General features: G+C 52.6%; 57 protein-coding genes, 4 tRNA genes and 1 other annotated feature (2 of these 62 cut by a window edge). Of the genes, 7 read left to right on the plus strand and 54 right to left on the minus strand.

What is annotated here, in order from left to right; genetic code table 11:
- Both ACFO9Q_RS16545 and ACFO9Q_RS16550 read right to left on the minus strand, forming a co-directional pair.
- A protein-coding gene (locus tag ACFO9Q_RS16545; protein ID WP_379184040.1) for an efflux RND transporter permease subunit crosses the window boundary here: on the minus strand, positions 1-37 show its start. Its footprint begins 2,990 nt before the window's first position; only the first 37 of its 3,027 coding nucleotides appear in the window; the start codon lies at positions 35-37; the stop codon falls past the left edge of the window.
- Positions 38-322: 285 nt separating this feature from the next.
- Positions 323-1,516 carry an MFS transporter gene (locus tag ACFO9Q_RS16550; RefSeq protein WP_379184043.1) on the minus strand — a complete coding sequence of 398 codons (1,194 nt, stop codon included), beginning with the start codon at positions 1,514-1,516 and terminating at the stop codon, positions 323-325.
- A 152-nt stretch (positions 1,517-1,668) separates the two neighbouring features.
- On the opposite strand from ACFO9Q_RS16550, the gene ACFO9Q_RS16555 reads away from it, so the two are divergent.
- On the plus strand, positions 1,669-3,138 hold the full coding sequence (locus ACFO9Q_RS16555) for an aminotransferase class I/II-fold pyridoxal phosphate-dependent enzyme (RefSeq protein ID WP_379184046.1): 1,470 nt from the start codon (positions 1,669-1,671) through the stop codon (positions 3,136-3,138).
- Positions 3,139-3,272: 134 nt separating this feature from the next.
- Complete coding sequence (locus ACFO9Q_RS16560) at positions 3,273-3,683, plus strand: DUF1885 family protein (RefSeq protein WP_379184048.1); 411 nt, start codon at positions 3,273-3,275, stop codon at positions 3,681-3,683.
- Positions 3,684-3,771: 88 nt separating this feature from the next.
- On the opposite strand, the gene ACFO9Q_RS16565 is transcribed toward ACFO9Q_RS16560, so the two are convergent.
- The 3 genes from ACFO9Q_RS16565 to ACFO9Q_RS16575 all read right to left on the minus strand — a co-directional run bounded on the left by ACFO9Q_RS16565 (position 3,772) and on the right by ACFO9Q_RS16575 (position 5,149).
- Positions 3,772-4,083, minus strand: a complete 312-nt coding sequence (locus ACFO9Q_RS16565) for a DUF1292 domain-containing protein (RefSeq protein ID WP_379184050.1) — start codon at positions 4,081-4,083, stop codon at positions 3,772-3,774.
- Between the two features lie 137 nt (positions 4,084-4,220).
- Positions 4,221-4,784, minus strand: coding sequence for a stalk domain-containing protein (locus ACFO9Q_RS16570; protein ID WP_379184052.1), 564 nt, complete (start codon positions 4,782-4,784; stop codon positions 4,221-4,223).
- Between the two features lie 161 nt (positions 4,785-4,945).
- Complete coding sequence (locus ACFO9Q_RS16575) at positions 4,946-5,149, minus strand: hypothetical protein (RefSeq protein ID WP_379184054.1); 204 nt, start codon at positions 5,147-5,149, stop codon at positions 4,946-4,948.
- Positions 5,150-5,304: 155 nt separating this feature from the next.
- Here ACFO9Q_RS16575 and ACFO9Q_RS16580 point away from each other — a divergent pair, with 155 nt between their 5' ends.
- Positions 5,305-6,042, plus strand: a complete 738-nt coding sequence (locus ACFO9Q_RS16580; protein ID WP_379184056.1) for an MBL fold metallo-hydrolase — start codon at positions 5,305-5,307, stop codon at positions 6,040-6,042.
- A 57-nt stretch (positions 6,043-6,099) separates the two neighbouring features.
- On the opposite strand, the gene ACFO9Q_RS16585 is transcribed toward ACFO9Q_RS16580, so the two are convergent.
- Positions 6,100-6,354 (minus strand): DUF3892 domain-containing protein, encoded by a 255-nt coding sequence (locus ACFO9Q_RS16585; RefSeq protein WP_379184058.1) that lies wholly within the window; start codon positions 6,352-6,354, stop codon positions 6,100-6,102.
- Between the two features lie 67 nt (positions 6,355-6,421).
- Entirely contained in the window at positions 6,422-6,589 is a 168-nt protein-coding gene (locus ACFO9Q_RS16590; protein WP_379184060.1) for a hypothetical protein, read from the minus strand.
- A 159-nt stretch (positions 6,590-6,748) separates the two neighbouring features.
- Between ACFO9Q_RS16590 and ACFO9Q_RS16595 the strand changes: the two genes are divergently transcribed.
- Positions 6,749-7,606, plus strand: coding sequence for an N-acetylmuramoyl-L-alanine amidase (locus ACFO9Q_RS16595; RefSeq protein ID WP_379184062.1), 858 nt, complete (start codon positions 6,749-6,751; stop codon positions 7,604-7,606).
- Between the two features lie 77 nt (positions 7,607-7,683).
- Positions 7,684-7,758 (plus strand) — tRNA-Val (locus ACFO9Q_RS16600).
- 540 nt (positions 7,759-8,298) lie between these two features.
- Here the strand turns inward: ACFO9Q_RS16600 and ACFO9Q_RS16605 are convergent.
- Together ACFO9Q_RS16605 and ACFO9Q_RS16610 are read right to left on the minus strand one after the other, a co-directional pair.
- Positions 8,299-9,510 carry an MFS transporter gene (locus ACFO9Q_RS16605; RefSeq protein ID WP_379184064.1) on the minus strand — a complete coding sequence of 404 codons (1,212 nt, stop codon included), beginning with the start codon at positions 9,508-9,510 and terminating at the stop codon, positions 8,299-8,301.
- 22 nt (positions 9,511-9,532) lie between these two features.
- Complete coding sequence (locus ACFO9Q_RS16610) at positions 9,533-10,768, minus strand: multidrug effflux MFS transporter (RefSeq protein ID WP_379184066.1); 1,236 nt, start codon at positions 10,766-10,768, stop codon at positions 9,533-9,535.
- Positions 10,769-10,863: 95 nt separating this feature from the next.
- On the opposite strand from ACFO9Q_RS16610, the gene ACFO9Q_RS16615 reads away from it, so the two are divergent.
- Entirely contained in the window at positions 10,864-11,751 is an 888-nt protein-coding gene (locus ACFO9Q_RS16615) for an S-layer homology domain-containing protein (protein ID WP_379184068.1), read from the plus strand.
- Positions 11,752-11,819: 68 nt separating this feature from the next.
- Here ACFO9Q_RS16615 and ACFO9Q_RS16620 read toward each other — a convergent pair whose 3' ends face one another.
- The 21 genes from ACFO9Q_RS16620 to lspA form a co-directional block, all read right to left on the minus strand.
- A complete protein-coding gene (locus ACFO9Q_RS16620) occupies positions 11,820-12,518 on the minus strand; it encodes a uracil-DNA glycosylase (protein ID WP_379184584.1) in 699 nt (232 codons plus the stop codon).
- A gap of 101 nt (positions 12,519-12,619) precedes the next feature.
- Positions 12,620-12,841, minus strand: coding sequence for a hypothetical protein (locus tag ACFO9Q_RS16625; protein ID WP_379184070.1), 222 nt, complete (start codon positions 12,839-12,841; stop codon positions 12,620-12,622).
- Positions 12,842-13,041: 200 nt separating this feature from the next.
- Positions 13,042-13,130, minus strand: a tRNA-Leu gene (locus ACFO9Q_RS16630).
- Positions 13,131-13,152: 22 nt separating this feature from the next.
- Positions 13,153-13,229, minus strand: a tRNA-Ile gene (locus ACFO9Q_RS16635).
- Positions 13,230-13,266: 37 nt separating this feature from the next.
- Positions 13,267-13,343 (minus strand) — tRNA-Met (locus ACFO9Q_RS16640).
- Between the two features lie 129 nt (positions 13,344-13,472).
- Positions 13,473-13,640: a hypothetical protein gene (locus ACFO9Q_RS16645; RefSeq protein ID WP_379184072.1), complete on the minus strand. Its 168-nt coding sequence runs from the start codon at positions 13,638-13,640 to the stop codon at positions 13,473-13,475.
- 143 nt (positions 13,641-13,783) lie between these two features.
- Positions 13,784-15,289: an ABC transporter substrate-binding protein gene (locus ACFO9Q_RS16650; RefSeq protein ID WP_379184074.1), complete on the minus strand. Its 1,506-nt coding sequence runs from the start codon at positions 15,287-15,289 to the stop codon at positions 13,784-13,786.
- A gap of 4 nt (positions 15,290-15,293) precedes the next feature.
- Positions 15,294-16,178 carry an ABC transporter ATP-binding protein gene (locus tag ACFO9Q_RS16655; protein WP_379184076.1) on the minus strand — a complete coding sequence of 295 codons (885 nt, stop codon included), beginning with the start codon at positions 16,176-16,178 and terminating at the stop codon, positions 15,294-15,296.
- A 1-nt stretch (position 16,179) separates the two neighbouring features.
- Positions 16,180-19,092 carry an ABC transporter permease gene (locus tag ACFO9Q_RS16660; protein ID WP_379184078.1) on the minus strand — a complete coding sequence of 971 codons (2,913 nt, stop codon included), beginning with the start codon at positions 19,090-19,092 and terminating at the stop codon, positions 16,180-16,182.
- Between the two features lie 3 nt (positions 19,093-19,095).
- On the minus strand, positions 19,096-20,166 hold the full coding sequence (locus ACFO9Q_RS16665) for an efflux RND transporter periplasmic adaptor subunit (RefSeq protein ID WP_379184080.1): 1,071 nt from the start codon (positions 20,164-20,166) through the stop codon (positions 19,096-19,098).
- Complete coding sequence (locus tag ACFO9Q_RS16670) at positions 20,132-20,881, minus strand: ABC transporter ATP-binding protein (RefSeq protein ID WP_379184082.1); 750 nt, start codon at positions 20,879-20,881, stop codon at positions 20,132-20,134. Before ACFO9Q_RS16670 ends, ACFO9Q_RS16665 begins: the two co-directional genes overlap by 35 nt.
- Positions 20,882-21,140: 259 nt before the next feature.
- Positions 21,141-21,791 carry an orotate phosphoribosyltransferase gene (pyrE, locus tag ACFO9Q_RS16675; RefSeq protein ID WP_379184084.1) on the minus strand — a complete coding sequence of 217 codons (651 nt, stop codon included), beginning with the start codon at positions 21,789-21,791 and terminating at the stop codon, positions 21,141-21,143.
- A complete protein-coding gene (gene pyrF, locus ACFO9Q_RS16680) occupies positions 21,788-22,519 on the minus strand; it encodes an orotidine-5'-phosphate decarboxylase (protein WP_379184086.1) in 732 nt (243 codons plus the stop codon). Before pyrF ends, pyrE begins: the two co-directional genes overlap by 4 nt.
- 103 nt (positions 22,520-22,622) lie before the next feature.
- The gene (carB, locus tag ACFO9Q_RS16685; RefSeq protein WP_379184088.1) at positions 22,623-25,841 is read right to left on the minus strand and encodes a carbamoyl-phosphate synthase large subunit; all 3,219 of its coding nucleotides are present in this window, start codon (positions 25,839-25,841) and stop codon (positions 22,623-22,625) included.
- Positions 25,828-26,973 (minus strand): glutamine-hydrolyzing carbamoyl-phosphate synthase small subunit, encoded by a 1,146-nt coding sequence (gene carA, locus ACFO9Q_RS16690; RefSeq protein ID WP_379184090.1) that lies wholly within the window; start codon positions 26,971-26,973, stop codon positions 25,828-25,830. Before carA ends, carB begins: the two co-directional genes overlap by 14 nt.
- A gap of 77 nt (positions 26,974-27,050) precedes the next feature.
- Positions 27,051-28,343 carry a dihydroorotase gene (locus tag ACFO9Q_RS16695; protein ID WP_379184092.1) on the minus strand — a complete coding sequence of 431 codons (1,293 nt, stop codon included), beginning with the start codon at positions 28,341-28,343 and terminating at the stop codon, positions 27,051-27,053.
- 57 nt (positions 28,344-28,400) lie between these two features.
- Entirely contained in the window at positions 28,401-29,306 is a 906-nt protein-coding gene (locus ACFO9Q_RS16700) for an aspartate carbamoyltransferase catalytic subunit (RefSeq protein ID WP_379184094.1), read from the minus strand.
- 31 nt (positions 29,307-29,337) lie between these two features.
- Complete coding sequence (pyrR, locus tag ACFO9Q_RS16705; protein ID WP_379184096.1) at positions 29,338-29,898, minus strand: bifunctional pyr operon transcriptional regulator/uracil phosphoribosyltransferase PyrR; 561 nt, start codon at positions 29,896-29,898, stop codon at positions 29,338-29,340.
- Positions 29,899-30,263: 365 nt separating this feature from the next.
- The gene (locus ACFO9Q_RS16710; RefSeq protein WP_379184098.1) at positions 30,264-31,499 is read right to left on the minus strand and encodes an LL-diaminopimelate aminotransferase; all 1,236 of its coding nucleotides are present in this window, start codon (positions 31,497-31,499) and stop codon (positions 30,264-30,266) included.
- 155 nt (positions 31,500-31,654) lie between these two features.
- Positions 31,655-32,566 (minus strand): RluA family pseudouridine synthase, encoded by a 912-nt coding sequence (locus ACFO9Q_RS16715; protein ID WP_379184586.1) that lies wholly within the window; start codon positions 32,564-32,566, stop codon positions 31,655-31,657.
- Positions 32,567-32,631: 65 nt separating this feature from the next.
- Entirely contained in the window at positions 32,632-33,162 is a 531-nt protein-coding gene (lspA, locus tag ACFO9Q_RS16720; RefSeq protein ID WP_379184100.1) for a signal peptidase II, read from the minus strand.
- A 202-nt stretch (positions 33,163-33,364) separates the two neighbouring features.
- On the opposite strand from lspA, the gene ACFO9Q_RS16725 reads away from it, so the two are divergent.
- Positions 33,365-34,078 (plus strand): TraR/DksA C4-type zinc finger protein, encoded by a 714-nt coding sequence (locus ACFO9Q_RS16725; protein ID WP_379184102.1) that lies wholly within the window; start codon positions 33,365-33,367, stop codon positions 34,076-34,078.
- Positions 34,079-34,119: 41 nt separating this feature from the next.
- Here the strand turns inward: ACFO9Q_RS16725 and ACFO9Q_RS16730 are convergent, their stop codons facing one another.
- From ACFO9Q_RS16730 to murD, 24 genes are all read right to left on the minus strand, one after another.
- Complete coding sequence (locus ACFO9Q_RS16730; protein ID WP_379184104.1) at positions 34,120-34,503, minus strand: DUF5665 domain-containing protein; 384 nt, start codon at positions 34,501-34,503, stop codon at positions 34,120-34,122.
- A 135-nt stretch (positions 34,504-34,638) separates the two neighbouring features.
- On the minus strand, positions 34,639-37,734 hold the full coding sequence (gene ileS / locus ACFO9Q_RS16735) for an isoleucine--tRNA ligase (RefSeq protein ID WP_379184106.1): 3,096 nt from the start codon (positions 37,732-37,734) through the stop codon (positions 34,639-34,641).
- A 61-nt stretch (positions 37,735-37,795) separates the two neighbouring features.
- Positions 37,796-38,107, minus strand: a binding site (T-box leader).
- Between the two features lie 73 nt (positions 38,108-38,180).
- The gene (locus ACFO9Q_RS16740) at positions 38,181-38,681 is read right to left on the minus strand and encodes a DivIVA domain-containing protein (RefSeq protein WP_379184108.1); all 501 of its coding nucleotides are present in this window, start codon (positions 38,679-38,681) and stop codon (positions 38,181-38,183) included.
- A gap of 80 nt (positions 38,682-38,761) precedes the next feature.
- Entirely contained in the window at positions 38,762-39,544 is a 783-nt protein-coding gene (locus tag ACFO9Q_RS16745) for an RNA-binding protein (protein ID WP_379184110.1), read from the minus strand.
- A gap of 11 nt (positions 39,545-39,555) precedes the next feature.
- A complete protein-coding gene (locus tag ACFO9Q_RS16750) occupies positions 39,556-39,828 on the minus strand; it encodes a YggT family protein (RefSeq protein ID WP_379184112.1) in 273 nt (90 codons plus the stop codon).
- Positions 39,829-39,835: 7 nt separating this feature from the next.
- Complete coding sequence (locus ACFO9Q_RS16755) at positions 39,836-40,306, minus strand: cell division protein SepF (RefSeq protein WP_379184114.1); 471 nt, start codon at positions 40,304-40,306, stop codon at positions 39,836-39,838.
- Between the two features lie 13 nt (positions 40,307-40,319).
- Positions 40,320-41,057 carry a YggS family pyridoxal phosphate-dependent enzyme gene (locus tag ACFO9Q_RS16760; protein ID WP_379184116.1) on the minus strand — a complete coding sequence of 246 codons (738 nt, stop codon included), beginning with the start codon at positions 41,055-41,057 and terminating at the stop codon, positions 40,320-40,322.
- 19 nt (positions 41,058-41,076) lie between these two features.
- Positions 41,077-41,925 carry a peptidoglycan editing factor PgeF gene (gene pgeF, locus ACFO9Q_RS16765; RefSeq protein ID WP_379184118.1) on the minus strand — a complete coding sequence of 283 codons (849 nt, stop codon included), beginning with the start codon at positions 41,923-41,925 and terminating at the stop codon, positions 41,077-41,079.
- A gap of 36 nt (positions 41,926-41,961) precedes the next feature.
- Entirely contained in the window at positions 41,962-42,240 is a 279-nt protein-coding gene (locus ACFO9Q_RS16770; protein WP_379184120.1) for a YlmC/YmxH family sporulation protein, read from the minus strand.
- A gap of 167 nt (positions 42,241-42,407) precedes the next feature.
- Positions 42,408-43,190, minus strand: a complete 783-nt coding sequence (gene sigG / locus ACFO9Q_RS16775) for an RNA polymerase sporulation sigma factor SigG (RefSeq protein ID WP_379184122.1) — start codon at positions 43,188-43,190, stop codon at positions 42,408-42,410.
- 122 nt (positions 43,191-43,312) lie between these two features.
- Positions 43,313-44,512, minus strand: a complete 1,200-nt coding sequence (locus ACFO9Q_RS16780; RefSeq protein WP_379184124.1) for a hypothetical protein — start codon at positions 44,510-44,512, stop codon at positions 43,313-43,315.
- Between the two features lie 10 nt (positions 44,513-44,522).
- Positions 44,523-45,362, minus strand: coding sequence for a hypothetical protein (locus tag ACFO9Q_RS16785; RefSeq protein ID WP_379184126.1), 840 nt, complete (start codon positions 45,360-45,362; stop codon positions 44,523-44,525).
- Positions 45,359-46,048 (minus strand): ATP-binding cassette domain-containing protein, encoded by a 690-nt coding sequence (locus tag ACFO9Q_RS16790; protein WP_379184128.1) that lies wholly within the window; start codon positions 46,046-46,048, stop codon positions 45,359-45,361. The genes ACFO9Q_RS16785 and ACFO9Q_RS16790 overlap by 4 nt, the downstream gene beginning before the upstream one ends.
- The gene (locus tag ACFO9Q_RS16795; protein ID WP_379184587.1) at positions 46,045-46,458 is read right to left on the minus strand and encodes a GntR family transcriptional regulator; all 414 of its coding nucleotides are present in this window, start codon (positions 46,456-46,458) and stop codon (positions 46,045-46,047) included. The genes ACFO9Q_RS16790 and ACFO9Q_RS16795 overlap by 4 nt, the downstream gene beginning before the upstream one ends.
- Positions 46,459-46,623: 165 nt before the next feature.
- Positions 46,624-47,346 carry an RNA polymerase sporulation sigma factor SigE gene (sigE, locus tag ACFO9Q_RS16800; protein ID WP_379184130.1) on the minus strand — a complete coding sequence of 241 codons (723 nt, stop codon included), beginning with the start codon at positions 47,344-47,346 and terminating at the stop codon, positions 46,624-46,626.
- A 46-nt stretch (positions 47,347-47,392) separates the two neighbouring features.
- Positions 47,393-48,313: a sigma-E processing peptidase SpoIIGA gene (gene spoIIGA / locus ACFO9Q_RS16805; protein WP_379184132.1), complete on the minus strand. Its 921-nt coding sequence runs from the start codon at positions 48,311-48,313 to the stop codon at positions 47,393-47,395.
- A gap of 260 nt (positions 48,314-48,573) precedes the next feature.
- On the minus strand, positions 48,574-49,695 hold the full coding sequence (ftsZ, locus tag ACFO9Q_RS16810; protein ID WP_379184134.1) for a cell division protein FtsZ: 1,122 nt from the start codon (positions 49,693-49,695) through the stop codon (positions 48,574-48,576).
- Positions 49,696-49,712: 17 nt separating this feature from the next.
- Entirely contained in the window at positions 49,713-50,957 is a 1,245-nt protein-coding gene (gene ftsA / locus ACFO9Q_RS16815) for a cell division protein FtsA (RefSeq protein ID WP_379184136.1), read from the minus strand.
- A 289-nt stretch (positions 50,958-51,246) separates the two neighbouring features.
- Entirely contained in the window at positions 51,247-52,014 is a 768-nt protein-coding gene (locus tag ACFO9Q_RS16820) for a cell division protein FtsQ/DivIB (RefSeq protein WP_379184138.1), read from the minus strand.
- An 81-nt stretch (positions 52,015-52,095) separates the two neighbouring features.
- The gene (murA, locus tag ACFO9Q_RS16825; protein ID WP_379184140.1) at positions 52,096-53,370 is read right to left on the minus strand and encodes a UDP-N-acetylglucosamine 1-carboxyvinyltransferase; all 1,275 of its coding nucleotides are present in this window, start codon (positions 53,368-53,370) and stop codon (positions 52,096-52,098) included.
- Positions 53,371-53,385: 15 nt separating this feature from the next.
- Positions 53,386-54,291, minus strand: coding sequence for a UDP-N-acetylmuramate dehydrogenase (gene murB / locus ACFO9Q_RS16830; protein ID WP_379184142.1), 906 nt, complete (start codon positions 54,289-54,291; stop codon positions 53,386-53,388).
- 191 nt (positions 54,292-54,482) lie between these two features.
- Positions 54,483-55,592: an undecaprenyldiphospho-muramoylpentapeptide beta-N-acetylglucosaminyltransferase gene (murG, locus tag ACFO9Q_RS16835; RefSeq protein WP_379184144.1), complete on the minus strand. Its 1,110-nt coding sequence runs from the start codon at positions 55,590-55,592 to the stop codon at positions 54,483-54,485.
- A 4-nt stretch (positions 55,593-55,596) separates the two neighbouring features.
- Entirely contained in the window at positions 55,597-56,694 is a 1,098-nt protein-coding gene (gene spoVE, locus ACFO9Q_RS16840; protein WP_379184146.1) for a stage V sporulation protein E, read from the minus strand.
- Between the two features lie 46 nt (positions 56,695-56,740).
- A protein-coding gene (murD, locus tag ACFO9Q_RS16845; RefSeq protein WP_379184148.1) for a UDP-N-acetylmuramoyl-L-alanine--D-glutamate ligase crosses the window boundary here: on the minus strand, positions 56,741-57,437 show its 3' portion. 755 nt of this gene lie beyond the right edge of the window; the window shows 697 of its 1,452 coding nt (coding positions 756-1,452); its start codon lies off the right edge, out of view — the gene reads right to left on this strand; it ends in the stop codon at positions 56,741-56,743.

Here is a 57,437-nt window from a genome sequence, read left to right on the forward strand (position 1 = left end):
CCTTGTTGCGGAATGACCATTCCGTCCATTTACTCATTTTCTCCCCGGCTCCTTCTTCTCTCATCCGATTTTTGTCATTTCTGTCTAATAACCTCTACCATCATAACGGATGAACGATCCAGCCTGGAAACGTCTGAAGTCTGTATTTACTACTGTCCTCAGGTCTTAGCCGCCCTCCGCCTCAAGGCGGGGATTGCTTCGATTAGGTGCATGAGACGCCATGAAGTGACAGCAAACACCAAAAAAAAGCACCCCTCCCATCAGAAATCTGATGGGAGGGGTGCTTTTTTTTGGTGCAGTATAGCTGCTTGATTACACGAGATTATGCTGTCTCCGTCTTGTCCACCTGTACGTCATAGTCAACCTGCCTGAACTTGAGGAGCAGGAGCAGAGCTGCGATCGAGAGTATACCGCCCATGACGAACGGCAGCTGCAGATTAATCGTAAGCAGGAATGTACCGGCGAGCGGCCCGATAATTCGGCCCAGGCTGTCCATGGAGGAGCTGAGTCCGGAAGCCACTCCTTGGCCCACCTTCGTCTTCTGCGTAATGAGCGATGTCACGCAAGGACGAATGAGCGCATTGCCTACCCCGAATATCGCAAGCGAGATCGTTGCCCAGATCAGCGAGTGGGAATAGAGCAGCAGGAAGAATCCGATCGCGGAGATGACAAGTCCGATCCCGATATACTTCGGCTCCTCCCCCTTCTTAATATACCGGCGAACGACTCCGCCCTGTATGAGCGCCCCTACTAATCCACACACTAGGAACATCATCCCTACTTGCAGCGGAGTCACATCGAAGCGTTCAATGCCGAATAGCTGCAGAGTAGCCTCCATCCCCGCTAGGGACAAGGTGACGAAGAACGCCATCACATACAAGTACTTGGATGGCCCGCTGAAGGCTGTCCAGCGAGACGGCCTTGGCTCCGCCTTGCTTCTCCTCTGCTCCGGGAGGAGAGATTCCGTTAACTTAGCCGCAGCCAGCAGCAGGGTAATGAAGGCTAGACCTGCCGCTGCGTAGAATGGAGCTGAATTAGAGATCTCGCTAAGCAGGCCGCCCACGCCGGGTCCGATTGTGAAGCCAAGCCCAATCGACATGCCGACGAGGCCCATTCCCTTCGTTCGCTGCTCGGGCGGCGTAATATCCGCCACATAGGCGACGATAACCGACGTCACTGCGCCGGAGAACAATCCGCCTAGTATACGAGCCAGGTACATCATGGGCAAGTTAAGGTCTCGTGTGGCAAGCCCGAACAGCAGGAAGGAGATGCCGAAGCCAGCAACACCTATAAGAATAATAGGACGTCTGCCCAGCCGATCGGATAACCCTCCCCATAGCGGGGATAAGATGAAGGATACCGCGGAATAGATCGCAAGGAGCAATCCCGTATGCAGCTCCTTGGAATCAGGATCCGCTTGCGTAATAACCTCCGGCATGACCGGAATAATAATTCCGAATCCGATGAAGGTTGTCATTAGTGTAATCATTACAATAAGTAGTCGTCTGTCTCTCATCCGTTATCCCTCCACTCGTTAATGGTAACATAATCATGTCCGGCTTGGTTATGAACAAATGAAGAACATCACAATTAGTCGTTTGCATTAGAGCTTGGATTTGCTATACTGAGCCTTGTTTGTACATCAGAAGAAAGGCTGGGATGCTAGTCATGAATCATAACCAAACCCCGCTCTTCAGCGCGCTTCGCCGCCATGCGGAGCAAGAGCCCGTTCAGTTCCATATCCCGGGACATAAGAAGGGCAAGGGAAGCGACTCCGAATTCCGAGAATTCATCGGCGACAATGCACTGTCGATCGATCTGATTAATATAGCGCCGCTTGATGACCTGCATCAGCCTACCGGCGTTATTGAAGAAGCGCAGAAGCTGGCTGCCGATGCATTCGGTGCAGATTATACCTACTTCTCCGTACAGGGCACCAGCGGAGCTATTATGACGATGATTCTCACGGTATGTGCCCCCGGGGATAAGATTATCGTGCCCCGCAACGTGCACAAGTCGATTATGGCCGCTATTATTTTCGCAGGAGCGCGTCCTATCTTCATCTCGCCTGCCCGGGATTCGAACCTCGGAATCGACCATGGCATTACGACCCGCTCTGTACGCCGCGCGCTAGAGAAGCATCCCGATGCTAAGGCGGTGCTCGTCATTAATCCCACTTACTTCGGGATCTGTGCCGACTTGAAGGAGATTGTGGATCTGGTGCATATGTATGACATTCCTGTCCTTGTCGATGAAGCCCACGGTGTGCTCATCCACTTCCATGACAAGCTGCCGATGTCGGCGATGCAAGCCGGGGCCGATATGGCCGCAACAAGCGTACATAAGCTTGGCGGTTCGATGACACAGAGCTCCGTTCTTAACGTCAAGGAAGGGCGTATTAACCCTTATCGTGTTCAGACGATTATATCGATGCTGACGACAACCTCCACCTCTTACATTCTGCTTGCCTCCCTAGACACCTCACGACGCAACTTGGCGCTCAACGGGCATCAGCTTGCGGAACAAGCAATTGCGTTAGCCCAATATGCAAGAGCGGAGATTAACAAGATTCCAGGATTGTACAGCTTCGGTGACGAGATTCTAGGCGATGAAGCGACCTTCGACTATGATCCGACGAAGGTATGCATTCACGTCAGACATCTGGGTATTACCGGATACGAGACTGAGAACTGGCTCCGGGACAACTTCAATGTAGAGATTGAATTAAGTGATATGTATAACATTCTTTGCCTAGTTACGCCTGGAGATACATCCGACAGCATTGAGAAGCTGCTGCAGGCGCTTCGCGCACTATCGGAACAGTTCCATGAGGGGGCAGAGGCACGCGAGCTAGTTGTGAAAATTCCGGACATCCCTCAGCTCAGCTTAACCCCTCGAGATGCCTTCTACGGACAGACTCAGGTGATTCCGTTCAAGGAATCGGCTGGCCGAATTATTGCCGAGTTCATCTATGTGTACCCGCCAGGTATTCCGATTCTGCTGCCGGGAGAGGTCATCTCGCAGAAGAACATTGATTACATCGTCGATCATGTAGAAGTCGGTCTTCCGGTGAAGGGACCTGAGGACCGCAGCATCGAATTTGTTAAGGTTATTTTCGAAGAAGAGGCGATCTCTTAACGATTGCTGACGGCCAGCCTAACTCCTGATGGGGGTAGGCTGGCCGTCTTCGTCTTGCCCGTGGGTATGGCTGATGTTCCACATATTGTCACTGCTCGGCAGCTCATGCTATGATGGAGCAGGGGTGGACTAGGATGAGTCAGAGCGCTTACATTAAGCTCGTGCAAGGCTCGGCAGTAGATACGATATCGCTGGAGGACGTGAAGAACAGGCTGCTGGAATACCGTCGCCAGACTTCACTGACCGGCGCTCAGCTTGATTGGAATTATGCAGAGGCGGCATTCCCTTATACGATTGAGTCGAAGGATGACGGATGGTTCTATCTGCAAGGCATGAATCCGCTCTACAAATTCATCATCTTCGGTGTCGGGGAGACGGAGCGGGGCGAGTCTCAGGTTCCATGTATTCAAGTCGTGCTGCCTGACGGCTCCACGCATGGCGACAAGGCTAAGGCGAACGAATTCTGCAAGTATCTGGGCAAGCACCTTCAAGGAGAGCTCACCATGTTCAACGGTCGAACCGTCTATTATTATCCTCGCAAGTAGGACTTCCATAGGAATGAACGAACGCCGGGACAGCTTAGCTTGTCCCGGCGTTCGTTGCAGGCTGGATAGCCAGCCTTAAGAGGTGAACCTACTTGGATTCATTCTCTTGTGTCGCAATGCGCTCGTAGATCGCGGTTACGCGATCCCACTCTGCATCGTCTTCAATTCCAACCAGGTAGGCTTCGTCGTTCTCTTCCTCGATGCGGAAGATGACGCCGTCCGCTTCCGGGTCATTGCGGTCCAGCAGAACCGCATAGCCCATATTCTCGGATTCAAACGTATACACCATGACCATCTCGCGCTCTTGGCCCTCGTCGTCAGTTACGATAAATACACTCTCATCATGCTCATGATCGTGGCCGCAGCCGCAGTCATCTCCGTGCTTATGTTCTTCGCTCATGTCGTTACCTCGCCCTCACAATGGTTCTCTGAATATAACACCCTCGTATCGTATCATGACCCGCGCTCTTGGTCAAACGACAAAAAAGCCCCTCTCCTGCTAAGGAGAAAGGACATGAAGTGAGCGTAACTATGGTGCTATTGTGAAGTAATTAGCTTCTCCGATACTAACGACCAAGGGTCCCCTGCATCTGCCTTCAGATAGAATCGAACGGCATACTTCCCAGAGTATTCGAAGTTGTACTTAATATCCTCTGTCCGGTACCAGAAGTTGTCCTTCGCAATATTGACGTTCTGGGATTGAATGACCTTCTCATTGCCATAGGGATCGAATACCGATACCTTGACAGCGGCAACATCCGTCTTCAGATTGTCAATCTGGGAGAAGACATTGAAAGTGTATCGATTCCCCTTCACTACATTGCCGAAGATAACCTTGTCTTGGAACAGAATCATATGCACATTCGGCTTGTAGATCGAGGCCTTCTTCGCTCCACCGTCCCACTCTACAATAGCATGCATGGATTCGGCCAGTTCTCTCACAGGCAGATATACCTTACCGTCCTCAAGGATTCCCCCTTCGTCCAGATTCATGCCATTGAGTACAACCCGCACCTTCTGGGCAGCTGAATCGGCGAATAACATAGAACCGCCCCACAGCGATAGTATCGATAGCAAGATAAGCACCTTCTTGAACTTCATGGCTGCTATAACCCCCGTCCGCTTAATGATGTCGTAAGGTTATACTCCTGCCTGGAGGTAAAGTTGCGCGCTTTCTCCAATTCTTTTGCTAGCGTCTATCAGACTCTGCATCTGTTGTCAAATCCTGTCCATTCCTGCGTTTGCCTGGGAAATACTACTCCTTATCCCCACGTTCTTGTGAGGATGCACGGCACACCCTTCCCTACCGCCCCCGGCTCGCTCATTCGTTCCAGATAATCCATTCCTCTCGCACATGGTGTTTTGCATACCGCGCATGTCCCTGACATAACCAGCTTATAATGGAACTGCTTCTTATCGGTTGATGCGGTCTTCTTCTTGACGGCCTTGCCTTTGCCTTTGCTCATGGGCTCTCCCCCTGCTCTCGCCTGCAATTTACTTCTGCTTCATCATATGTAGGCAAGGGCGAATGCGTATCTGCGGATTGTCACGTTTGGCGATTTTTAGTACAGTGTGGGTAATGTATAACGTACAGGAAGGCCACAACAAGGATAGGGAGTGAATGAAGCAGGTGGACATTCAGATGCTGGGAACAGGAAGCGCCTTCGCCAAAAAATACGACAACAACAACGCCCTTATTGCATCAGGCGGCCGCAAGCTGCTGCTCGACTGCGGGATTACGCTGCCCCGAGCGCTTCATCAAGGGGGTCTCACCTTCGGTGATCTCGATGCGGTCCTCATCAGCCATATCCATGCGGACCACGTAGGAGGATTAGAGGAATATGCGTTCCAGATGCGCTTCATCTATGGGCGCAAGCCCGTTCTGTATATAGCGGAGTCGCTCATTGAGCCATTATGGGAACAGACGCTCAAGGGAGGCTTGACGCAAGAGGGGCTGCAGTCGATGGATGACTTCTTCGAGGTCCGGCCTCTAACAGAAGGTGTGGAAGCTGAGCTGCTGCCGGGTATTAGAGTTCGTCCTCTGCGGACGGAACATATAGAGGGGAAGAACAGTTATTCATTCGTCATCAACGGAAGCTTCTTCTACTCTGCGGATATGAAGTTCAACCCTTATCTGCTGGAGCAGCTCGTGAATGATGGCGTGGAAGTGATCTATCATGATTGCCAGCTCTACTCTCCGGGTGTAGTCCATGCGAGCTTGGATGAGCTGCTCACCCTCCCTCCTTCCATTCAGGAGCGCACGTGGTTGATGCATTACGGGGACAATCGTGAGGATTATGATGGTCGCACGGGTCTCATGAGATTCGTGGAGCAGGGCAAGCGTTATACTTGGTCATAAAAAAGTAAGCAAAAAGCCCTCTCGAGTGTACGAGAGGGCTTATTCTATCAGAAGCTTCTAGAACAACGGCAGCTGATCCAAGTTGTTCGTCGGATCCCCGTCAGCATCACCGCGGATATACTGCTCTCCATCCTTGCCCTTGAATACGTTCACTCCAGCCAGTTGTCCGGATTGAACGGCTTGCAGCGCACTCGCGTAATCCAGCACCGCTCCAGATGATGTCTGGAACGCGGTTAGGTCTCCGTCCCCATTCTTCTGCACCGCTACGATATGCTCCCTGTTATCCGCCTGTCCAATGCCATTAACGTCCATGCTGATTCCTCCTGTTCATGTCTCGTTATTGGGCTTGCGACATTAGGATGTGCGGGTATCGAGTATATTATTCTCGCTTCGTCACCTCAGGAGGCAGCTTCCTCCTCCAGACGAAGAGCTGATCATACGCCATGGAATCGTAGAGAACGAATCTTGCCACACATGCGAGCACAATCCCACATATGGAGAACAACGCTAGTAACCATACAGCTAAGTGAACATATTGAACCAACAAGCGCAACCGCCTCCTGCAGAGCTTTCTACCACCATATGCTTCACAAGGCAGAATAGAACAAATTCTCGAGCGGGCTTGGTGCTTATAGCTAGGTCAGATTCAGCTGGATAAGCATACCAATGGTATAGATGGTTAAGATTAGGAGAGGAGGAATCCAGCATGCAAATTCAGAATAATTTCATGTTGTTTACTAGTTGGCAAGAAATGAAGGCATGGCTGTATGCTCAGGTGGTCACGCGCAAGATTTTGCTCATTCAAAACCACCATACAGCAGTACCGAACTATAGTCACTTTGATGGGTCAAATCACTTTGCAAGACTCGAAGGGATGCGATCTTTTCACGTTCATACTCGCGGCTTCTCCGCTACGGCGCAGCACTTCACCACGTTCCCAGATGGATCTATCGGAGTCTCTCTCGATCGGACGATGGATGATATTCCTGCTGGCATCAAGGGGGCGAATGCATACGGCATCTGTATCGAGCATCTTGGCAACTTTGACATTGGAGCTGATCAGATGACCGCCGCGCAGAAGCAAGCCGTTATCGCCCTTAATCGGATGCTATGTGAGAAGTTCAATCTGCCGATCGACACCGAACACGTCGTCTATCATCATTGGTGGAGCGCTCAGGGAAGTGCCGTGTATGACTTGAAGACAGGTAGCAAGCTTGCTGGGACATCTGCCAAGTCATGTCCTGGTACTGGTTTTTTTGGAGGCAATACAGTTGTTGCCGCTCAGAATAACTTCATTCCATTAATTAAGCGTATGACGACTGAGGAGCAACGAGAGGAGGATCAGCCTATGACGAATGAGGAGCGGCTGCAATTCGAAGCACTGGTTAAGCGGGTGACGAAGCTGGAGAGTGAACGCAGCATGCCTGTGCCTGTGTGGGCGAAGGCAGCCGTAGAGGCTGCGGTTCAAGCGAAGCTCATTGATACGCCGGATGGAGGCTCCAAGGACTTCTATCGCCTGCTAGCCTTGATGCATCGCAGAGGGTTACTCACGAAGACTAAGTAGCAGGATAGGAAAAGAAAAAAATATTAAAAAATAACTTGTCATTGCCTCTGCTTCTGTGTTATTATAATTTCTGTTGCTGGACGGTAGCTCAGCGGGAGAGCACTACCTTGACAGGGTAGGGGTCATGGGTTCGATCCCCATCCGTCCAACCATAATTGCTAATTATTAAACCCTTGATATTCAAGGGTTTTTTTGTTGTATTTAACTGATTGCCTATAGCTGGACAATGCAGCTCCTCCTGCATCCATGAACGTACGCACCACGCCACGCTTGCTTGCTTACTCTACCCCGCTGACAGGGGCCAGCCCGTCATTCAGGTGCATTTCTGCACCTGGATGGCCTGCTGGCCGGGGCCAGCCCGTCATTCAGGTACATTTTTGCACCTGGATGGCCTGCTCGCCGTTGCCAGCCGTTCATTCAGGTGCATTTCTGCACCTGGATGGCCTGCTGGCCGGAGCCAGCCCGTCATTCAGGTGCATTTTTGCACTTGGATGGCCTGCTGGCCGGAGCCAGCCCGTCATCCAGGTGCATTTTTGCACCTGGATGACCCACTCCGTACGCTGCAGCATCACATTCCGATGCTATAGCCCCTGCTGGCCGGGGCCAGCCCGTCATTCAGGTGCATTTCTGCACCCGGATGACCCGCACGCCGTAGCCAGGGTCTGGTTTTTTTTATGAACCTCGTTAAGCACTCACTCTGCCTTAAGCCCGCCTGCCCCCTCTTCCTCCATCCCCCTAGGCTTATATGCGAAGCCGAGCAGCGCGAACAGTCCGAATGCCGCTCCGAGGAATACGAACAGGCTGGACAAGGATACATAGCGCATGCCGAGCCCAGCAAGACCTGGTCCGATGATGCTCCCTAGGCTGAAGTGTATCGATGCAATGACATTGGCGGCGGGCAGGATCGGCCTTGGCAGAACATCAGCCGCATACGCAAGCCCCAAGGAATAGAAGGACCCTACCATCCCGCCTCCTACAACGAATAGCAGCATGAGCAGCAGCCTATGATCGCCAGCCGCCGGAATGAGGAAGAACACAATAGAACCAATCACGCCACATCCAATCAACACCGGCTTCCTTCCGATGCGATCGCTCCACATGCCTAGCGGCAGCTGCAGAATGAGACTGCCGACGCCGAAGGCAAGCAGCAGAACGGACAGCCAGGCTTGACTTAGCCCAATCCGCAGCCCGTACAGCGGGAAGGTGCTGTTCATGGAAGCTTCCAGGAAGCCATAGAGGAACCCTGGAATGAGGACGAACCATGCGAGCTTATACGTTCGAATATATCGGTTCTGCTGAGCAGTACCTTCCTTGACTCGTTCAGGCTTCTGATTCGGAAGTCGTATGACCAGCAGCAGCACGAGCAGGAATAGGCCGCTGCTTACTAGGAAGGGCACAGCTTCACCAAGCGGCAGCAGATTAAGTCCGAGCGGCCCCAGACTGAATCCTGTCCCGTAGGACATCCCGTAGAGCGAGATATACGTGCCTCTACGATCTGCCGGACTCGTACTCACGATCCACAGCTGAGTGGAATAATGCAGAGCACTATCCCCCACGCCAACGAGAAGCCTCAGGATGAACCACACCGTCAGCGACTTCCCGACCGGGAACAGCAGCATCGCCGCCGTCACAAGTACAATACCCGCCAGGATGACCTTCCGATAGCCGAATCGCTGGACCGGCTTCTCGATGAAGAACATGGTGCAGAACACACCGATATACAGAGCAGCTGAGTTCATTCCATTCCTGTCAGCAGATACGCCAGACTGATCCAGTAATATCGACAAGAGCGGCAGCAGCAGCCCTTGTGACAAGCCTGCCACCATGACAACCAAAAATAATACGACGAATTGATAACGAGCGGATACTCCGCCCTTGTCTACACTCTCAAGTCTTGATGTCATTCGTTATCTGTCCCCTTGCTTATCATTGCTTCTGCTCGCCTCTCTGACCGACAAGCGCCATGTAGCATAGTACCGCTCCAAGCTCAGCACCTGCTATTACTAAGCCCATGGGCAGAGCGGTCCCCTCGCCTCCAAGTCCGACTAACGGCGCAACGACGCCTCCGAACAGATAGGTTAGTACTCCAAGCAAGGCAGAGGCGCTCCCAGCCGCTTGACCATAATTCTGCATTGCCAGTGAGAAGCCGGTGGTAGTCACAATCCCTACACTAGCTACAACAAGGAATAAGCATAGCAGAATCAGAGCCAGCCCTCCCCCGGCAAGGAGCACAGCGAGCAGACCGAACCCGCCAAGCGCAGCTATACCTATCCCCGTTAAGAATAGAGTCCCTTCACTGAAGCGATTCACTAACCTCCCTGTCAGTTGTCCAGCGAAAATAATACCAAGTCCATTCATTCCGAAAATAAAGCTAAATAACTGAGGCGATACGCCGTACAGACCTTGGAGGACAAATGGAGACCCAGAGATGTAGGCAAACATTGCCCCCATCACAAGCCCTTGAGACAAGGCATATCCGACAAACAAACGATCTCTCAGTAAAATACGGAAGGTGGACAGCATGTTCCGCAAGCCTCCCTTGGATCGACGGACTGCTGGCAGTGTCTCGTGAAGGCCAACGATAACGCCCAGCAGCATGAGCGCACCTATTCCTGCCAACACGAGGAATACCCCTCGCCAAGAAGTCACTTGCAGCAGACTAGCCCCTAAGATCGGAGCCAATATAGGAGCCGATCCATTAATCAGCATGAGCAGGGTGTAGAACTTGGTCAGCTCCTTGCCTTCGTACAGATCTCTCACAATCGCTCTCGATATGACAATTCCAGCAGCTCCAGCCACACCCTGCAGAAATCGCAGAACGACGAATATTCCGATGTTAGGCGCAGCCATGCAGAGTAGAGATGACGCCGAATATAAAGCAAGTCCTGCTAGCAGCGGCATCCGCCTACCTCTAACATCGCTAATCGGTCCGGCGAGCAATTGGCCGAGTGCAAGTCCAAGCAGACAAGCGGTTAGACTAAGCTGTGTCAGAGAAGTACTGGCCTTAAGATCCTCGGACAGAATCGGCAGCGACGGCAAGTACATATCTAGAGACAGAGGTCCGAAGGCCGATAGAGAGCCTAATAGGATGGCGAACCATAGCCTTCTCCCCCGGCCCAATGTCTGGGAGTTGATGTTAGTATGGCCTTGAAGTGTTCTCATATGATGATTCGCTCCTAACTGTTCATGCAACATATATCAGATACACTGCGTCTATTAGAATAGCTGCAGCTCACCAAATACTGGAGGTATTAATAATGAAACGTTCCCTGTTATTCCTAACCTTAACCGCCTTACTCCTCATGACGCTAAGCCAGTCGGCCTTCGCCTTAGGCGCTCAGAAGCCGAATAGCAAGCTGACCTATGAGCAGGCCATTCCTATGCTAGTGGAAGACTTCAAGCTGAATATTGACAACATTCGATTCATTAAGGCACCGAAGGTGACCGATTACTTCTCTAATCTGAAGGATGACGCAACTTATGCGGATGCCTTCATTATTGCCTATCACAACGGATTAGACATCCCTAAGGATGTGAAGCCGGACCAGACGATTACACGCGAGCAATTCGCCCATCATCTATTCAAGTCCATCATCAAGCAAGGAGATTATGCCTTCATTGAGCTGTTCCTAACGATGAAGGATGAAGCAGATGTGACTCCAGCCTATATGGACAGCGTTCAGAAGCTGCTCATCAGCAAGATTGCCAAGCTAGATGCAGCAGATCGATTCCACCCTAAGAATCCAATAACCAAGGGACTCGCAAAGAGCTGGTCAAGCAAGGGCAAGCAATTCACTCAGCGGATGAATCAAGAGCCGGGCAAGCCTGTAACCACACCAATCAGCAACCTTCAATTGAAGGTGAAGGCTGTGAACAAGCAGTTGAATGAGGTGACGATCTCTGCAGACGTCCCTCACCCTGGCTATGGCATTCGCGTCTCTTCCATTAGCTTCAAGGGCAAGCAGGCCATCATTCACACCGAGGTCGTTCAACCTCATCCGGACAAGATGTATCCGCAAGTCATTACGAAGGTTGCTGCCGTCACCTATGCTGGGTCCGAATACACTCCCGTACTCGCCCCGGCACAGGAAGCGGGAGGCGATGCACCCGTTGCAAGCGAGGAGCTTGCCACTACTCATCCCTAACAATCAGCCCACACCTACACAGAAGCTCTCTTAACCGGCCCCTTGCCGCATAAGAGAGCTTCTCCTATTCATACGTAGTTGCCCGGAAGGTTAGGAATGCACCAATCAATCTCCTCTTGGTTCCAGCTTCTTAGCGCTTCATTCGCTCTGGAGAATGGCTTGCTTCCGAAGAAGCCGCGCCTCGCGGCGAAGGGGCTGGGATGCGGCGAGGCTAGAATAAGATGTCTCTCCGCATGAATGGAAGCCGCCTTCTGCTGCGCATGCTTCCCCCATAGCAGGAATACGATAGGCTGCTCACGCTTGTTCAGCTCCGAGATGATGCGGTCCGTGAACATCTCCCATCCAAGCCCTTGATGAGAGCCAGCCTGCCCTTCCTGGACCGTTAGCACCGTATTCAGCAGCAGCACTCCTTGCTTCGCCCATGCGTGAAGGCTGCCGTGATTCGGGATAGGACAGCCAACGTCTGCCTCCAATTCCTTGTGAATATTGCGAAGAGATGGAGGAATACTGACACCTGGCTGGACACTGAAGCTAAGCCCTTCGGCCTGCCCCTCACCATGATAGGGATCCTGCCCCAGGATGACGACCTTGGTATCGCTGTATGAGGTTAGCTGCAAGGCGGCGAATAGATCCTGTCTTCGAGGATATACAGCACCTTCACCTTCTCTATACCTCCGTTCTACTTCCTCTTGCAGTCTTACATAGAAGTCCTCCGCTTGCACGGACTCCAATCTATCTCTCCAATCATTCGTTAATCCTTCCAACATCATTCGACACCCTCCCGCGCTTCTGCCAAAAAAAATAAAAATAAAAAGCCTGCTCTCGAGGAACAGGCTCCGTCTAGGATTAAGAAAATAGGATTGAACAATTAGTCGTTCGCTTCAATCTCTTCTTCATCGGAGAACGCAATAGCTTCTACAGCTGCTTCATAGGATTCGTCAGCGTCAGCAGCAGCCTCAAGTTCATCAGCTTCTGCTTCTTCCTCTGTCGCTTCCTCCTGAATGCCTGCTGCCTCTACCTCAGCCTCTTCCAGTGCTTCTACTGTCTCTAGTTCTTCCGCAGCAACCACTTCATTCTCGAGTTCGCTCATCGACAATCCCTCCCATGGATCACTTAGAATCTCTAAGTGTATCTCTATTATACGAGAGAGCTTGTACAGAATTTGTAGAACCATGGAAGTGGTTATATTACATTTGGATGACTAGAATGTAAAAAACTCCTCCCTCATACCTAATGGGTCAGGTTGAGTGAGGAGCAACGCTCAAAGGACAAGCCTTCGATATGTAGTGGTGGTGCCGAGGACGGGGGTCGAACCCGTACGATGGTCACCCATCGCAGGATTTTAAGTCCTGTGCGTCTGCCAGTTCCGCCACCCCGGCACGATATAGAACAAGGTTCAAATGGTGGGCCCTGAGGGACTCGAACCCCCGACCAATCGGTTATGAGCCGACCGCTCTAACCAACTGAGCTAAGGGCCCTCGATCGCGTTAGTCGAACGCTGAGATCGAGAAGGGTTGGTTGCGGGGGCAGGATTTGAACCTGCGGCCTTCGGGTTATGAGCCCGACGAGCTACCGGGCTGCTCCACCCCGCGATAATACCATCTGAATCCGTTCCATTAAGAAATGGCGACAAGAGATAATATACAACAGGATGCTAGTTAAGTCAAGGTTTATTTGAATATTTTCAACGTACATACGCTGCACAGAGTCCGCCTACACCCTCATGGCATGAATCGAACCCCGTAGCGCCCCTTCTTGGAGCGGAACACTTCCACCTCTGTCGGGCAGTCATAACCGTATACCCACCAATCATTCTCCATCCTTCGAACGAGGCACCCCGCCTGGAACTTCGTCTCGTATAACCTGACCCAATACACCCATCTGAGCACGACCCTCTCATCCTCCTTCACATACGATGAGATTAGAATGCCCATAATTAGTCAGTTCTAGCAAGCATGAATGAGCCCGTTAACGGCATCGTTCAATCGTTCGCCGTTAACGGGCTCTGCTAATTCTAAGCCGTCACTTGCAATTAGCCGAGCGGTCTTGGAACTCCTTCTCCGCCTTCACCCATACTTCCGTTCGGATTCGTCTTCAGCTTCTCGAGCGCTACATTGCCCTTCGTCTCCCATTCAGCAAGTGCTTCCTTCGCTGTCTTCGTGTCCTTCAGCACTTCCTGGAACAGCTCATACGCCGGCTGCTGCGCTTCGTAGATGCCCGGCTTCTCACGGAACAACTTCTCTTGGTCCGTGCTCTGCGGCGGCAGCGGCTTAAGCGTCGTGAAGGCGTCCATGTTGAACGTCAGACCTTCCGCAGGCTTCAGGAACTCCTTGCGGGCTACCATCTCGTATACACTTCTCGCCTTGAGCTTCGCCCATTCCTTGCTGTTCGTGAACTTGATGAACTTCCAAGCATCATCCGAATTCTGTGCCTTCGCGTTAATAGCCATCAGCTGGCTCAGGTAGATGTTCCCGCCAACCTCTGGATTAGCAGAATCAACTGGAACGGTGACAACATCCCAATCAACGGGCGTGAAGTCCTTAATCTTGGAGGCATTATCCGCTGCACGCTTCAGCTCATTCATGTAGCTGTATTCAGCAATCGTCATCGCTACCTGACCGTTCAGGAATAGATCACCCTGCAGCGGGTTGTACGGCATATCGCTCCCAGCAGCGCTTTGCTTCTCATAGATCTTGTTCATATCCTCTTGGGAAGGAACAACCTTATCCTTGTAGAGCTGAGCGACTGTTGACCATACCTTCTCCCATTCAGGTGTATTGACCAGCATCTTCTCACCCTTGTCATCCCACATCTTCAATTGCTTCGGAGCCGCATAGATCTGGGAGTCTGAGTAAGGATCTTGAACCCAGCGGTTGAAGGAGAATCCGTAGGTCGGCTTCTCGCCGCCCGGCTTCGTGACGAGCTTAGCCAGATTCAGCACTTCATCCCATGTCATCTTGTCGGTAGGAACAGGCTGCCCTGCATCTTGGAAGATCTTCTTGTTATAGTACAAGGCCGAGGAATTGAAGGTAGGCGTCAGCGCATAGATGTTGTTGTCGCCGGCTGCCTTAATCCCATCAATAACGGTAGGAACATAATCGCTGATATCGAATTTATCCTTCGTAATGAGCGGGTCCAGCTGGAGCAGCAGGTTATCCTGAGTCAGCCGCTTAAGCATGTTGTAATCCACGTTGAGGATCATATCGACCGGATTGTCTCCGGTGAGCATTTCTTTCATTTTCTCGAAGGGGTCCGGCTGCTTCTTAGGATTCTTCGGGTCTTGCTGCTCGTAGCGCTGGTCATCATAGTTAATCGCTGAGACGAACTCGAACTCCACGTTCGGATTCATCATCTCATACATATCGGTGTACTGCTGGCGAATCCATGGCTCATTGTCAGAACCCCCGTACAGCACCCCTACTCGCAGAACACTCTTCTCTGCTGTCTCATTCGAGCCGCTGCTGCACGCTGACAGCAGAGCTGCGAACATCGATGTTGCTAATAGAATCATTAATCCCTTGCGCCATGCTGGTCTCATCCCATTATCCCCCCAATGATCTTGGCGGCGTTATAATTATCCGCTCACCATCGAACTCCATCGTTGCCTTATCCTTAATATTAAGAGCGGTCAGATAGTCCTTCGGCACTTGCAGACGGCCTACCCGATCGACGACAACATAAGCCTCATGAACCGATTGCAGTCCTCTCGGCGAATGCTCCTCCTCACCTCCACCTAGAGTAATGTTCGGATTGCGCTTAATGAACTCCGTACTCGTCAGTCCGTCCCTAATCGCAACGACCCGGTCCACCTTGCTGGCGAGCGTCAGGTCATGCGTCACGATGACGACCGTAATGCCAATCTCTTGATTCAGCTTACGAAAAATCCCCATAATCAGGTCCGAGGTTCGGGAATCGACCGAACCGGTCGGCTCATCCGCCAGCAGCAGCTGCGGACGATTCGATAACGAGATGGCGATTGCCACCCGCTGCTGCTCGCCGCCGGAGAGCTGATGCAGCTTGTTATGCATCCGCTCCCCAAGCCCCACCCATTCGAGCAGCTGCTTCGCGTATGCTCGGTCGACCTTGCCGGAGAGCATCATCGGCATCTCAACGTTCTCAAGTGCCGATAAGTAGGGAAGCAGATTGCGAGCGTTGTTCTGCCAGATGAAGCCTACGGTGGATCGCTTATACTCCACGAGCTGGTCTTCGGTGATTTTCAACAGGTCCCATGGTCCTACTGTTACCGAGCCTGCTGATGGCCGGTCGAGCCCGCCTAATATATTAAGCAGGGTGGACTTGCCGCTGCCGCTGTTGCCGATGATGGCCATCAGCTCTCCTGGATTCACCTTGAGATTAAGTCCCTGGAGGGCAACCACCTCGAGGTCATCGGTCTTGTAGATCTTAACGAGTCCTTCGCAATCAATCATGTTACCTCTCCTCTCCCATCTTCACAGCCTGATGAACGCGCAGCCTGCGAATATGCAGGAAGAGCAGCATCGCCCCTGTCAGCATCATGAAGGCTACTACGAAGTAGAGCTGTGTTGTATCCTTCGAGTCGAAGACAACACGGAATGGAGGGACCGTATCGGTCACGTTCTGCGCGGTCTGAAGGAACGGCAGGAAGAGCATGCTGGTCACCTTCCCAATCAATACGCCAAGTCCGATGGACAGCCCGGCGGTGAACAGCTGCTCGAGGAGCAGCATGCCGGTAAGCTGCTTGCGTGACAGACCCATCGCTCGCAGGACGCCGAATTGGACGACTCGGCCGGATAGATTGAAGAACCAGTACAGCACGTACCCCGTCAGCGTAACGATGACCGAGACGAGGAAGCCGAGGCTTAGAATGCCGAATACTCCGCCTCTCGTCGGCAGCTTCGATTGCGTGAGCAGCTCGGTCCGTACATCCTTCACTGAAGCCAGCTCGATGCCCTGCTTCTGCAGGGATTGAATAATTGGCGTCACCTTGGCTCCGGGCTTCATCTTCAGCCACACTTCATACGGCATAAGCGGAAGCTGATCATAGATGAAGTCCAGGTTCGTGATGACGAATGGCGACTGGTCCGGATACTGACTCGGCCAATAGGGCAGGATTCCCACGATGACGAACTCCAGCTTGCCGTCCGGGAATCCTACTGAGATGGTGTTGCCCGGCTTCAGCTGGTACTTCTCCGCCACGCCGGAAGGAATGAGCGCGGCCTGCTCATACATGCCTAAGTAGTTCAAGTAATGATATGGGTGTACCGGGAACAGGTCATTGCGGAACCACGCCACCTTGGAGAAGTCGACATTGTCAATACCCATGACCGTTCCCTGCCCGATGGAGCGAGTGCCGACGACGACATTGCCCTTCGTCTGCATGACTCGGGCTGCCGCTTCAACCCCTTCCAGCTTGCGGAACAGCTCGAACGGCGGCTCGCTGTACAGAATGCGGCTCGGCACCGGCTGGCCTCCTCCGCCACCACCGTTGCCGCCACCACCGGGCTGGCCACCTCCACCACTGCCGCCGCCAGGCTGGCCGCCTCCACCGCCGGGTTGACCGCCTCCGCCAGTTGGCGGACCGCCGCCAACGACCTCGGTCGTGCCTTCCCAGACGGTCTGAATGATCACATCCGAACCATACTTGTAGAGAATGCGTTCGGTCGAGTTCAGATCAATCGTTCTCGCTGCTGATGCGTTGTATACACCTAGTCCGAGGGTTAGAATAAGTAGAATCATGAGCGGGTAATACCCCTTGGATGAGCGGGACAGCTGCGTTAATGTCAGATACAGAGGCACAGGCAGGAACTTGCGCCCGAGCCAATTGAACAGCTTGAGCAGCCATGGGAACAATCTTAAGCAGAACAGCCCCAGAGCGAAGATCGACAAGGCCGGCACGAAGAACAGGAACGGCTGTACATTCAGCTGATCCGTCGTCATTCCGGTCTGGAACGTGAGCATCTGCCGTTCATTGAACATATACCACCCATAGCCTGCCAGGCCGAGCAAGGCAACATCCAGGAACCATCTCTGCCATACCGGACCTCGGTCCGAGCGGGCTAGCTGCTGCTTGAAGCTGACGATGGATGACTTGGCATAGATGACAGCCGGTATGACCGTTGCCAGCAAGGCCAGCAATACGGCAGCAGCTCCTGCAATAATCGCTTCGGTTGAGAAGCCTACCGGTATAGACTTCCGATCGACGAAGGATAAGAATCCATTAGCCGATCCGATACTCTTCGCCATGAACCAGCCGATGAATGGACCGATTGCTAGAGCAATTCCTCCGAGCAGCAGACTCTCGAGCAGATAGATCCATATAATCTGTCTCGTGCCTGCACCCCGGCTTCGCAGGACAGCAATGTCACTGCGCTGCTTATCCAGGGATTGCCTCGCGTTCATCGCGATGAAGTAGAACACCATCGCTAGCATCGGCGCTGCAAGCGTGAAGAGCAGCGTCTGAAGCTGAAGGCTCTGCTTCCGGAACTCGGTCAGCGTCGAGGCGAATGAGATCTCGACCCGTGTATCCTTCAGCCTCTGGAACAGCTCTACATTCAGCCTCTCCAGCGTCCTTCCTAGAGGTGACAGCTCGCTAGTCTTGACCGTGCTCAGATCGAAGGCATAATACCAGTTCGCATTATGCAGCGGAACCTTGTTCTGCGCGAGCAGAACCTTCGTGAAGGCTGACTCGCTAATCTGCAGCGTACCCATCAACCCTTCAAGCCCCTGATACCAGTAGGGATCCGTATCCGACAGCGGCTTGAAAGCGCCGACCACCTTCACCCGCAGCGTTAAGTTAAGCCCGCCATAGATCGGATACTCGAATACATCTCCAATATGGATATCATTGCGATACATCGCTTCCTCGAGCATGACTGCTTCGAGCACGACGCCGTCTAGGCCCGCTTCCGAATACCAGCTTCCCTGAGTCAGCTCCGTCTTCTCCTGCAGCTTCGTCATCGACATGATCGTAAGCTGACGGTTGCGGCTTGCATCGACCTTGGTTGGATCCTCCGGTACGACCTCTGCTCCTCGAATAGAGTAGCTCTGAACATACGTATCGTAGCCGAAGCCAATCGTCGCGGGAACATCCTCCCTAATATATCGGCCTACTTCGGTGAGTGAGCCCAGATCAGTCGCGCTTCCGCCTGCCGCTTGATACCGCATGAGGAGTGAGCCTGCCGGTATGCCGTCGCTCTTCTCCTTAAGTGATTCAGCAACGACACGCTTCAGCGCTCCATCTGCATACATCGGTATGCTGACGGCGAACGCAACAGCAAGCGTTAAGCCAGCAAGTGTAGATAAGGTAAGCCAGCGAGTATTCCACATTTTACGGAAGAGGAATCGGAACAGTGGAAGGCCCATCGCTTATCGACCTACAACTTTCTGCCCTGGTGTTAACCCCTTAAGGATCTCAATCTGTGTCGAGGTCTGCTGCCCTACCTCAACATCAACTTCACGCTTCCCATCCTTGTCAATGACCTGAACGTAAGTTCGGGAGCCAATGGAACGAAGAGTCGATGGAGGGATAACGACGACATTCTCCTTGCGGTTGACGATAATGTCAATGGATAATGGCGTTCCCCGATTCAATCCCTTCGGCAATCCAGCTACATCAACCAGCAGGAAGTCTTCAGGCCGCTCCGGCTTCTCTGGACCCCCAGGAGGCTGCCCTCCATTATCTGTCGGTGCCGGCGTCACCATCGGAAGCTGCCTAATCTTGCCCTTCAGCGGTCCGCCGCTGCCGATACTGACGGTTACAGGCATCCCTGCTGCAATCTTGCCCAGCTCCTCCTTCGTCAGCTTCGCTGCAGGAGTTAACAGAGAAGTGTTAGCTACGATGGCTACCGGTGCATAAGCCTTAATGAGATCACCCTTCTGAACCGGTAGCGAGACGATCGTGCCGCTGAACGGAGCGGTAAGTGTAGCCTTGCCCAGCTCCTCCTCCAGATCGGACAGCTCTTGGCGCTTCTCCTCGAAGGCAATCGCCTTCTCCTCGAATTCGACCGGATCCATCTCATCTCTCGTCCTCAGCGCTTCCTTCATGGCGATCTCTTCCTTCTTGAAGGCGAGCTTCTTCATCCGCAGATCCTTCGTCATCGCATCCACATCAAGCGAGCCGATTGGATCTCCAGCCTTCACCGTATCTCCAGGCTTCACATGCAGCTCCTTCAGGTTCTTCCCGTCCAGCGTGAAGTACAGCGTCTCCTCCTGCATGGAGATCAGCTTGCCGATGACCTGCACCTTCGTCTCCAGCGTCGCCGTTGTTACCTCATACTCCGGCTTCTTGGAGATCTGAGGAGGAGCTATTGCTGGCAGCACCTCCTCCTCTCCTTCCTTGGGCAGGAGCGAGCAGCCGCTAGTGAAGACCATAGCAGCGGCAACCATTAGCACAGCTGATTTTCTATATGAACTTTCCGTCCACCATCTCGTAAACATGGTCGGCAACCTCCAGAATCGTAGGATCATGTGTAGTCATACATATAGTCACTTGTTCGGTGCGAATGATCGTCTGGAAGACAGACATAATCTGTGCAGACATGCTTGTATCGAGCTCTGCGGTCGGCTCATCCGCGAGCAGCAGCCTTGGACGATGGGCAATCGCCTTCGCGATCGCAACTCTCTGCTGCTCCCCGCCGGACAGCTCATAGGGCCGATGGTCCATCCGCTTCTCAAGGCCCACCAGCTCCAGACAATGAGCGACGCGGTCCTTCCACTGGGACTTCGGCGTGCCAGCCATACGGAGCGACAGCTCTACGTTCTCCCTTGCAGACAACAACGGCATCAGAGCGAACGCTTGGAAAATAAATCCCATCTCGCGCCGCCTCACGACGGTTCTCTCATTATCGTTCAGCTCATGGAAGGGCAAGCTGTTGAACCAGATCTCCCCCTTCGTCGGAGTATCAAGTCCCCCTAGACAATTGAGCAGGGTTGTCTTACCCGAGCCAGACCGGCCTCTCAGCATAACGAGCTGCCGCTGCTTCAGCTCTAGATTAATATCCTTGAGCACGTGGAGCGGTTCCCCTCCGACCTGGAAGGTTCGTGCTACTTCCTTGACCACCATGAGATTCTCGGGCTCAGACTCAGCCCCCCCAAGCTCAGGCGGCTGCTCTTCACTTGCTGTTATGCTGGCAGGCCCCTGTTCCCCATCCATAATTGAGACGTTTTCTGCTTTTTTCCTACTACTCCACCATGCCATATGCGCTGCCAGACACCTCCTTCATCCTGCACTCATAATTCTCATCTAGTGTATAGACGCTCCCTTATATGAAAAAGTTACATCTCTTCTCAACTTCTTCTATAAAAAGAATTCGTGCAGCAGCCATCCCATACCTCTATAGCATGAGCGGCAAACGAAAAGGCCGTTCAAAAGCAGCATCTGCTCTTGAACGGCCTCTAGGTATAAGGTCCGTCTATTCTCTTCCGAAGGACTGTGGATTGCTCCGCCAAGCTTGAAGGGTGTCTATGTCGCTGCTCTGCACCTTGCCAACCTCGAGCGCCGCCTCAATGAGTGCCGTGTAGTTCGACAGCGTCGCAAGCTCCATCCCTTCAGCTGCGAATGCATCGCTCGCGGATTGGAACTGATAGGTGAAGATCGCCAGCACAGCTGCAACCTCTCCGCCGGCTTCACGAACAGCCAGTCCCGCCTTAAGCGAGCTGCCGCCTGTTGAGATGAGATCCTCGATGACGATCACCTTCTGCCCTGGCGCGATTCGCCCTTCAATCTGATTCTGCTTGCCATGCCCCTTCGCCTTGTCGCGAATGTAGGCCATCGGCAGCCCTAGCTTCTGTGCGACCCATGCCGCATGCGGAATGCCCGCCGTAGCTGTGCCAGCAATAATGTCTGCATCTGGATAGTTCTCACGAATGATAGCAGCGAATCCTTCGGCGATCATGTCGCGAACTTCAGGATAGCCCATCGTCAAGCGGTTATCGCAGTAGATCGGGGACTTCAGGCCGGATGTCCAGGTAAAAGGATCATTCGGCTGCAGAGCAACCGCCTCAATCTCCAGCAGCTTCTTCGCGATCTCACGCGGCAGTTCAGTCAAGGTTACCGTACTCATCCTATCGTCAGCTCCTCAATAATAGATTCAATAGCAGCCCGCGGTTCAGGGGCTGCCGTAATGGGACGGCCAATAACCATATAATCCGTCCCTCGGTCAAGCGCCTCTCTAGGCGTCATGATGCGTGTCTGATCATTCACATCAGCTCCAGCGGGACGTATACCAGGCGTAATCGTCTGGAACGCCGTCCCGCATGCAGCCTTAATCGCCTCCACCTCAACCGGAGAAGCGACTACCCCGTCAAGACCAGCTTGCTTGGTTAGCTGCGCATAGCGGATCACCGCCTCTTCTACACTGCCGGCAATTCCAATCTGCTCATTCAGCATAGCCTTGCTCGTGCTCGTCAGCTGAGTGACCGCAATGACGACAGGTCGCGAAGCGGTGCTGCCGACAGCCGCATATACCCCTTCAAGTGCAGCTTCCATCATCGCCGTGCCTCCAGCAGCATGCACATTGAACATGTCAACACCGAGCTTCGTGACGCTGTTCGCCCCGCCCTTCACCGTGTTCGGAATGTCATGCATCTTCACGTCGAGGAACACCTTGTAGCCTCGTGTCTTCAAGCTGTCGATGAAGGAAGGGCCTCCTGCGTAGAACAGCTGCATGCCAACCTTCACATAACAAGGGATGCCTTCAAGCTGCTGCAGCAGCTTCTCCGCGCCGGAAGCATCCGGATAATCCAGTGCAACCATAATACGGCCAGCTGCTTGTGTGGTTGTTAACAACATAGCTATCCTCTCCCCGTCTTCCATTATAGATGTTCAGAACAAACGGCCATTCGCGTAAGTCCTCCCTGCTAAGGGATGCTTCGCGTCTGGCCGTACGTATTCATTATTTCTGCAAGACTGGCATGGCACTAGATGAGAAGTTCAGCGTCTCCAGCATGATGAGAAGTGCGCGAACCGTATCAAGTGAGGTCATGCAGACTACGCCATTCTCTACCGCTTCACGGCGTATCCGGAAGCCGTCGCGTTCAGGCGTCTTGCCCTTCGTAAGCGTGTTGATGACGAACTGGGCTTCACCCTCGCGCACGAGGTCAAGAATGTTCGGTGTGCCTTCGCTCAGCTTGTTGATAGCTGTTACATACAGGCCAGCTTCCTTCAGTGCTGCAGCTGTGCCGCCGGTTGCGATGAGGCGGTAGCCCAGCTTGGCGAAGCCGCGAAGCAGCTCGGTCGCTTCTTCCTTGTCCTTGTCGGCAATCGTGGCTACGATGGCACCCGCAGTTGGAATCTTCATCCCGGCCCCGATCAGACCCTTGTACAGCGCCTTCGCATAGAGCACATCGCGTCCCATTACCTCACCTGTGGACTTCATCTCTGGTGTCAGAGTCGGGTCAACCCGGCGCAGCTTGGCGAAGGAGAATACTGGAACCTTCACCGATACGAACTCATCCTCTGGCCACAGTCCGCTCTCGTAGCCTAGATCAGCCAGCTTCTTGCCGAGAATAGCCTTCGTCGCCAGGTTCGCCATCGGAATGTTCGTTACCTTGCTCAGGAACGGTACAGTACGCGATGAGCGCGGGTTAACCTCGATGACGTACACCTTCTCTTCGAAGATAACGAACTGAATGTTCACGAGCCCAATCACTTCGAATTCCTTCGCAATCTTCGTCGTAATGTCGACAATCTGCTCCTTGATATCATCGGAGAGCGATTGCGGCGGATACACAGCAATAGAGTCACCGGAGTGAACGCCTGCGCGCTCTACATGCTCCATGATGCCAGGAATAAGGACCGTGTCTCCATCACAGATCGCATCGACCTCGGCTTCCTTGCCGAGCATATAACGGTCGATTAGTACGGGATGCTCTGGGTTAATCTTCACCGCAACTTCCATATAGCTGAGCAGCTCTTCATCCGAATATACAATCTCCATCGCGCGTCCGCCGAGGACATAGGATGGACGAACGAGTACCGGATAGCCAAGTGACTGTGCGGTCTCTACTGCTTCGCCTACGGTTGTAACCGTCTTGCCCTGAGGCTGAGCGATATCGAGCTTGCGCAGCAGCGCTTCGAACTTCTTGCGATCCTCGGCATTGTCGATGCTCTCCAGGGAAGATCCAAGAATGCGGATGCCTGCCTTCGTCAGCGGAGCTGCCAGGTTAATCGCTGTCTGTCCGCCGAACTGCACGATTACGCCGATTGGCTTCTCCTGCTCGATGACGTTCATGACATCCTCGAAGAACAGCGGCTCGAAGTACAGCCGGTCGGAGGTGCTGAAGTCGGTAGATACCGTCTCTGGGTTGTTATTAATGATGACGGCTTCGTAGCCGGCATCTTGAATCGCCCATACGGCGTGAACCGTAGAGTAGTCGAACTCGATGCCTTGTCCGATTCGAATCGGACCGGACCCTAGGACGAGCACCTTCTCCTTGTCAGAGATCGTTACTTCGTTCTCGGTCTCGTAGGTGGAGTAGTAATAAGGTGTCGTCGCTTCGAACTCAGCTGCACAGGTGTCAACCATCTTGTACACAGGCTTCAAGCCTTGATCCAGACGGAGCGTACGAATCTCAGCCTCGGTTGTATTAGAGCCTGCTGGATTGCCTTCCTTGCGAATCTCGGCGATGGAGCGGTCGGAGAAGCCCATACGCTTCGCTTGGTACAGCGTCTCAGGCGTGAGTGCCACCTCGCGGCGAATCTTCTCTTCGAACTTGACGATGCCTTCAATCTTATCCAGGAACCACCAGTCGATCTTCGTCAGATCTTGAATGTCTTGCAGCGCATAACCGCGGCGGAACGCTTCCGCTACGAGGAACATTCGCTCATCATCCGGCTTGGCAAGGCGAGTGCGCAGCACCTCGTCGCTAAGGCCGGCTGCATCCTTCAAGTGAATACGGTGCGCGCCGATCTCAAGCGACCGGACTGCCTTATGAATGGATTCCTCGAACGTCCGGCCGATAGCCATCACTTCTCCGGTTGCCTTCATCTGAGTGCCCAGCTTACGGTTCGCATTGACGAACTTATCGAACGGCCAGCGTGGAATCTTCGATACGATATAGTCCAAGGTTGGCTCGAAGCAAGCATAAGTCTGACCCGTTACCGGGTTCACGATCTCATCTAGCGTGTAGCCAATTGCAATCTTCGCCGCCATCTTCGCAATCGGGTAACCCGTTGCCTTGGATGCTAGCGCGGAGGAGCGGCTCACACGCGGATTCACTTCGATGACATAATATTGATAGCTGTGCGGGTCGAGTGCGAACTGCACATTGCAGCCGCCTTCGATGCTTAGTGCACGGATAATCTTCAGGGACGCCGAGCGCAGCATCTGGTACTCACGGTCGGAGAGCGTCTGGCTAGGCGCCACGACAATACTGTCTCCAGTGTGTACGCCAACCGGGTCGAAGTTCTCCATGTTGCATACGACGATACAGTTGTCGTTCGCATCGCGCATGACTTCGTATTCGACTTCCTTCATACCTGCAATAGACTTCTCGACGAGACATTGGTTAATTGGACTGTAGCGGATACCGGAAGCTACGGTCTCCAGCAATTCCTCTTCACTGCCGCAGATGCCGCCGCCTGTTCCGCCCAGTGTATAAGCAGGGCGAACGATGATTGGATAGCCGATCTCGTTAGCGAAGGTAACGGCTTCTTCGACCGTTGTCACAATGACACTCTCAGGAACTGGCTGCTCCAGCTCACGCATCAGGTCGCGGAACAGATCACGATCCTCCGCCTTTTCGATAGCTGTCAGCTGGGTGCCCAGCAGCTTTACATTTTCACGCTCTAGTACACCTGCACGTGCCAGCTCAACCGCCATGTTCAGACCGGTCTGGCCGCCAAGCGTAGGCAGCAAGCCGTCTGGGCGCTCTTGACGAATGATCTGGGTTACGAAGTCTAAGGTGATGGGCTCAATATAGACCTTATCTGCCATATTCGTGTCTGTCATGATCGTTGCAGGGTTGGAGTTGATTAAGACAACCTCATACCCCTCTTCCTTCAGTGCCTGGCAAGCTTGCGTGCCGGCATAGTCGAACTCAGCCGCCTGGCCGATGACGATGGGACCGGAACCGATGACGAGAATTTTTTTCAAGTTGTTATTTTTGGGCATATTGAAGTTCTCCTCTCGACGCTTCCGCAATGACAGCTTGACGCGGCTGCTTCGGGTTGTTGATCTTATGTGTGCGGATCATATCCAGGAATTCATCGAAGAGATAGCTGGAGTCATACGGACCCGGCGCTGCCTCTGGATGATATTGAACGGAGAAGGCAGGGAACTTCTTATGCTTCAAGCCTTCAATGGTCCGGTCGTTGTTGTTAATATGCGTAACGCTTAGATCAGTAGCTGGTACAGACTCTTCCAATACAGTGTAGCCATGGTTCTGCGAGGTAATGAAGCAGCGATTCGTCGCCAGCTCCTTCACCGGATGATTGCCGCCGCGATGGCCGAACTTCAGTCTTGTCGTGTCAGCGCCGCAAGCTAGGGCGAACAATTGATGCCCGAGGCAGATACCGAAGATCGGATATTCGCCAAGCAGCTCCTTCACCATCTGAACGGCATGCGGCACATCCTTCGGATCCCCAGGGCCGTTGGACAGCTGAATGCCGTCCGGCGCCAAGCGGCGAATCTCGTCGGCAGTCGTGTCCTGAGGTACAACGACGACGTCGCAGCCGCGCTTCGTAAGTTCGCGCAGGATGCCGCTCTTCGCGCCGAAGTCTACGAGCACAATACGCTCGCCTTGGCCCGGTGCGGAGAATACGTTCTTCGTCGACGTGCGAGCTACTTGATCGCGCATGAGTTCACTAATGGAGAGACGCTCCTGCAGCTCTTCAATGCGCTCGGAACCAGTCGTCAGTACACCCTTCATCGTACCGTGATGACGAAGAATTCTCGTGAGCATACGTGTATCGATATCGCTGATGCCCGGGATGCCGTATTCCTTCAGCAGATCGCCAAGGGAGTACTGGGCGCGCCAGTTGCTCGGAATCGCCTCATGGCGTCTCACAACGAAGCCGTGGATATGAGGGCGTACCGCCTCGAAGTCATCGCGGGTAATGCCATAATTGCCAATCAAGGGATAGGTCATCGTCACAATCTGGCCGCAGTACGAAGGATCAGATAGAACTTCTTGATAACCGGTAATGCCAGTGTTGAAAACAACCTCGCCCAGCATCTGCGTCTCCGCACCGAACGATAAGCCTGTGAATAACGTTCCGTCTTCTAACAATAGTCTTGCTTGCATCCGTATCACTCCTCGGGTCGTCATAAGCTGTTCACTTGCGTATTCAAGCTTGTCATTGGGTTCTCTTCATCTATGTGTTAATGCGCTTCCGACCAGACGACCTTGCCGTTCACTACGGTCGCAACCGGCCAGCCTTGCAGCTTCCAGCCTCCGAACGGGGTATTGCTGCTCTTCGATGCGAAGGTGTCTGGGTCAACCGTGCGCTCTTGCTCTAAGTCTACGATGGTTAGATCTGCCGGAGCTCCTTGCTCCAGCCGGCCAGTCGGCAGGCGGAAGACTCGGGCTGGATCGGCCGTCATACGCTGCAGCAGGAAGCCCAGCGTCCACTTGCCTGTAGCGACGAACTTGGTGTAGAGCAGCGGGAAGGCCGTCTCGAACCCGACGATGCCGAATGGAGCGAGCATCATGCCGCGAGCCTTCTCTTCTGCACTATGGGGAGCATGATCGGTGACGATCATATCAAGCGTACCATCCTCAAGCCCTTCGATGACCGCTTGTACATCGCGCGGTGTACGGAGGGGCGGGTTCATTTTCCAATTTGCATCCATTCCTGGAATGTCTTCCTCCGACAGCACCAAGTGATGCGGGCACACCTCAGCCGTCACCCGAATCCCGAGTCCCTTCGCCATCCGAATGAGGCGAACCGACTGCTCCGTGGATACGTGGCACACATGATAGTGAACGCCGGTCGCTTCCGAGAGCAGGATATCACGTCCGACATGAATCGCTTCGGATTCATTCGGAATGCCCTTCAGCCCATGCTTGCGGGAGAACGTCCCGTCCGTAACTGGTGCTCCCTCAACCAATGAGTCATCCTCGCAATGAGCGATTATCGGCATATCCATCGACTGCGCGAGATTCATGGCGTCCTTCATCATCTGTGCGTTCTGCACGCCAACACCGTCATCCGTGAAGCCAATGGCTCCCGCTTCCTTCAAGGCGGAGAAGTCCGTCAGCTCGCGTCCCAGCTCATTCTTCGTAATCGCCGCGTATGGGAGTACGCGTACAAGACCTTCCTGCTCCGCCTTGTTCTTAATATATTGAATCGTCTCCGCCGTATCCGTGACGGGTCTCGTATTCGGCATGCAAGCAATCGTCGTGAATCCGCCCTTCGCCGCTGATAACGTTCCAGACAGAATATCTTCCTTGTATTCGAACCCTGGATCACGCAGATGTACGTGCATATCGATGAATCCGGCAGATACGAGCTTGCCCTCCGCACGAACTACTTCAGATGCTCCCGTATCCGGCAGCTCTCCTGCCCCATCTATAATCTGAGCGATCTCACCATTCTCGATTCGAATATGCTTCTGTTCCAGCTTGCCCGAGGCTTCGTTCCATATGCTTCCGCCTAATATCCACAATGACATGATTCGTTCAACCTCCGGTCTCTATCGTTGATGTATATTCTTCTTCTCACTTAGAATCTAGCTCAATGCTCGCTCGATAACCGCCATACGTACCGGAACCCCATTCGCCATCTGTGGGAAAATCCTCGACTGAGGATGCTCCACCACCTCGTCATCAATCTCAACATTGCGATTAATAGGCGCAGGGTGCATCACGATTGCATGGGAGGCCATCCTCTTCAGACGCTCCAGCGTCATGCCGTAGTGCTCCCGGTACTCTTCCGCCGAGCTAAGCATTCCGCTCTCGTGCCGCTCCAGCTGAACCCGAAGCATCATGACGACATCAGATTGTATCGCTTCCTCCATCGAGACATACTTCACATCGAGGTCTGGAGCCTGCATATTCGAAGGGGCACAGAATCTGACATTTACACCGAACTTACGCAGCGCGTATAGGTTCGAGCGGGCTACACGGCTGTGCAGGACGTCGCCGACAATCGTGACCGTCAGCCCTTCCAAGCTTCCGAAGTGCCCTCTCATCGTGTAGAGGTCAAGAAGAGCTTGCGTTGGGTGCTCGTTGTTGCCATCGCCAGCGTTAATGAGCGGCACCTTGATCTTCGTTGCCAGGTCTGCCAGCACGCCAATCGGCTTCAGCCTTATAATGCCAACATCGATTCCCATAGATTCCAGTGTGCGTACAGTGTCGTAGATTGACTCGCCCTTCTGCACGCTGGATACGGCAGCTGAGAAGTTCAGCACTTCCGCGCCGAGCCTCTTCTCCGCTACTTCGAACGAGAATCTCGTTCTCGTGGAATTCTCGAAGAACATGTTCGCTGCGAACTTGCCCTGCAGCACCCCATGCACCTTGGAGGGGTGATTCTCCCAATAAGCAGCTCGGTCTAGAATCGAGGTAATCTCCTCACGGCCAAGCTCCCGGAGTCCGAGTAAGCTTCGTTGTCTAAGTGCCAGTTGTGTGATCGTCATTCGGATTGCCTCCTTATGTTGAATGGTTACATTAACGAATTAATAAGACTTGATCCAGCTCATCCACCTCAGTGAAGGAGACGTCGATCTGCTCTTGCTTCGAGGTAGGCACGTTCTTCCCTACATAATCAGGGCGAATCGGCAGCTCCCGATGACCTCGATCGACGAGGACGGCCAGTTGAATACTCTGCGGTCTCCCGCAATCCATCAAGGCATCCATGGCAGCGCGAATCGTTCGGCCTGTGTAGAGGACATCATCGAACAGGATGACACGCTTGTCTTGCACAGAGAACGCTGAGCCGCTGTCGCTAGCCGCTGTCGATGCAGCCGTTATCGTAGCTGCTCCTGATCCTGGCTGACGGTCATCGCGGTAAGGCGTAATATCTACCTCGGCCACTGGAACAGGCTTGCCCTCAATCTCTGCAATCCGCTCGGCGATTCTTCTGGCCAAGTAGATCCCTCTGGTGCGGATGCCGACGAGCATACAATGATCGATGCCCTTGTTCTTCTCGACAATCTCATGCGCAATTCGGGTAAGCGCCCGCCTAATTCCGGTCTCATCCATAATGACCAGATGTTCTTGCTCTGTCATGCCGCGGTCCTCCTGTTCGTTCGTCTATCTCGTTATGTTCCCTAACTTATCGGCGCGCAAGCCAAAAGGGCTCCCTGCGTCTGTTCGCAAGGAGCCCTTGATCCACTCACAGAGAGGGGCAGCACTCTAATGTTCCCGCAGGAAAACAGAGTTAGCCCTTCAGCTGTGTAGATAGAAGATCATATTCACGCTACCTTGCCAGCCTCTCTGGACTGGATTTAAAGGTTCTGCTTTTGTTACTGAGAATTATCCCACGTCCCGCGAAAGATGTCAACACTTGGCCCCATAATTGCTTATGGCACATGCTGCACAGCATAGAAAAGCGCAGGATGAGCGGAAAGCTCATCCTGCGCCTTATCCTATCCTTATAGAGACAGCTTGCGAATACGCTCTACAGCCTTCTCCGTATTCTCCCGGCTGCCGAACGCCGTTAGACGGAAGTAGCCTTGTCCACTCTGACCGAAGCCGACGCCTGGTGTGCCTACGATGTGCGCTTCGGAGAGAAGCTTGTCGAAGAATGTCCATGAATCCATGCCGCTTGGTGTCTTCAGCCAGATATAAGGAGCATTCACGCCCCCGAATACTTCAAGACCGAGTGAAGCAAGACCGTCACGGATAATGCCTGCATTCGTCATGTAGTAGTCAACAAGCGAGGCAATCTGCGCCTTGCCTTCTTCAGAGTAGATCGCTGCTGCGCCGCGCTGCGTCACATAGGATACGCCGTTGAACTTCGTCGTGTGACGGCGGTTCCACAGGTCATTCACGATCACTTCGTTACCAGCCGTGTCGAAGCCCTTAATCTCACGCGGAACGACCGTGTACGCACAGCGTACGCCTGTGAAGCCGGCAGTCTTGGAGAAGCTGCGGAACTCAATAGCTACTTCCTTCGCCCCTTCAATCTCGTAGATGCTGTGAGGAACATCCTCCTCTTGGATGAACGCCTCGTAAGCCGAATCGTACAGGATGATGCACTTGTTATCACGTGCATAGTCAACCCACTTCTTCAGCTCTTCCTTCGTGAGTGTCATACCAGTCGGGTTGTTCGGATAGCACAGATAGATGACATCTACCTTGCGGTCTGGAAGGCTGGGCTTGAAGTTGTTCTCCGCTGTGCACTCCAGGTAAGCAATATTGTCATAACGGTTCGTCTCACGGTTGAACTTGCCGGAGCGACCTGCCATTACATTCGTATCGACATAGACCGGATAGACGGGATCTTGAACGGCTACAACGCTGTTCTGTGAGAAGATCTCTTGAATGTTGCCTACGTCGCACTTGGAGCCGTCGCTGACGAACACTTCATTCGTCTGAATATCGATGCCGCGAGCCTTGTAGTCATTCTCAATAATCGCCTTAATCAGGAAGTCATAGCCCTGCTCCGGGCCGTAGCCGCGGAAGGAGCCAGGCTGCGCCAGCTCATCTACTGCGCTGTGCATAGCATTCAGGACTGCTTCAGGAAGTCCGCGTGTGACATCGCCGATTCCAAGAGAGATAATCTCGGCTTGAGGGTTCTCTTGAATGAACTTGTTACGACGCTTCGCGATCTCGGAGAACAGGTAGCTGCCTTGAAGCTCTAGGTAATTCTGATTAATCTCAGTCATAAGTGTGAATTCACCTTTCCTTATTCGAATAGTACTAGTGCACGATATACTGTCAGCATATCGTATAACCACCGGCTGCATAATGCAGGAATTGGTGAAAAGTTTGCATTAATTGCACAGCCACCAAGCTGCCAAGCTAACCACACAAGGCTTGACTACCTGGATCGCAGAGAGCTTAGCACATGCTCCAGGTCTGCAGGAATCGGCGCTTCGAAGGTCAGCCGCTCACCGCTTCTTGGATGGTCGAAGCCGATGACAGCGGCATGAAGCGCTTGTCCCTTCAATGGGATGGACTTGCTTCTGCCGTAGGTGGGGTCTCCGGCAAGCGGATACCCGATGTACTTCATATGCACGCGAATCTGATGCGTGCGTCCCGTCTCCAGCTGAAGCTCCACCAGTGTGAAGTCTGTACCAATGCGCTCCAATACCGAGAAGTGTGTCACCGCATGCTTGCTGTTGCGCTCGGTTACCGTGAACATCTTGCGATCGTTCAGGTCACGACCAATCGGCGCATCGATTGTTCCGCTGTCATGCGGCAGATTGCCATGGACGAGCGCGATATACTTGCGTGTCACCGTGTGATCCTTCAACTGCGCCGCAAGCGACAGATGGGCAAGATCGTTCTTGGCGGCCATGAGCAGTCCGGACGTATCCTTGTCAATCCGATGGACAATGCCTGGACGAAGCATCCCGTTAATGCCAGATAGATCCTTGCAGTGATGCATCAGTGCATTCACTACGGTACCTGATGAATGACCGGGTGCCGGATGAACGACTAGTCCGCGAGGCTTATTAATGACAATCATATCAGAATCTTCATAGACGACATCAAGCGGAATCGCTTCCGGCAGAATAGCCGCGTCTTCGGGCTCTGGAATCGTAATGACGACTTCATCTCCATGCGACAGCTTAAGGTTCGCCTTAGCTGGACGGCCATTCACCACGGCTGCTCCCTGCTTGATCCAATCTTGTACTTGTGTCCGCGAGATGGCAGGATCATCCACCGCATCGGTCACATACTTGTCCAATCGCTCCCCTGCGTGCTCCGCCGGCACGGTGAATGACATGGAATCTTCGATATGTGATTCTTCGCTTGATTCTTCGCTTAATTCTTCATTTACTTCATAGTCATTCATGCTTGTTCGCTTCCTTGTCCTTCATGATGGGTTGAATTGCCGCTTGCTTGCTTCCTCTGCTCAGCCTGCTCAGCCCTCGCTGACAGCAAGGTGTCCAGCAGGATGAGGATTACCCCGCATACGATGCCGGAATCCGCTACATTGAAGATCGGGAAGGTATAGCTTCCGAAGTTGAACTGCAGGAAGTCTACCACTTCCCCGTGCTGTGCACGATCGAGGAAGTTGCCTAGAGCACCGCCTAAGACGAGACCGAGACCAACGAGCAGCGTCCGATTGCCGGAGCGTCGGTTCGTATGTATGTACCATATAATCCCTGCAACAACGACGATTGTGATGAGAATGAAGAACAGCCTCTGATTTTGCAGAATGCCGAAGGCAGCTCCGCGATTCCGATGAGAGGTAATGAGGAAGAAGTCGCCGATGACACTGATTTGCTCACCCAGCTCTAAGTTTTTGACGATCATTTTTTTGGTTACATAATCAACAATGAATACCAGTACTGCGATCACATAGTAGTAATAACGCATGATCCTCTAGATCCCCCTAATAAGTTTGCTCCAGCTGGTGCTGCCCCATGATTGTAGCACATCGGCAGGAGCAGATACCAGCATGCGGGTTCGAGCGTTTTTTCCAACAGAGTCCATGATACAAATTCCTCTCCTTAGCAGAAGCTATGTGCTAGGTGAACGAATCCCAAGATTGAGCATGTACAGAAGGATGGTGCGAACCATGACGATACCGACAGCAGCAGAGCTTGCAAGACTGCGCAATCAATTAGAAGCAGACAAGAAGGATATTGAGCATACGCTCTACGAGAATGAACATTATGGACTTCAGCAATCTCTTCGCGATTCTACCGGAGAGCTCTCGCCCATCGACAACCATCCCGGCGATCTGGCTACTGAGGTGTATGACCGGGCCAAGGATATGGCTCTCCTCGACCAGGAGGAGTTCCATCTTAGCCGGATTACGGCCGCCTTGCAAGCGATGGACGAAGGAACTTACGGCACCTGTCTTGCTTGCGGAGACCCTATCCCGCTGGAGCGGTTAGAGGCTGTCCCGGATACGCTGTACTGCATTGATCATTCCCCTCGTCAGCAGGTATCGGATGATCGCCCGGTGGAGGAGGCATATCTGACACCGCCGTTCGGTCGCAGCAGCCTGGATGAACGGGAAGACTACAACGGGTTCGACGGCGAGGACACCTGGCAGATCGTTGAAGCTTGGGGCAATGCCGATTCACCGGCGATGTCCGAGAACCGAGAGGTGGAGGGCTATGACCATCTCATGATTGAGGCTGATGAGAATGACGGCTATGTAGAGCCGATTGAGAGCTTCCTTGCAACCGATATTACCGGCCGCCATGTGTCCGTTGTCCGCAATCGGGAGTACCAGGCATACATGGAGAACGGTGAAGGCGATCACGAGCTTGAGGAGCAGTAGCCAGCTATTAGTGTGAGGGGGAGCAAGGCTAGTGCTGCGGCTCAGTAGCTCTTGCCCTCCAGCTGAATCTGGACGATCCTGACGATGTCGGCAATATAATCGCCCACGATTGGCAGGTTAAGTGCACCAAGCAGTTGAAGCACATACAGGATCGTTGCGGCAAAAAAAGTAAATCCAATCGCAATTCCGACACCTCGGGCTGTACCTCCAAGCAGGTTGCGCCAGATCAGCGAGATTGGACGGTTCAGCAGGTCCACGTATCCGGCCATCTGAGAACGTTCCATATGCTCAGCAATCTGCTGCAGCCGCTTGTCGAGCGCAGACAGAGAGGATTCCAGACCTTCCCTGTCGTGGTTGTGACCTTCATGCTCCTTGTTCTGCTGATGCTTGTTCTTCTGCTTGTACTTCTGCTTCTGGATGTTCATGGCAAGCGATACTCCCTTCCTTGCAAGCAGCCTATATAACGTGCAAAAAAAAACGAGTGCCGCAAGCGGCACTCGTTCTCAAGACATCCTAGTGTGGGGCGCTTATTCCTATACTATTGGACAGAGAGGCACAGCTTATCCACGAATAAGAATTCCGATCTCCTTCTCCCCTAGCGATACTCGTTCCATGCCGTCTGCTGCCCCATAGGTAACGGTGTTCAGCAGGACGTTGTCCATGAGCACCTCTTGGAAGGCTTGGAGAGCGGCTTGCAGAGTCTGATCCGTATCAAGCACAAGATCTACACGCTTCTCGATCGGCAGATCGAGCTTCTTGCGCGTATCCTGAATCGCACGAATGACTTCGCGCACCCAGCCCTCTTGCTCCAGCTCTGGCGTAATATCGGTGTTGAGCGCCACTGTAACTCCGCCGCTCGACGCTGAAGCGTAGCCTGACTTCGCCTGCTTCTCTACAAGAAGCTCCTCAATCGGCAGCTGAAGCTCATCACCCTCTGGAGTCGTGACGGAGAGAGCCCCCGTTGCTACCGCTTCGCGAGTCTGCTCTGCTGTCAGCCCCTTCAGATGGGCTTGAATCGGACCAACATTCTTGCCGTACTTCTTGCCTGCCACCTTCAGGTTCAGCTTGAAGGAGAAGTCAACGAAGCCGCTGTCGCTGTTCTCTACCACAATCGACTTCACGTTAATCTCATCCTTGATGATATCCTCATAGGCTGTGACCTCGAACTCTCCGTCGAGCGAGACGATGAGTGCCGATAGCGGCTGGCGGGTCTTAATGCCCGTCTCGTTGCGCACATTACGGGCAAGCTCTACGACCTGCTTCGCTGTCTCCATATCCTTCTCCAGCTTCAGATCAATCAGTGACTCGTTCCCTGCTGGATAATCCGTCAGATGAACGCTTCCGCTTCCGCCCAGATTGCCATACACATCCTCTGCAAGAAGCGGTGCATATGGAGCAATGAGACGAGACAGCGTGAGGAGCACCTCGCGAAGAGTCTGGTAGGCAGCTACCTTATCCTCGGACAGCCCGCTTCCCCAGAAGCGATCGCGTGAACGGCGAATATACCAGTTGCTCAGCTCGTCTACGAACGTCTCGATCGCCTTCGCCGGATTCAGGAAGTCATTCACCTCGAGTCCTCTAGCAACGGTCTGGATAAGGCTGTTGAGGCGCGATACAATCCAGCGGTCCAGCTTGCTGGCCGACTGACCAAGCGCCGGATGATTATCCGGATTGTACCCATCAATTGTCGCATAGAGCGCGTAGAAGGCATGCGTGTTCACAATCGTATCGATAACCTTGGACTTCGCTTCACCCACGATGCCGCGTGAGAATCGTTTGCTGTTCCACGGCGCGCTGTCTGCGAGCAGCGCCCAGCGGAACGCGTCCGTGCCGTATTCATTGATGATCTCCCAAGGATCGATGACATTGCCCTTCGACTTGGACATCTTCTGCCCATTCTCATCCAGGATATGACCTGTAGAGATAACAGCCTTGTATGGCGCCTTGCCATTGTAGAGCGTTGATACAGCCAGTAGGCTGAAGAACCAGCCCCGCGTCTGGTCGATGCCTTCACAGATAATATCAGCTGGGTACTGCTCCGCGAACTTCTGCTCATTCTCGAATGGATAATGCTGCTGGGCGAACGGCATCGAGCCGCTGTCGAACCAGACGTCAATCACTTCAGACGTCCGTGTCATCGTACCGCCTTCACAATGCGGGCAGTTCAGATGGACGTCATCTACATAAGGCTTGTGAAGCTCTAGCTCCGGAGACACTTCGCTCGTTGCGCGAGCACGAAGGTCCGCATGGCTGTGCGGAGCGTATTCGCCCTTACAGCTGTCGCATACCCATACGTTAAGCGGTGTGCCCCAATACCGGTTCCGGGAGATGTTCCAATCCACGAGATCCTCCAGGAACTTGCCGAAGCGGCCATCCCGAATGTGGCCAGGATACCAGTCCACCTCATTGTTATTGGCAATGAGTTGATCCTTGACTGCCGTCGTCTCAATGAACCAGCTCTCTGTAGCATAGTAGAGCAGCGGCGACTTGCAGCGCCAGCAGAACGGATAGCTGTGCTCGTAGCGCTCCTTGGAGAAGAGTAGTCCGCGTTCGCTGAGCATTTTCACAATATCTACATCACAGTCCTTGACGAACTTGCCTGCCAGATCAGTCACTTCATCCACATACCGACCTGCACCGTTCACGACACTCAGCATGGAGATGCCGTTCGCACGAGCCACCTTATAGTCATCTTCCCCGTGCGCTGGAGCGATATGAACGATACCCGTTCCGCTCGTATCCATGACGAATTCACCAGCAATGACTACATGTCCCTTGGCAATCGGCACATAGGAGAATGGCGGCTCATACGACAGGCCTACAAGCTCTGCCCCCTTCAGGGTAGACAGCACCTCGTAGTCCTCCTTCATCACGTCAGCCACGAGATTGCTTGCTACAACATATGTCTCTCCATTCTTGCTCACACGGGAATATTCGAGCTCCGGATTAACCGCAAGCGCAGCATTAGCCGGCAACGTCCATGGAGTAGTCGTCCAAGCCAGCGCATATTCCCCTGTATCGGTCAGCTTGAACTTCACCGTAGCGCTAAGATCCTTCACATCTTCATAGCCTTGGGCTACTTCATGCGAGCTGAGCGTCGTCTGGCAGCACGGGCAGTATGGACTGACGCGATGTCCGCGGTACAGCAAGCCCTTGCCGTGAATCGTGGACAGGATGTGCCATACACTCTCGATATATTCATTCCTAAGCGTAATATAAGGGTTATCCATGTCCGTCCAATAGGCGATCGCTTCAGTCAGCTCGCGCCATTGACGCTCATACTCGAATACGCTGTCCTTACACTTGTTGACGAATGCCTCAATGCCGTACTTCTCGATCTCTTGCTTGCCGGAGATGCCCAGCTGCTTCTCTACACCGAGTTCAACAGGCAGACCGTGTGTGTCCCAGCCTGCTTGACGAACGACGCGGTACCCTGCCATCGTCTTGTAGCGGCAGATGAAGTCCTTAATGACACGTCCGAGGACGTGTCCGATATGCGGAGCTCCGTTCGCCGTCGGCGGCCCCTCGTAGAAGACGAAGTTCGGCTTGCCCGCCCGATTCTCAATCGATTGCTTGAACGTATCCTCCGCTTGCCACTTGTTCAGTACTCTCAGTTCCCTTGCTCTGGCCTTCTCCTTCACATCCACACGCTGCATGGATACCCCTCCTTGTAATTGCTTCACTGTTCCTTAGAAAAAAAATAAAGCCCCGCCCCTAAAAAGGGACGAGGCTTGCTCGCGATACCACCCTAATTCCGCTCCATGTTCCTCCGTCATCCATGTCGGCCTCAAGGGATCGACTGGATGCTGCGACGGCATAGCGCGGCACCTTGTTCACGAACGAGAATTCCGCTCGAGGTCCTGTTAACGGTGGACTTCCGTCAATGCTTACTTGCGGTGTAGACCGCCCTGTTCAGCACTGCTTCTCGGAGAGGATATTCGGCTTGAGCTTGACCGCCGGCTTGCAGCAACACACCGGCTCTCTGAGGATCTCTGCTCTTAGCTTACTCGTTCTCGTCATTGAAGTTCATAACAATCGTTCAATTACTAATAGTTATAGCGTATTGGACAAGGGATTGTCAAATGGCTCAGCGTCGTTCAGGCTAACCGCGGTTAAGCTGCTCGAGCTGCGACTGATCCGATGAACTGTTCAGCGAGTCCCAGCCTTCTTGTCCGAGTAGCTCCAGCTGGGCTTCAACCAGCGTACGGAAGCGGGCACGGTAGATGGAGGCTTGCTTCTTCAGCTCTTCCACCTCTAGAGCGACCCTGCGTGACTTCGATAGAGATTCGTTAATAATGCGGTCTGCATTCTTCTCCGCTTCCTTCACGATGAGCTGTGCTTCCTTCTTCGAGTTGCTGCGCACTTCATCTGCCGCTTCTTGGGCAACGATAATCGTCTTGGAGAGTGTCTCCTCGATATTGGTGAAGTGATTCAACTTCTCTTGCAGGCTCAGCACCTGATTCTGCAGTTCCTTGTTCTCACGGATAAGCAGCTCGTAGTCCTTAATGACCTGATCGAGGAATTCATTCACCTCGTCTTCATCATAGCCGCGAAGTCTGCGTCCGAATTCCTTGTTATGTATGTCCAATGGCGTCAGGGGCATTGGCGCACCTCCTTCATTGTTGCTGATAGTGGAAAGATTCGACAATCACATACAAATTCCTGCAAACTCAGCTTCATGCCTCAAATAAATTTCCCGGCCCGAATACGTATACGGCCCTTCTTCGTAAGTCCGTCAGCCTCGAGCACCTTGAATCGGCCCAGCCCCTTCATCGAGACAACATCCCCTGCCTTCAGCGGCTTGGAAGGATCCTCGACTGTCTTCCAATTCACTCTGCAGCGGCCCGCTCGAATAGGGTCCACGATCTTCGTCCTTGAGATGCGGTACACGTCGCTGGCAATACCGTCAAGTCTCATCGAAGCGGCGGTGAAGCTGATCTCCTCCAGCTTAGGAATAACGGGATTCAGCTGGTCAACAGTTACTATATCGGTCAACACATTCACTCTGTGAACCTGTCTCAGGTGAATATTCAAGTAATCGGAGATTTCTTCGGCAACGAGGATATGACAGAAGCCCTCATGCACATGAATATCGCCTACCCGATCTCGCTTAATGCCAAGACCGAGCAGAGCTCCTAGATAATCACCATGGTCAAGCTCCAGATGAGAGTGACCCGGCGCGTTAACCGCTAACACCGCAATGCCAATCGGCTCGTCATCCAATACGCGGTAATCAGGTGCGAGGATCGCCCGCTTGCGTTCCGCAGCGGGATGCCCGCCGTCCAGACGAAGCTGCACATCTCCGTTCCGGTTACTTAACGCTTCAATAATCTCAATCTGACGTGGATCCAAAAAATCGGTCCGCTTCAGCTCATGCTGCTGGGCGGACCGCTCTATCCATTCCGAGGCCCGGTCTACGAAGGCTCGTTCCTCGAGATGGAAATGCTCGTATATGGTTGGTTTCATGAGTGGTACCCCTAACCGCCGAAGAAGCCGATAACGGCTATGACACCGTAAGCAATAAACTGAAGAGCGAATACGGCTACAATTGGTGAGATATCGATCATACCGCCAATAGGCGGAATAAATCTCTTGAAGATGCCTAAGTAAGGCTCGACGAGTCGTCCCAGAGCCTTGCCAATGAAGCTCTCCCGGGCATTCGGCAGCCATGACAGCAAGACATAGCCGATAATCATAAAGGTGTAAATACGTTCAATGTTCCATACTAATTGTTCAATAGAAGTTAACAACCCAAGGTCACCTCATCTTCGTGTAATCAATCTCCTCAGCCAGCATTTCCGTAATGGCACCTTGAATCTCTACCGAATCCGGTGTGCATAGAAAAATGTTGGGTCCGAGCTTGGAAATGCTGCCGTTTAAAGCGTACACTGTCCCGCTCAGAAAATCAACGATCCGCACAGCCAGGTCATTCCGAACACGCTGCAGGTTAACGATAACGGCTCTGCGTGAACGAAGGTGATCGGCAATCTCTTGCGCCTCGTCATACGACCTAGGCTCGCTAAGAACAACCCGTACATTCTTCTGCGAATGAATGCTTACGATATTGTTGGCACTGGCAGCCGCAGCGGCTGTCTTTGTAGTTCTACGTTGCTCGAAGGGAGAGGTTTCAACCTCTTGTTCCTCCTGCTGGGCCACTCTCTCACGCTCGATAATCTCTTCTTCCTCTTGCAAGCCTAGGAAATTCATGAATTTATTCATCACGCTCATCTTCTTCACCCTCCTATTTGCCTACTAATGCGGTGCCTAGCCGAAGCCATGTCGCCCCTTCTTCAACGGCAACCACGTAGTCGCCTGACATTCCCATAGATAGTTCAGTGAGCCTATGTTCCACGATGCGACGTTCATTCAGCTCATCCCTCAGCTGCCTCAGACGGCGGAACACAGGTCTTGCTTGCTCCGGCTCCGAATCCAGCGGAGCCATCGTCATGAGTCCAATCGGCCTCACACCCTTGTATGGAGCGAGCTCCTGCAGGAAGGCAGGCAGCTCCTCGGGGGATAGACCGTGCTTGGAATCCTCTCCAGATACATTAACCTGAATGAAGCAAGGTACAATCAGGTTCAGCTGTTCTGCACGCTTGTGAATAGCCTGAGCTAGAGAGATTCGATCCAAGGAATGGATATATGTAAACTTACCTATGACTTCCTTCACTTTGTTCGTCTGCAGCGATCCGATGAAGTGCCATACTGGCGTATTAGAGGAGGGCTGTGCATGGAAGTCAGCTTGTCCATCCGGCTGCGATGAGGAATGCCCGCTGATGGCTTCCCACTTCTCCTCTGCCACCTGCCAGCGGTTCTCGCCTAAGTGGATAAAACCATGCTGGATCACTTCAGCAGCAGCTTCTGCAGACACATACTTCGTCACAGCAACGATCTGTATCTCTTCGCGAGTTCGCCCGCTACGCTCGCAAGCTCCTTGAATGGCCGCTTCGATCTGTCCAATTCTGTCTGATAATGTCATTGTATCTGTTCTCCTCTGCTTAAGGTGCCAGCCCGATCCAGGAGGCCATTCGGCCTGTCGGTCCGCCTTCCATGCGATGGGAGAAGAACAGATCCCGTCTGCATCCTGTGCACCACTGTGTACATTCGATATGAATCGGCATAATTCCTGCTTTTATCATAATCTGACGATTAATTTCTCGCAAGTCGACCATCGCCTTCCCGGATTCGACGGGTAACAGCAAGAGAGCTTGCTCTTCATCTGATAGCCCGAACGATGGAAGCAGCGCCTTCACTCGGTCGATGACGACTGCGTCGACCTCATAACAGCAGCCGCCGATCGATGGTCCGATTGCAGCTCTGACGGCTTCAGGTCTGGTGCCATATCGCGCGGCCATCGCCTCGAGCGTGCGTGCAGCAATCTCCAGCACCGTTCCCTTCCAGCCAGCATGCGCCAGTGCCATCGCTTGATGCTCTGGGTCGTAGAAGTAGAGAGGCACACAATCCGCGTACAGAGAGGCAAGGAGCACTCCTCGCACATTGGTCATTAAGGCGTCTGTATCCTGTATGGCATCTGCTCTGGACGCTCTTCCCTTCCCTCTGTCAGCTGGCAGCACTTCATACACTCGGCTTCCATGCACCTGCTCCGCGCAGGTCCAGGCTTCGTGAGGCCAGCCAATAGCAGCGGTTACCCGCTTCCGGTTCTGCACCACATCCTCGTCCAAGTCACCCACATGCAGGCCGGTATTCAGGGAAGACCATCGTCCCTTGCTAACCCCGCCGCTTCGACCAGTGAAGCCAGCAGTCAGCCCTTCGTGCTCGGACATCCATGAAGACAACAAAAAAAGCGAAGGATCCTTCGCTGATTGAGACCATACAAACGGTTCCATCCTATACATTCACCTCTAACCAAGAGTGTACCTTAGTTAAGACCGGGCGTGCAAATCCTCATCGTCGGATTTATTAGCCTTAGGTTCATCTAGTCGAACAAGCACAACATCCGAGCCGATCTTCACAATATTCCTCCAAGGAATAACGATGTCAGCACCGCCGCCGAACATGCCGAAGAACTTCGTATAATGCGGTACTACAATGGATTCGATACGTCCCTGACGCAGGTCCAGATCCAAGTCGCTGATCTGACCTAACCTCCGTCCGTCCACAATATTAATAACATCCTTCGTCTGAAAATCGGAGATTTTCATGCTTTTCACCGTCTCCCCTATAAGGCTAGCCTTGCGCTGACTGGACACACCTCTACTTTATCTATATGTTGCTCCTCGTCAAAATGTCCACCTTCGCCTATTTAAATTGAGGGTTGTGAACATCATAAAAACCCCGAGAGGCTCTCGGGGCTTGGATTAGCTTCCTTTTAGGACTTTACATGCTTCTGCATCTGTCCAATCGCAGACTTCTCTAGACGGGACACTTGGGCTTGCGAGATGCCGATCTCATCAGCCACTTCCATTTGCGTCTTGCCGTCGAAGAAGCGCATCGACAGAATCATTTTCTCACGGTCGTTCAGCTTCTGCATCGCTTCCCGAAGAGCAATCTCCTCGATCCAGGATACATCCTTGTTGCGGTCATCGCTGATCTGGTCCATCACATAGATGGGATCTCCGCCGTCGTGGTAGATCGGCTCGAACAAGGAGACCGGATCTTGAATGGCGTCTAGGGCGAACACGACGTCTTCCTTCGGGACGCCGAGCGCTTCCGATATCTCGAAGATCGTAGGCTCTCTTGAATTCTTGTTCGTCAAGCTGTCTCTGACCTGCAGTGCCTTATAAGCGATATCCCGCAGGCTCCGTGAGACGCGAATCGGGTTGTTGTCACGCAAGTAACGGCGAATCTCACCGATAATCATCGGGACGGCATAGGTGCTGAACTTCACATTCTGACTAAGGTCGAAATTATCGATCGCCTTCATAAGTCCAATGCATCCGACTTGGAATAAGTCATCTACAAATTCTCCCCTATTGTTGAAGCGCTGAATGACGCTAAGCACCAGCCTGAGGTTGCCATTCACTAATTTCTCCCTTGCTGCCCATTCGTTCTTCGTCTGAAGCGCTGTGAACAATTCCCTCATCTCGGCGTTCGTCAGAACAGGCAGCTTAGCGGTATCCACTCCACAGATCTCAACTTTATTTCGGGTCAACGTGATTACCTCCCAAGGAGAAACATTACTGTACATTATCTCCTCGGACCCCAACTTTATTCCTTCTATTCGACATAATAAGACAAGCCCTCAGAGAGCTCTGAAGGCTTGACATTAGTAATCTATTGGGTTATTCGAGCGGTGTGGAAGTCGACTTTACGAGACCATTCGAGCTGCTCCTTGGGAGTTCCTTCTACTTCAACAGAACCTTTGAATTTAAGCTTGCCTGAGGCCATGTCAATGATTTCTACTTGCGTTTTGTCGTCGACCTTGCCTAGAAGTATAATTCCTTCTGCACTTATCTTTTTGATTGAAAGATTCGAGTTTCCTTCTAAATCATATTGTTGCTCGAGTTGATTAGTTATGAGATTGTACTTGGATAACCGATACGTTCCATTCTCCTTAGTCACTACGACAAAGTAATCTCCAAGCAGTTGATTCGTAAGAAGTTTATAATTCTTTGGTATAGGTAACTCCTCTTGTTGTTCGGAGGCAGGATCATAGCTAATCCACTTAATCGGTACATTTTCAGTTCTTTCTTGAATATTCCCATTAGAGTCCATACTTACTTCAATCTGTGAGAACAAGAGCTTAGTGACCTTCCTGCCCTTAATCCTATCTCCAATGAAGTACTGCGATTGCCACTTAATATTCTTAGCCGATGGATCTGGCTCTAATAGTTGAATCTTAGTATCATCTGCTATCTCTTGCTTGGCTATATCAATCGTGTACAAGTGATACTCCGTCTTGCGGTTAACATGAGGGCCTGAAAGGAGTTCTGCAACGATCTCAAGATTACCCTCTTTGAGATAGAAGTCATACACAAACACCCAGTTCAATCCCTCTTGCTTAATCTCAATCTCGAAGGAGCTGCTCTTCTTCGTTTTCTTGTCCAATTTATCTACAAGCAGATTAAACTGGTGGTTGTCCCCATTAGGATCCAAAGTAAACTTATCCTCAACTGAGACAACAGACTCCGAATTTTCATATAAGTAACTTGAGTTCTTCCCCCGCATAAACCCTGGATACTTCTTGACTAGCTCTCCTCTTCGCTCTAACTCTCTGGAGAGCAGCTTCTCTGGCAAGGACTGCTCTGATGAGTAGGTGCTTCCCTTAGAGGTCAGTTCAACCGTGTTGCCAGTCCCATCAAAGTAACCCCCTTCCAAGACCAGCTTGTCAGCTATCTTCTCATCCCCATCTATAGTAACCAACGTAAGCTCCGGCAAGGTATGAATGGCTGCTTGTACGTAATAGGTGCTTATTATAATAACGATTAGTAGACAGAGTGCAATTGATAGTCCATAACGTTTCAACTTAGACATAGACATCCTCCTATACCGTCACTTTGTAACGGATTAAACGGAAGCTAATCGCTAGAGAGATTAAGGTAACGATTATGATGACCCCAATCTCCAGCCAGACAACCTCCCAAATATAAAACTCAAACCATCTCATAAAAGCAATAACCATTGGCGATAGGATGAGGGCAGCAGCAATAGCAACAAAAATTAGTCCTCCTATCAAGCCCTTCAGCCTGTAACTTCGTTCAATAACAATCCCTGTAAAAATAAGTATGACTACCGTTAAGCCGGCCCCGTAGTATATTAGGAAATCAAGAGCCTGTAAAGGTAGAATATAATTGAACAAATAAACTCCACGAATAACCTCAAAAATTGAAGTAGAGATACGCAACTCTTCTGGAATGAGCATTTCAAAGACAAGCTTTTCCAAAGGCAATAATAGAAGCTGTAATGCCAAGAAGGCTAATACCAGCAGCACTATCGTTGTCAGCTTAGCTAGATAAACATGGACTCGGTCAGTTGGTAGCATTAACATGCGGTAGATAAAAGTATTCTTCCCCAGCCAATCCCGGTACCAGATGAAAAAGATATATAGGAATAAAAACCCAGCGACTAACAGTATCGATCCGTTGAATAGCACTCCAGCAGTCATCATATCTTGGAGGGAGGCTGGCCAAAAGCCTTCACGATTAAGAAACTCTTGTTGAGAAAGACCCATTGTCTCACGTTGCAGCTCTTGAGAATTCTTGTAGCTAATACTGCTATAAACAACACTCCCGAACTGCAGCAGAACGACCAGCACCAGCAACCCGGCCAGGAACTTCCCGAAGCGGCTCAGCTCCATATGAACAAGCTTCAAGTAACGAATCATCCGTTATACACCTCTCTTAACACATCCATCACTGACTTGCCCTCTTCCTCCCGAACTTCCTCGCAGTAGAATTCCTTCACAACGGTTCCTTGCTCGAGAATCACGACCTTGTCGATCAAGTGCTCGATATCGCCGATCTCATGGGTCGTAATGAGGACGCCTCTATCCTCAATGAGATGGGAGGTGAATACCTTAGCAATCTGCTCGCGGCTGAATACGTCAATGCCGGAGAACGGCTCGTCCATGAGCACGTAGTCTGCATCAAGCGACAGCCCCAGCAGCAGATGGAGCTTCGCCGCCGTTCCCTTCGACAGCTCTGACACCTTGCTCGCTGCATCCAGCTTGAAGAAGCATAGCATCTCATCTGCCCGGCTCTGATTCCAGCTGTCGTAGAAGTCGCTCATGAACACCATACAGTCCTTAATCGTCATATTCGGCGGCATCGTTATCGTATCGGGAATGAAGCTTACCTTCTCATACAGCTTAGGCCCCATCTTCTGTCCATCTATCCAGATATGACCGCGATCCACCGGCGTAAGCCCCATAATGGCCTTCATCACGGTTGACTTCCCCACTCCATTAATACCGATAAGACAAGTAACCTGACCCTTCTCCGCGGTAAAAGAAACGCCGTTCAGCACCGTCTTGCGCCGGTACCGCTTGTTCACATCCTTAAGCTCAATCATTGCTCACCCTCCTGATTCCCTGCTCGCTCTGTCTCATAGGTACGCTTCACGATGTCAAGCAGCTCATCGACAGGCAGATCGATCTTGCGAATTGAAGCAACGAACGTGCCGACCGCCTCTACAATTAGCTCATCTCGAATCGCATGGAGCACACGCTTATCCGTTGTTATTCTGCTCGGCGAGTTCCCCTCCGTCATAATCAATCGTTGTTCCTCCATTTCCTTGTAAGCCTTCTGCGCCGTGTTCGGATTAATCTGCAGCTGAGCCGCCAGCTCTCTGCGAGACGGTATGACATCTCCCCCGGCCAGCTTGCCGGTTGCAATCTCTTCCTTGAAGTGCCGAACAACCTGGAGGTAGACGGGATCTCGGTTGTTGAATACGATAGGCAGTGCTGCTTCGCCGTCCTTCATGACTGTCACCTTGCTTCCATTATCAGGTGTGTGTACTAAGTAGTTCATACACTATAAGTGTACTATACGAATAATACACCAACATGTCAACATATTATCAATATATTCCCTATCGCTGCTCAACAAAAAAAATCGGCTCCCACGAGGAACCGATCTGCACCCAGCTTACACCATCTTGTTAAATTCCTTGCGAAGCCGCTTAATAATTCGCTTCTCCAAGCGGGAAATATAGGACTGAGAGATACCCAGCAGGTCTGCTACATCCTTCTGCGTCTTCTCCTCTCCATCAGCCAGGCCGAATCGTAGCTCCATAATAATACGCTCTCGCTCCGACAGCTTGTCGAGTGCCTTGTGCAGCAGCTTGCGGTCGACCTGCTCCTCAATATTCCGATAGATGGTATCATTCTCTGTCCCAAGCACATCCGACAAGAGCAGCTCATTGCCGTCCCAATCAATGTTCAGCGGTTCGTCGAACGATACCTCGGTCCGAGTCTTGCTGTTACGCCGCAAGTACATGAGAATCTCGTTCTCGATACAGCGGGAGGCGTAGGTCGCGAGCTTGATTTTTTTCTCAGGATCGAAGGTGTTGACGGCCTTGATCAGTCCAATCGTACCGATGGAGATCAGATCCTCGATATGTATGCCTGTATTCTCGAACTTGCGAGCGATATAGACGACGAGCCGCAGGTTGCGTTCGATGAGCATCGCCCGGATGGCGGTGTCGCCCGAAGGGAGCTTGCCGAGCAGATATTCCTCTTCCTCCCTGGTGAGCGGCGGGGGCAGCGCTTCGCTTCCGCCAATATAATAGATCTCTTCGCTCTTAAGCCCGAATAAAAATAAAATGCGATAATAATATAACTGAAGGACCAATCTCCACTTCACAACCATATCCATCTTCCTCCCCGAAATGTGTGTGCTTGGGCTTCCAATCCCGTTAGTCTGCTCGAGCAGCAACTAGCGACGGGTGAATAATTGCTTGATAGCTCCCATCTGTCGACAGCCTGCCTCCATCGAGTCCAATCAACACCTTCCGGGTCTCGTAAGGCTTCCCCTCCCGTTCAATGAGGACGGAGTCCGGCTTCAGGGCAAGCATGAATTGCGAGCCCCTGTTCACACCTCGGTATGGCACCAGTCGGAGCCGGTCCTGCCAGATGAAGTCATCCTCGTCCATTCCAGCTACGAGACGATCCACCTGTGAGTCGCGAATGAGTTGAAGCCATGCAGGAGGCAGCTGCTCACTCCAGATTGACGCCTCCATGACCATGACCGGAGTGCGTGTCAAGGGATCGTAGAGCTGATTGCCTGTATCAACGAGACCCACACAGTGGAACCGGGTCTCATGAATGATGACGTTCACTTCAGCTAGATGGGACTGGATGAGATCGCGCTCACGCCGCCCCGAGGCGACTGACCGATATAGATACAATCCGATACACATAGCGGCGAATACGACGAAGATGCCCAGCTTCAAGTTCGTCTGAACGCCATCCTCGGTGAACACCATCGTTCGCCACAAGTTAGACGAACCCTGGATTAATAAATAATGGACGCCAAGGATGGCCCCGGCGGCCACGAAATTAACAGCATAGAACGCTCCTAAGTTGCGTAAATAATGCTGCAAGGAATGATAGCCGAAGGCTGCCCATAACATGACTAATGAGATGAGCACCTTCACGCCGATGGTGAACAAGAAGGACAATGGAGGAAAAAAAAGCAAAACGACATAACAAGCTCCGATGGCCGCCGCGCCTACAATCCTCCAAGGATTAGCTCTCGTATGACGAACCCAAGCTGTAGTGAGCAGGACGCCTCCGTCGACTAACATTTCCTTAAGGAAGACTATATCTATATACACTGATGCAATGGCGGTCACCTTCCTGCACCCTATGTCCGCTGACTGCTGTCGCTGAACCGGGGGTAACGATTGAATTTCAGTATATAGAAATCCTATTTCAAAGTCTGTCTAATCATGACGCCGGGGCTCATCTTTTTTTGTCGAGCATAAGCAGGAAGAAGGGCGTATAGACGGGCTGGAACATAGCCCTATCGAGGGATAGAAGCAAAAAAATCCGCCCTGCCGATTGCTCGGTCAGAACGGATATCGCTTGCTTAGAACTATCTATCGTTGCGCGGACGATTGCGAAGGAAGGCTGGAATATCAAGCTGATCGCTTGATACGGTCGAGCCGAACGGCTTCAGGTTAGAAGTAGAAGCCGCTGGGCGGGATTCTACGGTCTCCTGCTGCTGCGTCGGCGCTGTCGTGCGCCTAACAGAGGCTGCGGGCTTGTGCTCGAAGCCTGTCGCAATGACGGTCACCTTGATCTCTTCCTTCAGATCCTCGTTGATGATTGCACCGAAGATCATGTTCACTTCAGGATCGGATGCGGAGATGACAATCTCAGCCGCTTCGTTCACTTCATAGAGGGACAGGTTGCTTCCACCTGTAATGTTCATAATAACGCCGCGTGCTCCGTCAATTGAAGTCTCTAGCAGCGGGCTCATAATCGCCTTCTTGGCCGCTTCAGCCGCACGATTCTCACCGGTCGCGATGCCGATTCCCATCAGAGCTGAACCGCGCTCGGTCATAATCGTCTTCACATCCGCGAAGTCAAGGTTGATTAGACCTGGAACCGCGATGAGATCCGAGATGCCTTGAACCGCTTGACGAAGCACGTTGTCTGCCTCGAAGAAGGCTTCGAGCATCGGTGTCTTTTTGTCTACAATCTCAAGCAGTCTGTCATTCGGGATGACGATAAGGGTATCTACCTTCTCCTTCAGAGCCTCGATGCCGAGCTCCGCTTGTCCTGAACGCTTGCGTCCTTCGAAGGTGAACGGGCGTGTTACGACACCGACTGTCAGAGCTCCGCATTCACGGGCAATCTCAGCGATGACTGGTGCAGCACCTGTTCCTGTTCCGCCTCCCATACCTGCTGTAACGAAGACCATGTCTGCGCCCTTCAGCGTTGCGGCAATGAGATCACGGGATTCCTCTGCTGCTTTTTTGCCAACCTCAGGGTTCGCTCCCGCACCTAGACCGCGCGTTAGCTTGTCCCCAATCTGCAGCTTGTGTTCTGACTTAGCTAGATGGAGCGCTTGAGCGTCCGTGTTCACGGTAATGAATTCTACGCCCTTTACTCCGCTGTCGATCATTCGGTTGACGGCATTGCTGCCGCCGCCGCCGACGCCGATTACTTTTATCTGTGCAAGCTGCTCAACATCCATGTCGAATTCCAACATCTCACATTCTCCCCCGATCAAATGAATTCGCTAAACATATTTTTTAACCGTTCGAACATACCGGGTTTAGGCGTAGCTGTGGATGCCGACTTGCGGGCCGGAGCCTTCTTAACAGCGCTTGGCGTCCCGCGTAATCCCATAATCTTCGACACATATCCTATCATCCCAACTCCACTGCTGTAAGCTGGATCACGCACGCCAATATAATCTGGCAGCGCAATACGAACCGATGATTCCAGCTCACTCTGTGCTAGTCCTAACGTCCCGGGCAAGGATACCGCTCCGCCGGTCAGCACATATGCATTAATCTTATCTCCGTAGCCTAGACGGCGTACTTCCTGACGGATAAGATGGAAGATCTCTTGCATCCGAGGCTCAATAATATTCGCTAAGTCTACCTGTGAGAATTCCTTCTCTACATTGCTGCCCATGCGCGTAACCTTGAACTTCTGGTCCTCCGCTGCGTCGGCAATAACCGCACAACCATACTTCAGCTTAATCTTCTCCGCTTGGTCACTATGGGTACGCAGACCATAAGCAATGTCTGCAGTCACATATTCTCCGCCGATTGGCAGCGTCGAAGTGGCGACCATACCACCTTGCTCGAAGATCGTGATCGTCGTCGAACCGGCGCCAATATCAGTCAGCACGGTGCCAATCGACTTCTCATCCTTCGTTAGCGACATGACGCCGGAAGCAAGTGACATCATGACCACGCCTGAGATGCGAAGACCGGCCTTCTCTACGCAGCGAAGCAAGTTATGTACCGCCGTCTTCACGCCCGTCACGATCGTTGCTTCCACTTCCAAGCGGACTCCGATCATCCCGCGAGGGTCAGATATGCCTTCCAGCCCGTCAACCAGATACTGCTTAGGAACGAGTTCAATAATCTCTCGCTCTGGTGGCAGTGCTACTACCTTAGCTGCTTGCAGTACTCTCTCAATATCCTCTTCGCCAATCTCACGATCTTCATTAGATACAGCTACAACGCCGTGATTCGTCTGCAGCCCGATATGATTGCCCTGAATTCCTACATAGACATCCGCTATTTGTATGCCAACCATGCGTTCAGCATGTTCAATCGCGTTGCGTATGGATTGCACGGTTTGGTCGATATCGACAATTGCACCTTTGCGAATACCTTCCGAGTCGGCAGATCCAACTCCAATAATATTAATGGCTCCGTTATTCACTTCGCCAATAATAGCACGAACTTTGGATGTACCGATGTCCAAACTGACGATGATGTCGTTGCTGCTCAACTCGCGGCACCTCCGTTTCAACAGAAAATAAATTTAGATGGTTCCTATTAAATGTCTTCCTACATATTCAACGCACTTAATATTTTCCCTCTTTTTTCTACAAATTTTTCATTTTGCTCATAGTTCCTGCAAGTGGAGAGCGGTCATGATTAAATATTGCAGAGACGATAGCTCGTCGTTATTCTCTTGAATGCTGCCCGAAAGCTGATGCCTTAGAATGAGGTATTACAACCTAGTTCCATCGATTCTATCCTATAAGTCATAAATAAAATTTTACCACTCTTTAAAGCTATTGAGTAGTCTCTTTTTCAAGAGATTGGAGATTTTCTGCGGGATCTGGTTGAAATGGAACGTAGGTGTCGGCCAGCAGCATCGTAATTCTCCCGGGCTCCTGCGTCTCAATGACGGCATTCAGAGCATGAATCTTCTCCGCGATAACCGATACGGCAGTTACAACCTCGAAGCCTGTCCTTGTATACAGCTTAATCCGGTCAGGATATGCCTTCGACGGATAGGGATGAATCTCGGATAGATCAGACAGGTCCTTCGCTGACAGTCTACCAAGCTGCTTGCTTAGCTCCGACTTAATCGGGTCATCCGGCTTCCAGCCAGATAGAATAGGCTTGTCGATGAGCGTATTGGTCCCGGTAGCGGGTATGCTGCTGCCGCTAGCAAGCATCGCGCTCAGCTTGCTGTCCTTAGCAATCTCGAAGGCTACTACTGAATACTCCTTCACTACAATTCTCACAACTCCAGGGAACGTCTTGTGCACCGTCACTTGCTCAACCGGCTTCAGCTTCCCCACTCGCGAAGCGATTGTTCCTCTGCTAGTTCCGAAGAATGCATCGCCAAGCGTAATGCCAGAAGCCTGCTTCACTTCCTCGGTCTCCGCATAGTTGTTGCCCTCTACCGTGATGGAAGTGATCTTGCTAATAGAAGAATTGAAGAACAGCACGGACAGAATCACGATGAACAGCAGGAATAGAACGTACAGCAGCTTCCTGCTGCTTCTCCGTCTTCGCTCGGGCTCCTTCAGAACAGGTATCGACTCACTCATAGCTTGTCCCTTCTCTCTTACAAAACAGCCGGTCCCCCATGGCTTGGCGGGAGCCGGATATTTCGTGTACGCACCTATAAATTATATCAATTGCTTCGGCACAGGCGAATAGCGGGATATCCGTGCGCCAAGCCGGCTGAGCATCGTCTCAATCTGATCGTAGCCGCGGTCGATATGATGAATCTGCTCGACGACCGTCTTGCCTTGAGCCGCAAGCCCAGCGATGACTAGAGCAGCTCCTGCGCGCAGATCAGTCGCCTCGACAGTGGCGCCGTAGAGCCGCGGCACGCCGCGGATGAAGGCTGCGTTCAGGTCGACGCGAATATCAGCACCCATTCGGGATAATTCATCCACATGCTTAAGCCGGCCTTCGAATACCGTCTCCTTCAGGACGCTGACTCCGTCAGATAGAGCGAGCAGGACCATAATCTGCGACTGCAGATCTGTCGGGAAGGCAGGGTAAGGAGAGGTTACGATTCGTTCCACAGCCTTGGGGCGAGTGGAACTGCCAACTTTCATTATATCACCGTCTACCGTAATTTGAACACCTGCACGGCGCATCACATGAATGAGCGAGGATAGATGAGCGGCATTCGTATTCTGCAGTGTTACTTGTCCTCGAGTGGCTGCGGCAGCAACCATCAGTGTCCCTGTCACGATACGGTCAGGAATGACTTGGTACTGGCAAGGGGACAGCGACTCTACTCCGTCAATCGTAATAGTATCGGTTCCGGCGCCCATAATCTTCGCACCCATCGTATTAAGGAACTTCTGCAGATCGGCAATCTCCGGCTCGCGTGCGGCGTTCGTAAGCGTCGTACGTCCTTCTGCAAGGACCGCTGCCATCATAATATTCTCCGTCGCTCCTACACTTGGGAACGAGAGGTGGATGTCAGCACCATACAGCTTCTCCGCTCGGCAGGTAATACGATTACCTGACTCTTCAATCTCTGCTCCCAGCGCTTGCAGCCCTTGCAGATGAAGATCAATCTTGCGTTCCCCAATGGCGCAGCCACCAGGCTGATAGACTTGAACCTCGCCGAATCTAGCAAGCAGGGGCCCCATTAGGAAAATAGAAGAGCGCATCTGCCGCATTAATGCTTCCGGCACATGGGACGTATGCGCCGATTCTGTCTCCAGGATGACTCTGCCATCCGTATGCTCTGCGCGGCAGCCAAGCTCGCGCAGGATGTTAAGCATAACATCGATATCCAGCAGCTTAGGCACATGATCGATTGTAATCGTACCATAAGCCAGCATGCTGGCAGCCAATATAGGCAGAGCGGCGTTTTTCGCTCCTTGGATAACAATGGTTCCTGAGAGTGGTCTCCCGCCTTCGATCACCAATTTGTCCAATGTATCACCTCCGAATTACCGCTCACCCACCACCAATACCTCAGGTACGAGATCAATTCCGAATCGGTCTCTAACTGTACCTTGAATACGTGCTATGAGGGTGAGAACGTCTTCAGCTGTGGCTTGCCCGGTGTTGACAATGAAATTGGCATGCTGTTCGGATACTTCGGCTCCACCAGCGCGAACACCCTTCAGGCCCGCCTCTTGAATGAGCCTTGCCGCATGATCGCCGGGCGGGTTGCGGAATACACTTCCGGCACATGGCAGCTGCAACGGCTGCGTCCGCAGACGCCGCTCCTTGTAGGAAGCCATGGACGCCGCGATCTCCTTCCGCTCCCCTTCCTCCAGTCGGAAGGTCGCCTCCAGGACTATCCCACGGCGCTGATGAAGAACAGAATGCCTATACGAGAATTCCATATCCTCTGCTCCGTATCGAACCAATTCCCCTGTGTCCAGTACAATCTCAGCTGAGCTGAATATGCGTGAGACATCCGACCCGTGTGCGCCGGCATTCATATATACGGCACCGCCTACCGTTCCTGGAATTCCCCCCGCGAACTCCAGTCCCGTCAGCCCTTCCTTGCCTGCCATCACCGATAACTTGATGAAGGAATACGAGGCTCCCGCATGTACGAGCGTCCCATCGAATCGCACATAGTCGAGTCCTTCCCCGGGCTTGATAACTACGCCCCGAATTCCCCGGTCGCTAACCAGCATGTTCGAGCCACGGCCGAGATTCGTCCATGGAATTCCATGCTTGTGAAGCAGTCTTACAGCCGACGTTATCTCATCTCTGCTGCTTGGTATAATAAGGACATCGGCAGGACCGCCGATCTTCCACGTTGTATAGTCTGCAAGCGGTTCATTAATTAGGATCCGGCCGACGCCGGCTTCTCTAAGCTCCGCTATCCATTGCTCCATCTGTCGTACCTCCTTCTGCTCCTTAAGGTTAAGCGGCTGAAGAATGAATTCCAACCCTCACGGCTCATGTAAGATCCGGCATAGAATCAGGGTTCAGATGCTTATTCAACCGGCCCGCCGCTGTTGGCGGTCACGATTATAGAGTATCTTATGCCCTGCCTATGGGTAGTGTGACAGCCGCCTATCCCTTCCTATCTGCTGCTGCTAAGCTGCTTCAGCCTGGCTGTAATCCGCGATGCGGAATCGGGCACACCCAGCTTCGCTGCTGCTTCGCTCATCGCCTTCAGCCTCTTCGCATCACCGATAATGGCTGTCATTCGATCCAGCAGCGCCTGTCCGCTCAGCTCCCTCTCGAGCAGCATCTCCGAAGCGCCGGCCTCCACGAGGCTCCGGGCATTCGCTTCCTGATGGTTATTCGTTACGTTAGGAGACGGGATCAACAACGAAGGCAGGCCTAGAGCCGTCATCTCGGCAAGAGACGATGCGCCCGAGCGGCTGATAACCAGCTGGGAGGCAGCCAGCACCTCCGGCATGTTGTTCAAGTAAGGCAATATGTGGATATGATTAGATAACGCCGGCTGCACACTTCTCAGCCGGTCCATTGTCGACTCATAATAGTGTTCACCCGTAACAAAGACAAAGTGGACCCCGGCAAGCCGCTGAAGATGCGGTGCCATGTCCACCAGTACATCATTGAATGCCTTAGCTCCCCGGCTGCCGCCGACCATGAGCACCATTCGGCTGTCTCTCGGCAGCCCAAGGGATGCAAGCCCTCTGCTAGCCTCTGCTCTAAGCACATGAGTAGCACAAGGATTGCCGGCATAGAACGTATGCTTCGCCTTCGCGAAGTAAGGCTCCGATTCCTTGAAGCTTACCGCTACACTGTCGACATAACGAGCGAGGAACTTGTTCGTGAGGCCTGGAATGGCATTCTGTTCATGAATGAGGGTTGGAATGCCAAGCTTCGCTGCCGCATACACAACAGGTCCGCATACATACCCGCCAGTGCCGACGACGGCATCCGGCTTGAACTTCCGCAGCAGTTCCTTCGAACGGGCCACTCCGCGGATGAACCTTGCGACCGTCTTCACATTGTCGAAGCTCAGCTTCCTGCGGAAGCCGGTAATCTCGATCGCTTCGAACGGGATGCCAAGCGCAGGTACGATCCGACTCTCCAGTCCCTTGCTTGTTCCTATATACAGAAGCTCCGTCTCTGGATTCTCCTCTTGAAGCTGCTTGCCCACCGCGGCTGCGGGATAGATATGTCCGCCTGTTCCCCCGCCGGTTAATACAATACGCATACACTCACCTCGAATAACGGGATATATTAAGCAAGATGCCAAGCGCTGTCAAGAGCAGCGTCAGCGACGATCCGCCGTAGCTTACGAGCGGAAGGGTGATGCCGGTAACGGGCATAGCGCCGATAACGACACCAATATTAATTAACACTTGTACACCGATAATGCCAATGATTCCGATCGCCAGCAGACTTCCGAAGGTATCGGGCGCCGAGATCGCTGCTCTCATTCCCCGCCAGACCAAGATCAGGAAGAGCAGGATGATAGCCGCACCGCCTATGAAGCCAAGCTCCTCCGAGAGGATGGCGAAGATGAAGTCGGTCTGCGGCTCCGGCAGATAGCTGAACTTCTGTCGGCTCATCCCGAGTCCCAGGCCGACTAGCCCTCCGGGGCCGATCGCATATAACGATTGAATAATCTGATATCCCGTGCCGAGCGGATCAGACCACGGGTCGAGGAAGCCCGTTATTCGATTGAGTCGATACGGAGCAGCTAGTACTAGGCCGACTAAGCCGGCTGCTCCGACTAGTGCTAGAGACGCTAGATGAGTAATTCGTGCACCTGCTATGTAGATGAGCAGCAGCGATGCCCCTACCATGACGGCACCCGACCCCAGATCCGGCTGCAGCATGATGAGGCCGAACGCAAGTCCGACCAGCGTGAGCGAAGGCAGCAAGCCTCTGCGGAACTGAGTAATCATCTGCTGCTTCTCGGAGAGCAGCTTAGCGAGGAACAAGATCATCGCCAGCTTCATGAATTCCGATGGCTGAATACCGAAGGAGGATATGCCCAGCCAGCTCCTGGCTCCTCCGCGTACAACACCTACTCCGGGTATTAACACCATTACGAGCAGGGCGAAACAGGCAATTAATCCCACCTTCGCCCACTTCCGCCATACATGATAATCCGTGTTCATCGTGAACAGCAGTGCGCCTATGCCGAGTGTGGCGAACAACACCTGTCTCTTCACATAATAGAAGCGGTCGCCGAACTCGTGGAAGGCAAGTACAGCGCTGGCGCTGTACACCATAATTAATCCAATTGCCAGTATAAGAGCAATCGATACGAGCATCCATACGTCCGGGGTGGACTTGGCTCTGGCCATTAGCAACACACCTCATCACATGCGCAAGTAGGGACAAGCCCCCTACTTACAAGGTATGCACCGAATTCTTAAACATGCTCCCGCGCTGCTCATAGGACTTGAACATATCCCAGCTGGCACAAGCAGGCGACAGCAAGACGATGTCGCCCGGCTCCCCCATCGCTGCGGCTTGCCGCACGGCTTCCCTCAAGGTGGACTCGGCGTCCTCCTCAGGTTCGACTAATCGGACCCGGGTTAAACCTGCCAGCTCAGCAACACGGCCAAGCTTCTGCCTCGTCTCGCCGAGAGCAACGAGCCCGATGAGGCGCTCCTTGAACAGCGGCAGCAGCTCCATATAGTCTGAGCCGCGGTCCAGTCCGCCGGCAAGAAGAATGACTCTGCCGGGGAAGGAGCGAATGGCAATGGAGGTCGCTGTGCCGTTCGTCGCCTTCGAATCGTTGTAATACTTCACCCCGTGAGCCTCTCTGACGAATTCCAGTCGATGCTCTACTCCCTGGAAGCTGCGAAGAGAGTCCGTTAACAGCTCCGGCGCAGCTCCGGCTGCAAGACAAGCAGCAAGCGCGGCCATCGCATTAGCGGTATTATGCCGACCAGGCAGTCCAAGCTCGGCCACCGTCATGAGAGCGACAGGCTCCTCAGATGGAGCTCTCCACACTATGTGCCTTACAGCCTCATCCGCTTCTTCGCTATCCGTTCCCTCTGGCTGAACGGATGTATAAGGAGGATCAACGTACACCCCTTGC

The sequence above is a fragment of the Paenibacillus sp. GCM10023252 genome (assembly GCF_042653305.1).
In the GTDB taxonomy this organism is placed as follows: Bacteria; Bacillota; Bacilli; order Paenibacillales; family Paenibacillaceae; genus Pristimantibacillus.

Bases quoted from the DNA above. Each gene is read 5' to 3' on its own strand.
- ACFO9Q_RS16550 (WP_379184043.1), bottom strand. From the start codon at position 1,516: ATGAGAGACAGACGACTACTTATTGTAATGATTACACTAATGACAACC.
- ACFO9Q_RS16555 (WP_379184046.1), top strand. From the start codon at position 1,669: ATGAATCATAACCAAACCCCGCTCTTCAGCGCGCTTCGCCGCCATGCG.
- ACFO9Q_RS16560 (WP_379184048.1), top strand. From the start codon at position 3,273: ATGAGTCAGAGCGCTTACATTAAGCTCGTGCAAGGCTCGGCAGTAGAT.
- ACFO9Q_RS16565 (WP_379184050.1), bottom strand. From the start codon at position 4,083: ATGAGCGAAGAACATAAGCACGGAGATGACTGCGGCTGCGGCCACGAT.
- ACFO9Q_RS16570 (WP_379184052.1), bottom strand. From the start codon at position 4,784: ATGAAGTTCAAGAAGGTGCTTATCTTGCTATCGATACTATCGCTGTGG.
- ACFO9Q_RS16575 (WP_379184054.1), bottom strand. From the start codon at position 5,149: ATGAGCAAAGGCAAAGGCAAGGCCGTCAAGAAGAAGACCGCATCAACC.
- ACFO9Q_RS16580 (WP_379184056.1), top strand. From the start codon at position 5,305: ATGAAGCAGGTGGACATTCAGATGCTGGGAACAGGAAGCGCCTTCGCC.
- ACFO9Q_RS16585 (WP_379184058.1), bottom strand. From the start codon at position 6,354: ATGGACGTTAATGGCATTGGACAGGCGGATAACAGGGAGCATATCGTA.
- ACFO9Q_RS16595 (WP_379184062.1), top strand. From the start codon at position 6,749: ATGCAAATTCAGAATAATTTCATGTTGTTTACTAGTTGGCAAGAAATG.
- ACFO9Q_RS16605 (WP_379184064.1), bottom strand. From the start codon at position 9,510: ATGACATCAAGACTTGAGAGTGTAGACAAGGGCGGAGTATCCGCTCGT.
- ACFO9Q_RS16610 (WP_379184066.1), bottom strand. From the start codon at position 10,768: ATGAGAACACTTCAAGGCCATACTAACATCAACTCCCAGACATTGGGC.
- ACFO9Q_RS16615 (WP_379184068.1), top strand. From the start codon at position 10,864: ATGAAACGTTCCCTGTTATTCCTAACCTTAACCGCCTTACTCCTCATG.
- ACFO9Q_RS16620 (WP_379184584.1), bottom strand. From the start codon at position 12,518: ATGTTGGAAGGATTAACGAATGATTGGAGAGATAGATTGGAGTCCGTG.
- ACFO9Q_RS16625 (WP_379184070.1), bottom strand. From the start codon at position 12,841: ATGAGCGAACTCGAGAATGAAGTGGTTGCTGCGGAAGAACTAGAGACA.
- ACFO9Q_RS16650 (WP_379184074.1), bottom strand. From the start codon at position 15,289: ATGAGACCAGCATGGCGCAAGGGATTAATGATTCTATTAGCAACATCG.
- ACFO9Q_RS16655 (WP_379184076.1), bottom strand. From the start codon at position 16,178: ATGATTGATTGCGAAGGACTCGTTAAGATCTACAAGACCGATGACCTC.
- ACFO9Q_RS16660 (WP_379184078.1), bottom strand. From the start codon at position 19,092: ATGGGCCTTCCACTGTTCCGATTCCTCTTCCGTAAAATGTGGAATACT.
- ACFO9Q_RS16665 (WP_379184080.1), bottom strand. From the start codon at position 20,166: ATGTTTACGAGATGGTGGACGGAAAGTTCATATAGAAAATCAGCTGTG.
- ACFO9Q_RS16670 (WP_379184082.1), bottom strand. From the start codon at position 20,881: ATGGATGGGGAACAGGGGCCTGCCAGCATAACAGCAAGTGAAGAGCAG.
- pyrE (WP_379184084.1), bottom strand. From the start codon at position 21,791: ATGAGTACGGTAACCTTGACTGAACTGCCGCGTGAGATCGCGAAGAAG.
- pyrF (WP_379184086.1), bottom strand. From the start codon at position 22,519: ATGTTGTTAACAACCACACAAGCAGCTGGCCGTATTATGGTTGCACTG.
- carB (WP_379184088.1), bottom strand. From the start codon at position 25,841: ATGCCCAAAAATAACAACTTGAAAAAAATTCTCGTCATCGGTTCCGGT.
- carA (WP_379184090.1), bottom strand. From the start codon at position 26,973: ATGCAAGCAAGACTATTGTTAGAAGACGGAACGTTATTCACAGGCTTA.
- ACFO9Q_RS16695 (WP_379184092.1), bottom strand. From the start codon at position 28,343: ATGTCATTGTGGATATTAGGCGGAAGCATATGGAACGAAGCCTCGGGC.
- ACFO9Q_RS16700 (WP_379184094.1), bottom strand. From the start codon at position 29,306: ATGACGATCACACAACTGGCACTTAGACAACGAAGCTTACTCGGACTC.
- pyrR (WP_379184096.1), bottom strand. From the start codon at position 29,898: ATGACAGAGCAAGAACATCTGGTCATTATGGATGAGACCGGAATTAGG.
- ACFO9Q_RS16710 (WP_379184098.1), bottom strand. From the start codon at position 31,499: ATGACTGAGATTAATCAGAATTACCTAGAGCTTCAAGGCAGCTACCTG.
- ACFO9Q_RS16715 (WP_379184586.1), bottom strand. From the start codon at position 32,566: ATGTCATTCACCGTGCCGGCGGAGCACGCAGGGGAGCGATTGGACAAG.
- lspA (WP_379184100.1), bottom strand. From the start codon at position 33,162: ATGCGTTATTACTACTATGTGATCGCAGTACTGGTATTCATTGTTGAT.
- ACFO9Q_RS16725 (WP_379184102.1), top strand. From the start codon at position 33,365: ATGACGATACCGACAGCAGCAGAGCTTGCAAGACTGCGCAATCAATTA.
- ACFO9Q_RS16730 (WP_379184104.1), bottom strand. From the start codon at position 34,503: ATGAACATCCAGAAGCAGAAGTACAAGCAGAAGAACAAGCATCAGCAG.
- ileS (WP_379184106.1), bottom strand. From the start codon at position 37,734: ATGCAGCGTGTGGATGTGAAGGAGAAGGCCAGAGCAAGGGAACTGAGA.
- ACFO9Q_RS16740 (WP_379184108.1), bottom strand. From the start codon at position 38,681: ATGCCCCTGACGCCATTGGACATACATAACAAGGAATTCGGACGCAGA.
- ACFO9Q_RS16745 (WP_379184110.1), bottom strand. From the start codon at position 39,544: ATGAAACCAACCATATACGAGCATTTCCATCTCGAGGAACGAGCCTTC.
- ACFO9Q_RS16755 (WP_379184114.1), bottom strand. From the start codon at position 40,306: ATGAGCGTGATGAATAAATTCATGAATTTCCTAGGCTTGCAAGAGGAA.
- ACFO9Q_RS16760 (WP_379184116.1), bottom strand. From the start codon at position 41,057: ATGACATTATCAGACAGAATTGGACAGATCGAAGCGGCCATTCAAGGA.
- pgeF (WP_379184118.1), bottom strand. From the start codon at position 41,925: ATGGAACCGTTTGTATGGTCTCAATCAGCGAAGGATCCTTCGCTTTTT.
- ACFO9Q_RS16770 (WP_379184120.1), bottom strand. From the start codon at position 42,240: ATGAAAATCTCCGATTTTCAGACGAAGGATGTTATTAATATTGTGGAC.
- ACFO9Q_RS16780 (WP_379184124.1), bottom strand. From the start codon at position 44,512: ATGTCTAAGTTGAAACGTTATGGACTATCAATTGCACTCTGTCTACTA.
- ACFO9Q_RS16785 (WP_379184126.1), bottom strand. From the start codon at position 45,362: ATGATTCGTTACTTGAAGCTTGTTCATATGGAGCTGAGCCGCTTCGGG.
- ACFO9Q_RS16790 (WP_379184128.1), bottom strand. From the start codon at position 46,048: ATGATTGAGCTTAAGGATGTGAACAAGCGGTACCGGCGCAAGACGGTG.
- ACFO9Q_RS16795 (WP_379184587.1), bottom strand. From the start codon at position 46,458: ATGAAGGACGGCGAAGCAGCACTGCCTATCGTATTCAACAACCGAGAT.
- sigE (WP_379184130.1), bottom strand. From the start codon at position 47,346: ATGGTTGTGAAGTGGAGATTGGTCCTTCAGTTATATTATTATCGCATT.
- ftsZ (WP_379184134.1), bottom strand. From the start codon at position 49,695: ATGTTGGAATTCGACATGGATGTTGAGCAGCTTGCACAGATAAAAGTA.
- ACFO9Q_RS16820 (WP_379184138.1), bottom strand. From the start codon at position 52,014: ATGAGTGAGTCGATACCTGTTCTGAAGGAGCCCGAGCGAAGACGGAGA.
- murB (WP_379184142.1), bottom strand. From the start codon at position 54,291: ATGGAGCAATGGATAGCGGAGCTTAGAGAAGCCGGCGTCGGCCGGATC.
- murG (WP_379184144.1), bottom strand. From the start codon at position 55,592: ATGCGTATTGTATTAACCGGCGGGGGAACAGGCGGACATATCTATCCC.
- spoVE (WP_379184146.1), bottom strand. From the start codon at position 56,694: ATGGCCAGAGCCAAGTCCACCCCGGACGTATGGATGCTCGTATCGATT.